The sequence below is a fragment of the Winogradskyella sp. 4-2091 genome, assembly GCF_045765065.1.
In the GTDB taxonomy this organism is placed as follows: Bacteria; Bacteroidota; Bacteroidia; order Flavobacteriales; family Flavobacteriaceae; genus Winogradskyella.
On sequence record NZ_JBJKOD010000007.1, the window covers coordinates 173015 to 227934 of the forward strand.

Annotated in this window: 55 protein-coding genes and 1 pseudogene (1 of these 56 cut by a window edge); 30 read left to right on the forward strand and 26 right to left on the reverse strand. The window is 31.9% G+C overall.

The genetic code is table 11. From position 1 onward, the window contains the following. A protein-coding gene (locus ACJBCC_RS11185; RefSeq protein ID WP_407557213.1) for an acyl-CoA carboxylase subunit beta crosses the window boundary here: on the reverse strand, positions 1–15 show its start. It extends 1614 nt beyond the left edge of the window; 15 of the gene's 1629 nt are visible here — the first part of the coding sequence; its start codon is at positions 13–15; its stop codon lies beyond the left edge, outside the window. A 148-nt stretch (positions 16–163) separates the two neighbouring features. On the opposite strand from ACJBCC_RS11185, the gene ACJBCC_RS11190 reads away from it, so the two are divergent. The 6 genes from ACJBCC_RS11190 to ettA all read left to right on the forward strand — a co-directional run bounded on the left by ACJBCC_RS11190 (position 164) and on the right by ettA (position 4292). Beyond that, the gene (locus tag ACJBCC_RS11190; protein ID WP_299100318.1) at positions 164–520 is read left to right on the forward strand and encodes a DoxX family protein; all 357 of its coding nucleotides are present in this window, start codon (positions 164–166) and stop codon (positions 518–520) included. Between the two features lies 1 nt (position 521). Continuing rightward, positions 522–1052, forward strand: coding sequence for an NADPH-dependent FMN reductase (locus ACJBCC_RS11195; protein ID WP_407557214.1), 531 nt, complete (start codon positions 522–524; stop codon positions 1050–1052). Between the two features lie 42 nt (positions 1053–1094). Continuing rightward, a complete protein-coding gene (locus ACJBCC_RS11200) occupies positions 1095–1532 on the forward strand; it encodes a MarR family winged helix-turn-helix transcriptional regulator (RefSeq protein ID WP_407557215.1) in 438 nt (145 codons plus the stop codon). Next, complete coding sequence (locus tag ACJBCC_RS11205; RefSeq protein ID WP_407557216.1) at positions 1529–2254, forward strand: pirin family protein; 726 nt, start codon at positions 1529–1531, stop codon at positions 2252–2254. The genes ACJBCC_RS11200 and ACJBCC_RS11205 overlap by 4 nt, the downstream gene beginning before the upstream one ends. A gap of 111 nt (positions 2255–2365) precedes the next feature. Next, positions 2366–2548, forward strand: coding sequence for a CAL67264 family membrane protein (locus ACJBCC_RS11210; RefSeq protein WP_173281019.1), 183 nt, complete (start codon positions 2366–2368; stop codon positions 2546–2548). A gap of 52 nt (positions 2549–2600) precedes the next feature. Then, positions 2601–4292 (forward strand): energy-dependent translational throttle protein EttA, encoded by a 1692-nt coding sequence (ettA, locus tag ACJBCC_RS11215; RefSeq protein ID WP_407557217.1) that lies wholly within the window; start codon positions 2601–2603, stop codon positions 4290–4292. Positions 4293–4404: 112 nt separating this feature from the next. On the opposite strand, the gene ACJBCC_RS11220 is transcribed toward ettA, so the two are convergent. After that, positions 4405–4623, reverse strand: a complete 219-nt coding sequence (locus tag ACJBCC_RS11220) for a hypothetical protein (protein ID WP_299100310.1) — start codon at positions 4621–4623, stop codon at positions 4405–4407. Between the two features lie 416 nt (positions 4624–5039). Here ACJBCC_RS11220 and ACJBCC_RS11225 point away from each other — a divergent pair, with 416 nt between their 5' ends. The 8 genes from ACJBCC_RS11225 (at position 5040) to ACJBCC_RS11260 (ending at position 15294) form a co-directional block, all read left to right on the forward strand. Beyond that, positions 5040–6386: a microtubule-binding protein gene (locus ACJBCC_RS11225; protein WP_299100309.1), complete on the forward strand. Its 1347-nt coding sequence runs from the start codon at positions 5040–5042 to the stop codon at positions 6384–6386. A 150-nt stretch (positions 6387–6536) separates the two neighbouring features. Beyond that, entirely contained in the window at positions 6537–7580 is a 1044-nt protein-coding gene (locus ACJBCC_RS11230; RefSeq protein ID WP_407557218.1) for a hypothetical protein, read from the forward strand. A gap of 155 nt (positions 7581–7735) precedes the next feature. Then, positions 7736–9697 (forward strand): AAA family ATPase, encoded by a 1962-nt coding sequence (locus ACJBCC_RS11235; RefSeq protein ID WP_407557219.1) that lies wholly within the window; start codon positions 7736–7738, stop codon positions 9695–9697. 2 nt (positions 9698–9699) lie between these two features. Beyond that, positions 9700–11028 (forward strand): hypothetical protein, encoded by a 1329-nt coding sequence (locus tag ACJBCC_RS11240; RefSeq protein WP_407557220.1) that lies wholly within the window; start codon positions 9700–9702, stop codon positions 11026–11028. Between the two features lie 23 nt (positions 11029–11051). Further along, positions 11052–11636: an NUDIX domain-containing protein gene (locus tag ACJBCC_RS11245; RefSeq protein WP_407557221.1), complete on the forward strand. Its 585-nt coding sequence runs from the start codon at positions 11052–11054 to the stop codon at positions 11634–11636. Positions 11637–11708: 72 nt separating this feature from the next. Next, positions 11709–12944 carry a DUF6638 family protein gene (locus ACJBCC_RS11250; RefSeq protein WP_407557222.1) on the forward strand — a complete coding sequence of 412 codons (1236 nt, stop codon included), beginning with the start codon at positions 11709–11711 and terminating at the stop codon, positions 12942–12944. 40 nt (positions 12945–12984) lie between these two features. Further along, a complete protein-coding gene (locus ACJBCC_RS11255; protein WP_299100298.1) occupies positions 12985–13512 on the forward strand; it encodes a hypothetical protein in 528 nt (175 codons plus the stop codon). An 84-nt stretch (positions 13513–13596) separates the two neighbouring features. Then, on the forward strand, positions 13597–15294 hold the full coding sequence (locus ACJBCC_RS11260; protein ID WP_299100296.1) for a hypothetical protein: 1698 nt from the start codon (positions 13597–13599) through the stop codon (positions 15292–15294). Positions 15295–15638: 344 nt separating this feature from the next. Here ACJBCC_RS11260 and ACJBCC_RS11265 read toward each other — a convergent pair whose 3' ends face one another. Both ACJBCC_RS11265 and ACJBCC_RS11270 read right to left on the reverse strand, forming a co-directional pair. Next, entirely contained in the window at positions 15639–16103 is a 465-nt protein-coding gene (locus tag ACJBCC_RS11265; RefSeq protein ID WP_299100294.1) for a GNAT family N-acetyltransferase, read from the reverse strand. Further along, positions 16093–17112 (reverse strand): formimidoylglutamase, encoded by a 1020-nt coding sequence (locus tag ACJBCC_RS11270; protein ID WP_407557223.1) that lies wholly within the window; start codon positions 17110–17112, stop codon positions 16093–16095. Before ACJBCC_RS11270 ends, ACJBCC_RS11265 begins: the two co-directional genes overlap by 11 nt. Before the next feature lie 106 nt (positions 17113–17218). Between ACJBCC_RS11270 and ACJBCC_RS11275 the strand changes: the two genes are divergently transcribed. Beyond that, positions 17219–18106: a chromosome partitioning protein ParA gene (locus tag ACJBCC_RS11275; protein WP_299100291.1), complete on the forward strand. Its 888-nt coding sequence runs from the start codon at positions 17219–17221 to the stop codon at positions 18104–18106. A gap of 65 nt (positions 18107–18171) precedes the next feature. Here the strand turns inward: ACJBCC_RS11275 and hutI are convergent, their stop codons facing one another. From hutI to fumC, 3 genes are all read right to left on the reverse strand, one after another. After that, positions 18172–19407 carry an imidazolonepropionase gene (hutI, locus tag ACJBCC_RS11280; RefSeq protein ID WP_407557224.1) on the reverse strand — a complete coding sequence of 412 codons (1236 nt, stop codon included), beginning with the start codon at positions 19405–19407 and terminating at the stop codon, positions 18172–18174. Between the two features lie 97 nt (positions 19408–19504). Next, positions 19505–20899 (reverse strand): FG-GAP-like repeat-containing protein, encoded by a 1395-nt coding sequence (locus tag ACJBCC_RS11285; protein WP_407557225.1) that lies wholly within the window; start codon positions 20897–20899, stop codon positions 19505–19507. Between the two features lie 32 nt (positions 20900–20931). Beyond that, positions 20932–22329 (reverse strand): class II fumarate hydratase, encoded by a 1398-nt coding sequence (gene fumC, locus ACJBCC_RS11290; protein ID WP_407557226.1) that lies wholly within the window; start codon positions 22327–22329, stop codon positions 20932–20934. Between the two features lie 372 nt (positions 22330–22701). On the opposite strand from fumC, the gene ACJBCC_RS11295 reads away from it, so the two are divergent. From ACJBCC_RS11295 to ACJBCC_RS11330, 8 genes and pseudogenes are all read left to right on the forward strand, one after another. After that, positions 22702–23406: an esterase family protein gene (locus ACJBCC_RS11295; RefSeq protein WP_299100284.1), complete on the forward strand. Its 705-nt coding sequence runs from the start codon at positions 22702–22704 to the stop codon at positions 23404–23406. 43 nt (positions 23407–23449) lie between these two features. After that, positions 23450–24397, forward strand: a pseudogene (locus ACJBCC_RS11300) (RimK family alpha-L-glutamate ligase); the annotation flags it as partial. A gap of 90 nt (positions 24398–24487) precedes the next feature. Beyond that, entirely contained in the window at positions 24488–24829 is a 342-nt protein-coding gene (locus tag ACJBCC_RS11305) for a helix-hairpin-helix domain-containing protein (RefSeq protein WP_407557253.1), read from the forward strand. Positions 24830–24988: 159 nt separating this feature from the next. Further along, a complete protein-coding gene (locus ACJBCC_RS11310) occupies positions 24989–26083 on the forward strand; it encodes a carboxylate-amine ligase (protein WP_407557227.1) in 1095 nt (364 codons plus the stop codon). Positions 26084–26101: 18 nt separating this feature from the next. Then, positions 26102–26923, forward strand: a complete 822-nt coding sequence (locus ACJBCC_RS11315) for a type 1 glutamine amidotransferase (RefSeq protein ID WP_407557228.1) — start codon at positions 26102–26104, stop codon at positions 26921–26923. A 2-nt stretch (positions 26924–26925) separates the two neighbouring features. Beyond that, positions 26926–28128: a hypothetical protein gene (locus ACJBCC_RS11320; protein ID WP_407557229.1), complete on the forward strand. Its 1203-nt coding sequence runs from the start codon at positions 26926–26928 to the stop codon at positions 28126–28128. A gap of 41 nt (positions 28129–28169) precedes the next feature. Then, a complete protein-coding gene (locus ACJBCC_RS11325) occupies positions 28170–28739 on the forward strand; it encodes a Crp/Fnr family transcriptional regulator (RefSeq protein WP_407557230.1) in 570 nt (189 codons plus the stop codon). 58 nt (positions 28740–28797) lie between these two features. After that, positions 28798–29220, forward strand: coding sequence for an SRPBCC family protein (locus tag ACJBCC_RS11330; protein ID WP_407557231.1), 423 nt, complete (start codon positions 28798–28800; stop codon positions 29218–29220). An 18-nt stretch (positions 29221–29238) separates the two neighbouring features. Here the strand turns inward: ACJBCC_RS11330 and ACJBCC_RS11335 are convergent, their stop codons facing one another. From ACJBCC_RS11335 to ACJBCC_RS11375, 9 genes are all read right to left on the reverse strand, one after another. Beyond that, the gene (locus ACJBCC_RS11335) at positions 29239–30153 is read right to left on the reverse strand and encodes a helix-turn-helix domain-containing protein (protein ID WP_407557232.1); all 915 of its coding nucleotides are present in this window, start codon (positions 30151–30153) and stop codon (positions 29239–29241) included. A 24-nt stretch (positions 30154–30177) separates the two neighbouring features. Then, positions 30178–31308 (reverse strand): MBL fold metallo-hydrolase, encoded by a 1131-nt coding sequence (locus ACJBCC_RS11340; RefSeq protein WP_407557233.1) that lies wholly within the window; start codon positions 31306–31308, stop codon positions 30178–30180. A gap of 453 nt (positions 31309–31761) precedes the next feature. After that, complete coding sequence (locus tag ACJBCC_RS11345; RefSeq protein ID WP_407557234.1) at positions 31762–32523, reverse strand: RDD family protein; 762 nt, start codon at positions 32521–32523, stop codon at positions 31762–31764. Between the two features lie 50 nt (positions 32524–32573). Beyond that, the gene (locus tag ACJBCC_RS11350; RefSeq protein WP_407557235.1) at positions 32574–33773 is read right to left on the reverse strand and encodes an acetyl-CoA carboxylase biotin carboxylase subunit family protein; all 1200 of its coding nucleotides are present in this window, start codon (positions 33771–33773) and stop codon (positions 32574–32576) included. Between the two features lie 54 nt (positions 33774–33827). Then, positions 33828–35234, reverse strand: coding sequence for a leucyl aminopeptidase family protein (locus tag ACJBCC_RS11355; protein ID WP_407557236.1), 1407 nt, complete (start codon positions 35232–35234; stop codon positions 33828–33830). A gap of 2 nt (positions 35235–35236) precedes the next feature. After that, positions 35237–36010, reverse strand: a complete 774-nt coding sequence (locus tag ACJBCC_RS11360) for an alpha/beta hydrolase (protein ID WP_407557237.1) — start codon at positions 36008–36010, stop codon at positions 35237–35239. A 144-nt stretch (positions 36011–36154) separates the two neighbouring features. Next, entirely contained in the window at positions 36155–37186 is a 1032-nt protein-coding gene (locus ACJBCC_RS11365) for a hypothetical protein (protein ID WP_407557238.1), read from the reverse strand. Positions 37187–37317: 131 nt separating this feature from the next. After that, positions 37318–37995, reverse strand: a complete 678-nt coding sequence (locus ACJBCC_RS11370; RefSeq protein WP_299100258.1) for an ABC transporter ATP-binding protein — start codon at positions 37993–37995, stop codon at positions 37318–37320. A gap of 39 nt (positions 37996–38034) precedes the next feature. Then, complete coding sequence (locus ACJBCC_RS11375) at positions 38035–40476, reverse strand: DUF5916 domain-containing protein (RefSeq protein WP_407557239.1); 2442 nt, start codon at positions 40474–40476, stop codon at positions 38035–38037. A gap of 205 nt (positions 40477–40681) precedes the next feature. On the opposite strand from ACJBCC_RS11375, the gene ACJBCC_RS11380 reads away from it, so the two are divergent. Next, the gene (locus tag ACJBCC_RS11380; protein ID WP_407557240.1) at positions 40682–40960 is read left to right on the forward strand and encodes a hypothetical protein; all 279 of its coding nucleotides are present in this window, start codon (positions 40682–40684) and stop codon (positions 40958–40960) included. A 47-nt stretch (positions 40961–41007) separates the two neighbouring features. Here ACJBCC_RS11380 and ACJBCC_RS11385 read toward each other — a convergent pair whose 3' ends face one another. The 9 genes from ACJBCC_RS11385 to ACJBCC_RS11425 all read right to left on the reverse strand — a co-directional run bounded on the left by ACJBCC_RS11385 (position 41008) and on the right by ACJBCC_RS11425 (position 49639). After that, on the reverse strand, positions 41008–41577 hold the full coding sequence (locus ACJBCC_RS11385) for a type 1 periplasmic binding fold superfamily protein (protein ID WP_407557241.1): 570 nt from the start codon (positions 41575–41577) through the stop codon (positions 41008–41010). Positions 41578–41601: 24 nt separating this feature from the next. Beyond that, the gene (locus ACJBCC_RS11390) at positions 41602–44001 is read right to left on the reverse strand and encodes a TonB-dependent receptor (protein WP_407557242.1); all 2400 of its coding nucleotides are present in this window, start codon (positions 43999–44001) and stop codon (positions 41602–41604) included. 37 nt (positions 44002–44038) lie between these two features. Next, entirely contained in the window at positions 44039–44380 is a 342-nt protein-coding gene (locus tag ACJBCC_RS11395; protein ID WP_299100248.1) for a hypothetical protein, read from the reverse strand. Beyond that, complete coding sequence (locus ACJBCC_RS11400) at positions 44377–44871, reverse strand: DUF6787 family protein (protein ID WP_407557243.1); 495 nt, start codon at positions 44869–44871, stop codon at positions 44377–44379. Before ACJBCC_RS11400 ends, ACJBCC_RS11395 begins: the two co-directional genes overlap by 4 nt. Positions 44872–44920: 49 nt before the next feature. Then, complete coding sequence (locus ACJBCC_RS11405; protein WP_299100244.1) at positions 44921–45358, reverse strand: DUF6146 family protein; 438 nt, start codon at positions 45356–45358, stop codon at positions 44921–44923. 224 nt (positions 45359–45582) lie between these two features. After that, positions 45583–46221: a DUF937 domain-containing protein gene (locus ACJBCC_RS11410; RefSeq protein WP_407557244.1), complete on the reverse strand. Its 639-nt coding sequence runs from the start codon at positions 46219–46221 to the stop codon at positions 45583–45585. A gap of 101 nt (positions 46222–46322) precedes the next feature. Continuing rightward, positions 46323–47273: a D-2-hydroxyacid dehydrogenase gene (locus ACJBCC_RS11415; protein ID WP_407557245.1), complete on the reverse strand. Its 951-nt coding sequence runs from the start codon at positions 47271–47273 to the stop codon at positions 46323–46325. 112 nt (positions 47274–47385) lie between these two features. Beyond that, positions 47386–48447 (reverse strand): 3-phosphoserine/phosphohydroxythreonine transaminase, encoded by a 1062-nt coding sequence (gene serC, locus ACJBCC_RS11420; RefSeq protein ID WP_299100237.1) that lies wholly within the window; start codon positions 48445–48447, stop codon positions 47386–47388. A gap of 133 nt (positions 48448–48580) precedes the next feature. Continuing rightward, a complete protein-coding gene (locus tag ACJBCC_RS11425) occupies positions 48581–49639 on the reverse strand; it encodes an acyl-CoA reductase (protein WP_299100235.1) in 1059 nt (352 codons plus the stop codon). A gap of 167 nt (positions 49640–49806) precedes the next feature. On the opposite strand from ACJBCC_RS11425, the gene ACJBCC_RS11430 reads away from it, so the two are divergent. Beyond that, positions 49807–50160 carry a 4Fe-4S dicluster domain-containing protein gene (locus tag ACJBCC_RS11430; protein WP_299100233.1) on the forward strand — a complete coding sequence of 118 codons (354 nt, stop codon included), beginning with the start codon at positions 49807–49809 and terminating at the stop codon, positions 50158–50160. Between the two features lie 72 nt (positions 50161–50232). Here the strand turns inward: ACJBCC_RS11430 and ACJBCC_RS11435 are convergent, their stop codons facing one another. Beyond that, positions 50233–51375, reverse strand: a complete 1143-nt coding sequence (locus tag ACJBCC_RS11435) for a carboxypeptidase-like regulatory domain-containing protein (RefSeq protein ID WP_407557248.1) — start codon at positions 51373–51375, stop codon at positions 50233–50235. Positions 51376–51689: 314 nt separating this feature from the next. On the opposite strand from ACJBCC_RS11435, the gene ACJBCC_RS11440 reads away from it, so the two are divergent. The 5 genes from ACJBCC_RS11440 (at position 51690) to ACJBCC_RS11460 (ending at position 54785) form a co-directional block, all read left to right on the forward strand. Further along, the gene (locus ACJBCC_RS11440) at positions 51690–52199 is read left to right on the forward strand and encodes a nuclear transport factor 2 family protein (protein ID WP_407557249.1); all 510 of its coding nucleotides are present in this window, start codon (positions 51690–51692) and stop codon (positions 52197–52199) included. Positions 52200–52552: 353 nt separating this feature from the next. Further along, entirely contained in the window at positions 52553–52879 is a 327-nt protein-coding gene (locus ACJBCC_RS11445; RefSeq protein WP_299100225.1) for a hypothetical protein, read from the forward strand. 163 nt (positions 52880–53042) lie between these two features. Continuing rightward, a complete protein-coding gene (locus ACJBCC_RS11450) occupies positions 53043–53639 on the forward strand; it encodes a SatD family protein (RefSeq protein ID WP_407557250.1) in 597 nt (198 codons plus the stop codon). Beyond that, the gene (locus ACJBCC_RS11455; protein WP_407557251.1) at positions 53639–54355 is read left to right on the forward strand and encodes a DUF3307 domain-containing protein; all 717 of its coding nucleotides are present in this window, start codon (positions 53639–53641) and stop codon (positions 54353–54355) included. The genes ACJBCC_RS11450 and ACJBCC_RS11455 overlap by 1 nt, the downstream gene beginning before the upstream one ends. Before the next feature lie 58 nt (positions 54356–54413). After that, positions 54414–54785 (forward strand): hypothetical protein, encoded by a 372-nt coding sequence (locus tag ACJBCC_RS11460; protein ID WP_299100217.1) that lies wholly within the window; start codon positions 54414–54416, stop codon positions 54783–54785. Positions 54786–54920: the final 135 nt, after the last annotated feature.

Below are 54920 nucleotides of genomic sequence, written 5' to 3' on the forward strand. Positions count from 1 at the left end.
GAATTTGATATCCATTAATACAGATTTGTTTTGTACGAATTTACAAAACGAAACTATTTTTGGAAAGTTAATGTTTTCTAAAAATATATAACATGGTAATATATTCCTAGGAATATAAATAAATTTTATGTTATATTTGCACTCTAACTAAACATATTATAAAATGAAAAAAAATAAAATTATTTATTACGTAGCCACAGGATTGTTAACCTTATTGATGCTGTTTTCTGTAAGCATGTATTTTTTTAAACATGAAGATGTGTCTCAAATGTTCACTAATTTTGGTTATCCAACTTATATTATTTATCCCTACGCTGTGGCTAAACTTTTAGGGCTTTTTGCTATTTGGAACCCTAAATTTAAAGTGATTAAAGAATGGGCTTATGCAGGATTTTTCTTTGCATTTATATTGGCATTTTTCGCGCATTACATGATTGGCGATGGCGAACAAACAGGAGCGCTTATAGCGTTTGTTTTATTGATAGTATCTTATATATTTAACAAAAAAAACCAAAACTAAAATGAAAAATATAATAGCATTTGCAGGTAGTAATAGCACTACTTCAATCAACAAAAAATTAGTTGAGTATACTTCTAGTTTAGTAAAAGAAACTGAAATTAATATTTTAGATTTAAACGATTTTGAGCTACCTATTTACGGAGTAGACTTAGAACAGAGAGAAGGATTTCCTGAAAATGCAAAACGTTTTGCAGAGGCCATAAAAAATTCTGATGGTATTATTCTTTCGTTGGCAGAACATAATGGAGCGTACAGTGCAGTTTTCAAAAACTTATTTGATTGGATTTCTCGCATTGAGCAAAAAACATTTCTAAATAAACCTATGTTATTAATGGCAACATCTCCTGGAGCTAGAGGAGGAGTTACAGTTTTAGAAATCGCAAAAGGTAGATTTCCGTATCATGATGCACAAATTGTAGGTACGTTTTCATTACCTTCTTTTTATGATAATTTTTCTGAAGGTAAAATTACCGATGAGGCATCAAATGCACAATTATTAGAACAGGTCAAAAAATTTGAAGCCACTCTATAAGTTTCTCCTTTAATATTATATTAATTTAATTATTCAGAATATATGGGCGATTTTTCTAAAGATATTAATTCTACGTTTCCGAATCAAAAAGTAAAAGCAATGCTTAATATTTTGTACACGGCTAATTGGATTAATAGTTATCAGGCTGCATTTTTTAAACCTTTTAAAATTTCATCACAGCAGTATAATATATTAAGAATTTTAAAAGGAGCAGGTCAACCTTTAAAAGTACAAACGATAAAGGAACGCATGATTGAAAGATCTCCAAATGCGACGCGGTTAATGGATAAGCTCAGTTCAAAACACTTGATTGAACGTATCGCTTGCCCAAATGATAGACGTGTTGTACATATCAATATTACTGAAGAAGGATTAAATCTGTTAGAAGAGATTTCTAAAGCAGATCGGAAAAATATTTTTCAAAATTTAACTGAAGAAGAAGCATCACAATTAAGTGATTTATTAGATAAAATGAGATGAAAAAGGTAATACATAAAGCAGAGAGTAGAGGATTTGCAGATCATGGATGGTTAAAAGCTAATCACTCCTTTAGTTTTGCAGGTTGGTTTAGTGAAGATAGAATTCATTTTGGCGCTTTAAGAGTGTTAAATGATGATATTGTTGCACCTAAAATGGGATTTGGTACACATCCACACGATAATATGGAAATTATTACCATTCCATTAAAAGGTGTTCTTAAGCATCGTGATAACATGCATAATGATTGGCAAACTGTTGTGCCAGGTGAAGTGCAAGTAATGTCTGCAGGCACTGGGATTCAACACTCTGAAATTAATGGTTCTGTTAATGAGGAATTAGGTTTATTTCAAATATGGATTATTCCAGATGAAAGAAATGTAAAACCGCGTTACGATCAAAAGGTATTTAAAGCTGAAGATAGACAAGGACAACTTCAAACTTTAGTAACCTCATTTAGTGATAAGGACAGTGCAAGTTTAAAAGTTCATCAAGATGTTAAACTATCTAGAATTGATTTGTTAGAAAATAATTCGTTTCAGTATATATTAAAAAGTGAAAATCATGGTGTTTACATCATGAATATAGCAGGAAATAGTAGTATTGAAAATGAAGATTTAAATTCGCGTGATGCTATAGGAATTTCTGAAACGGATAGTTTTAAAATTACAGCAAAATCAAAGAGTGAGTTATTATTCATTGAAGTACCAATGATAAAATTATAGATTTTTAACATGAATAATTATATAAGCATCACAATTTGTGATGCTTTTTTTATTTAAAATACGATATTTGTAATTCAACTAACTAATTTACGAAAATTAAAGATTAAGAATATGGCGATGAATAAAAACACAGTACTAGCTTGGGCAACTTGGATAATGATATTTGTAGGATGTGGTTTAATAGCATTAGGTGCATTTAGATACGATGATGTTGCAGGTTGGGGATTTGCTGCTGTTGGTGGTGGTTTTTTCTGTATATCATGGGTGTTTAATGCCTTGAAAGGCAGAGTTTAATTTGGCCAGAATATCTTTTAACTTTATAACAATAAACTTTTATACTTAAATTATGAGTGACGATAAAAAAGTGATTTTTGCAATGTCTGGTCTTACAAAGACGTTTTCAGGTGCAAATACACCAGTTTTAAAAAATATATATTTAAGCTTCTTCTATGGAGCTAAAATTGGTATTCTTGGTCTTAATGGATCAGGAAAATCTACATTATTAAAAATTATTGCAGGTGTAGATAAAAACTATCAAGGAGATGTTGTTTTTCAACCTGGTTACACAGTAGGTTATTTAGAGCAAGAACCTCAATTAGATGATGATAAAACGGTTATGGAAATCGTGCGAGAAGGTGCTGCAGAAACAGTTGCTATTCTTGATGAATATAATAGTATTAATGATCAGTTTGGTTTAGAAGAAGTCTATAGCGATGCCGATAAAATGGAAAAGCTAATGAATCGACAGGCAGAGTTGCAAGATCAAATTGATGCGGCAGGTGCATGGGAATTAGATACCAAATTAGAAATTGCTATGGATGCGTTACGCACTCCAGATGGCGATAAGAAAATAGGAGTTCTTTCTGGTGGTGAGCGTCGTCGTGTGGCCTTATGTCGTTTATTACTTCAGGAGCCAGATGTCTTGTTATTAGATGAGCCAACCAACCATTTAGATGCGGAGTCTGTACATTGGTTAGAGCATCATTTAGCACAATATAAAGGAACTGTAATTGCGGTAACGCACGATAGATACTTCTTAGATAATGTTGCTGGATGGATTTTAGAATTAGATAGAGGAGAAGGAATTCCTTGGAAAGGAAACTACTCGTCTTGGTTAGATCAAAAGTCTAAACGTATGGCACAAGAAAGTAAAACAGCTTCTAAACGTCAAAAAACATTAGAACGCGAGTTAGACTGGGTACGTCAAGGTGCTAAAGGAAGACAAACTAAGCAAAAGGCACGTTTAAAGAACTATGACAAATTAATGAGTCAGGATCAAAAACAGCTCGATGAAAAGTTAGAAATCTATATTCCAAATGGTCCGCGTTTGGGGACTAATGTAATTGAAGCCGCAGGTGTTGCCAAAGCTTATGATGACAAATTACTATATGACGATTTAAACTTTAATTTACCTCAAGCTGGTATTGTTGGTGTTATTGGACCAAATGGTGCTGGTAAAACGACTATATTCAGAATGATTATGGGAGAGGAAAATCCTGATAAAGGAGAGTTTAAAGTAGGTGAAACGGCCAAGATTGCATATGTTGATCAGAAACACTCTAATATTGATCCGGAAAAAACAATTTGGCAGAACTTTAGTGATGAGCAAGAGTTGGTTATGATGGGAGGAAAGGAAGTAAATTCTAGAGCCTATTTAAGCCGATTTAATTTCTCAGGAGGTGAGCAAAACAAAAAAGTAAAATTACTTTCTGGTGGTGAGCGAAACCGTTTGCATTTAGCTATGACGCTTAAAGAGGAAGGTAATGTTTTACTTTTAGATGAACCTACTAATGATCTAGATGTAAATACATTAAGAGCATTAGAAGAAGGTTTAGAGAATTTTGCAGGTTGTGCTGTTGTTATTAGTCACGATAGATGGTTCTTAGATAGAATATGTACACACATATTAGCATTTGAAGGTGATTCTCAAGTCTATTTCTTTGAAGGAGGCTTTAGTGATTATGAAGAAAATAAGAAGAAACGTTTAGGTGGAGATTTAATGCCAAAACGCATTAAATATAAAAAATTAGTGAGATAATTAGAACTCATTTTAAAATATAAAAAGCCAGCAATTTGCTGGCTTTTTAGTTTTATATTTTTGCGTAATAGACTATAGTTTTCTATTAAGATACGCATCACTTTATATTAATTTAATTATCGCCATAAAGATGTCCACTAGGCCTTTCTTCATTTGAATTTTCGTAGTCCTTGAAGGCGTTGGTTTGCATCAATTTTTTATTTTCAGCTTTAAGTTTATACATTTTAATAATTGCGATTGCAATAAGAACTAGAAAAACCGAAGCCACTAATATGAGTATAATGGTAAGTTGTGTCGTTGTCACAATCAAAGCCTTTGTAAGAAGTTGCATAAACATATATAATGGTTTAGAATTGGGGTTCTAGGATGCTAATATAGAAAAAATCTTATTCTTAAATGCTTAATTTTAAATTATTTACCATTTTATATCAACAATTTCATCGATAAAACGATTGTAAAATCCGATAAACAACTGTGTTTGTTGGTATATTAAGCCTTTTGTGGTAGTGTTTATTATTTAAAAATGAATAAATAAAATAGATAATATAACCACGATAATTAAATTTAAAACAGATTATATCAATAGTATTTTTTTTAGAATAAAGTGTTGCTAAAAAATAATTACGAAAATTGTAACATTTTCAAAATTCAAGCTACCTATATTTTAGTAAGTAAAGTTTTTATAGTCTTAAAAAATTACCGAAATTGTTATCCTTAAATTGTTCAACTTAATAACACTACACAAATATGTCTGATGATTTTGATTTATTAGAAACAAATTCCAACGAAAAAACAGCGAAAGTCGATGTAAATTGGGGAAAGGCCATTGACCAAATGAAGTCTAAATTGGCTCAAGAAGATGATCCTGAAAGTCGTCAGAAAATATTAAATGCAACATTAGATAATGTTGTAGATATGGCTGAAAAAGACAGAACTACCTTATTAGATGCTATAAAAGATTTAACCGATTACCAAGATGAAGTTGGTATTATGTTTGAAGGGTTCTCTGCTTTAAATGCCTCAGAACAAAAAATTATCGACGATTCAATAAAACGTTTAGAACGTGCAAAAGTTGAATTAGAAGATGCAAATGCAAAGCCAGACACATTTTGGAATAACCTTTTTGGTAGAAAAGGAAAAATTCAAAAAGCTGAACAAGAATTAAAAGATGCTCAAAAAGTACGTGATGCTGCGGATAATAAGGCAAAAGCCATGTTTCAACAACGTATTGAAACAGCTGATGTACAAACATTATTAAATGAATTGTCTTTTAAGAGTCAAGCGGCAATTAAGCGTTTAAAAGATAGAGAAATTGAAATAAAAGAAGTTGAAGAAAGTCTTAAAACGGCAATTGTTGAAGCTTCTAACAACCATACAAAAGCGCTTCAAAAGAAAAAAGAAGTAGAAGATAAGCTAGAAACAGAGTATGCTTTATTAAAACAAGCACGTCAAGCTTTAGAAGAAGTTGCAGATAAACAGTCTACTGAATATTCTGATGCGTTAGGTAAGGTAACCACTTTAGAGCAAAAAGTAGAAGAGTTAGAAGGTCTTAAAAATGCTTATACAACCTTAGCAGCTTCAAAAGATAGTTTTGTACACAAACATAATCTAACTATTAAAGTATTAACGTCTTTACGTAGTAATTTACAAACACATAGAGCAAAATTAAAGAGTGATACAGACGAGCGTCTTAAATATTACGATGGTTACGTTGTAGCATTAAAAGCACGTACAGACCAAGAATTTGCGGCTATTTTAGAACACTTAGGTGTTAAAACAGATGAGCATATTGGAGAAACTTTAGCTGCAATGCATACGGCAAGTGCTAAAGCACGTCAAGAAATGATGGACAACATTCCTGTGCACGAAAAAGTGATGCAAGGTGTTTATGGAAGTTATGCTGAAGCGTTGCAAGAAATTAGAGAAAAGGATAAGTCTATCCAGTCTAATTTTGCTGACCGTTACGGAATTGATATGAAAGAGATTTTCGAAGATTATTACGCAGCAGATGGAAATGCACCAGCAAATGATGGCGCAGGTGAACCAGCAGATCCACCAAAGCCAGAAGCTAGTGACGATGACCTTTTAGGATAAAAAATAGTTGTTGGTTTTTAGTATTCAGTTGGTAGAAAATACGAATTGAATACTAAGACCAAACACTATAATTAGATTAATTTTTCAATAATACTTTTCAAATATTGGTGGCTCACTGCAAACTGAATACTGCCAAAACTACCAACCAAAATGATAGTTACACCCTTAGATTCCGCAATATTAGATTCCAAAGAACAGTATGTGTTTTATCACAAAATGATAGATTTCACATTGAAGGAACTTATTTATGCGGTTCAAGAAAAACAATTACTAAACGACCAAGAAGTTCAATTATTTAAGCAATACAGTGATTTGTTGTTGTATTCTATTGAAGCCATGCGTGTAAAATACATGTATGATGATGAGGAAAACATGAAAGTGGATTTAACCGATTCTGGTTTTCCTAATTACCTTGAGTTTAGATATTTATTTAATGATTTAGAATTACGTGAAGAGTATCTGGGCAAACTTACGGATGTAGAAACGCTAAAAGAAGAATTTTTAGATACTTTAATGCGGAAAAAAGAGCCCATTGCTAAGCGCAAACTCTTTCAAGCATCATCTATAGTATACTACACGTCTGCTAAGAAAGAATATATTTTTAATCGTTTTGTACAAGGTAAAATTATGAAAGCTACTGAAAATTCTGAAGAAGAGTATTTGGTAAGTTGGAGCTTTTATGATGTAACACATAACAGACCATACATTTGCTATATGTATTTTAATTACGATGGTAAAAATGTACAAGACTATAAGGATGAAATATATTCAGTTCTAAAAAATGCAGCTGATCGTGATATGAATTTAGATACCATGGCTTATGCTATAGATAAGCGTTTGCCAAAAGTATTTCCTAAACGTATAAGACGTATCGATTTAGGACCAATTCATAATGTGTTCGCTAAAGATGAAAACAAAGTGACACATGCAATTTTACAAAGTATAGCTAGTAAGGAAGTGCCATTAGAATCTTATGCAATTTCATTTAAAATAGACGAATTAAAATCGGGTAGCGAATTTAGAGAAGGTAGTTTTTTTAGCAAACAAACCTTTCAACGTTGGGATGCTATTTTTAGACAACGCTACGTATTTGCGCCACATAGAATTATACAATTACTTTATAATAAAACACCAGAGATTATGAATAAGTTGGCGATGTCGCCTATTCAAATTTCGGAGTTAGAAATGAAATAAGTTTACAGTCGCATATAAAAAAAATACAGTCCCAGTCGCAGTTTTCAGTATTGCGGAAAATGTAAAAAATAATTATACAAAAAACAGTTTCAGAAGAGTAGTCAGAACAGTGTAATTAACTGTTTACTTTCAACTGAGACTGAAAACTAAATAAGATGGAACACAACTCAACTTTCCCTATAAAACAAAATGAATTAGACATGCTTCGAGATGAAGCAACAACCTATCTAAAATCCATTCAATGGGAACAAAGTCAACGTGCAAAAAATAAAGATGCAGATGCCAAAGACGAATCTATTTTATTGTATTTGTCTAGAGCAAACAACGGAAGTAACGTTAATGTTACTTCAGTGTCTAAAACCATTTTAGCATTAAAAAAGCGTTTGTTGCCTGAGTCTGTAGCGCTTCCTATTTATTTAAATCAAACGTTGTATGCCGTACAAGAGGGTTTAACTCTAGGAATTTGGATAAAAGATTCATTCTATGATGCTTCAGGTTTATCGAGTTTAAGTGAAAATAAATCGGCATTAGATAGTTCAGGAAGACGCGAATATGAAAGTAAAATGCACACAGCAACTGCTTTCATGTTATTTTCAACAGCGTATAAAATTCTTCATGATTTAAAACCACATGCTTCGGATGATTTATCTGTAATGAAACAGAAATTTGCTGGCATACCAGAGGTATCACTATTAACGCCGTTAAAAGGAATTTCTTGTCAGTTATTCTACTACGATAAGTATTTAGGTCATCCAGAAATTATAAAATCAGACAAAGATGTTATTGATTTTACAGTGGTTTATTTTGAAGCCTTAATAGACGAAATTCAATTAAGAAAAAGTAGTTTAGAGTACACGGAAAGCATTTCAGACAGAACTTATAAATTAGAAAACAGTGATTTTGCAGTTTCTGGTTGGGAAAATTCATTCTCAGGTACAGCAAAAAGTATAGAGTTCAATAAAATTCAGTTTGAGCAAATTGTTGGTAACAGAGATGCTAAACATTTTGCACGTCGTTTAACAGAGCGTTTATTGAGTTACGATATAGAAGCAAAGAAAAATCCATTTCAAGAATTAGGTGGATTTATGCCTGTTTTTATGGGTTACGGAATTCCTGGTACAGGAAAAAGTATGTTGATTGCAGCTATTGCAACCCGACTTAAAGAACATTCCGATAATTTAGATATTCCGTTTTTATTTCATCCCATGCCAGATACGTTAATTAGTACGTTTCAAGGTGGTTCTGCCGAAAAAATGGTAGAGTGGATGAAGCCATTACAAGACCCAACTAAATTAATTTTTGCACCAATTGATGATGCCGAAAATAACTTGCAAGAGCGTACAGCACAAGGTGTTTCTGCAGGTGTAAAAGAAGTAATTGGTGTATTTTTAAGATATACAGAAGGTGCTTATGCCGTTAATTACGGAAACAGTTCTATTGGTTTATTTACCAATTTGCCAGAAATGTTAGATAAGGCTGTAATTTCTAGAGTACAAGGACGATTTAAAATTGATGGTGCACGTACTGAGCACGATTTTGTTGACCAAGATTACATCTGGTGGAAAAAATTACAAGATACCATGCCAGATTTTGTAAACATGAATGACCCAGAAGTGTATAAATACCTTTCAGACCAAGGACTTGCCAATAGTATGGGAGAAATTCTTAATGCTATTGAAAATCCATCGGAAGCAAGAGTACATGATACGTTTGATAAAGTTGAAAAACTACATCAAAATAACGACCATATGTTTTATGCGGCTTTGTATAAAGAAATTCAGAAAATATTTCCATTTTTCTCTTCAAGAGATGTTAGAAATATTCAGTCTGCCATTTCATTACGTTTGACGGATTTCGATTTAGAACAAGATTGGTTTGAAAACCCTGAAACGTATTTCAAAAAAGATTACCAGACTAAATTTAATATGCTTCAAGAATTAATGAAGTCTAACATGAAAGGTTTAAACTTTTCAGATATTAGAAGACAAGAAGTAATTCGTTATTTAGATAACGTGGCAACAATTGCAGATACAGACTTTAAACGAAAAGTAGATTCTAGAGTGAATCAAATGAATATTGAAACAAAGGCTCGCGAGCAATTTGGAGTAAAAGGCTAAAAATGGATAATAACACGAACAACGACATAGAGCCAGATAAAGTAGTTAACGAACCCACAAAAGGTTGGTTACAACGACTAAAGGATGAAAGCTGGGAAGCTGAATTGCTAGTCTCTGCCATTGCTATTTTTGGTATATTTCAGATGTTTGATGTTATTGATTGGGGAACAAATAAGTTTATTAACGTATTAAATCCAAGTCAATATTTAGTGGGTTATGCTATTTTATTTATTGGGTTATTTGCCATAAGTATTTTGGCATCTATGTTCGTTATTCATTTTTTTCTTCGTGCATATTGGATTGGTTTAGTAGGCTTAAATTCTGTTTTTCCAGATTACAGTATAGAAGATAGTGCGTATTCAAAAATATATACGGAGAAGATTCTCACTATTCTTCCAAAACTAGAAGATTCTATAAAGAAAGTAGATGCTTTGTGTAGCGTTATTTTTTCAGCAGCATTTACATTTTTGCTGATGTATACTTATATGGCTTTAATAGCATGTCTTTACTTGCTATTATTTAATTTGTTATCGGATTACGTCCCAACACTAATACTTTTAATTCCATTAGTTTTATTTATTGGAGCTATGCTATTCCAAATGATTATTGGTGTTATAGCTAATTTGAAGAAAAACAAAGAAAAAGAAAGTCTTCAGATTTTATATTTTAAAGCTGTAAAATATAGCTCACTTATTATGATTGGGCCTTTATATAAGTCTATTCTGCAAGTGACAATGATATTTGGCTCTAACTTTAAGAAAAACAAATCGCTTGCTTACTTAATGCTATCATTTTTAATTGTTGGTATGCCTTTGGCTGTTATTCAAATGAGTAAAACTAACATTCCGTATTTAATTAAAACTGGAATTGGTATTGAAGAAGATGAATTAAAAATAGACCCAAATTATTATGCATCCGAAAATACAAGCAGCACATTTCTTTTAGCACCAGAAATTGCATCTGATGTTATAAAATCTAAAGTAATTAAAGTCTTTATTCCCATTTTTGATAATGAAAAGAGACTACGAGAAGGCACTTGTGAAACTTATAAAGAAGATGAAAATCTAACGAAATCAGAACAGCGAAAAGCGAGTAGTTTAAGTTTTTTAAACTGCTATAAAACCTATAATACCGTGTTTTTAAATGATGAAAAAGTAGATGCCGATTTCTTGAAATATAAGCATCCAGTAACCAAACAATTTGGAGTTATAGGTTACGTGTCCTTAAAGGATGCAACATTCGGAATGAAGACTATTACCATTAAAAAAGAATACAGCAAGGATAATATTAAGTCTTGGTCAATTCCATTTTATTATACTGAAAACAATTAGATCTATCTCAAGGATAAATCCATATGAAAGACAAATTAAAAAACATTAGCAAAACAACCCTTTCTCACGATTGGGCAAAATTAGATAGAATTGATTACGATTATCAATTCAAAGATGGCGAGTGGAAACGGTTATCGAGAGAAACTTATAATAGAGGACATGGAGCTGCAATATTGCTGTATAATCCCATGAGTGGAAATGTAATTCTAACCAAGCAATTTAGAATGCCAATCTATGATGTCAATAACGACGAAGGCATGTCTATTGAAGTTTGTGCAGGAGCTATTGACAACAATGATAGCGCACTAGAAACCGTAATTAGAGAAACAGAAGAAGAAGTTGGTTATAGAATTAGCACAGCAAAACAAGTATTAACCGCTTATACGTCGCCAGGAGCTATCACCGAAAAAATGTTTCTTTTTGTAGCTGAGTATGATGAAAATATGAAGGTTACAAAAGGAGGAGGTTTAGAAAGTGAAAATGAAGAAATTGAGGTGTTAGAAGTTCATTTTTCTAAAGCGATTGAAATGGTAAAACAAGAAGAGATTGTTGATGCAAAAACAATAATGTTGTTGCAATATGCTCAGATTAATCAATTGATAAAATAATTGATAGGTCTAAAAAGTCAACTATTTAAAAAAGTATAAACAAATAGATTCCCATAGTTGTGGGAAAGGAATATGAATAAATTAAAACAAGCAAATTTATACAGAAGTGAACTAATTCCCATAAGTGGAAAATTAGTAGAACGCTATAATAAATGCTTAAAAACATTGGGTTTTAAAGCAACCAAACTAACCTCGTTTTATATCGATGGTATTGGTTGGAGTCCAGAAGTTGCAGAGGAAAAAAACAATACGCAGTATCTAAATCATGGCGATGCTAATCCACATGGTATTATTATTTCGCCATTGCAAAAAGGAAAACCTGTATATCTGCCATTTCATTCATTCGATAAAGAAATGATGCAACATATCTTTAGAACTCATGGGCAAAAAATCAATGATATTACAAGAGATTCCGCTATTTGTATAGATTTTGATCAAAATATAGATGTTTTTTATGAGCCTTTGGATATTTTGAAATACGATAATGTAAATATCACATTCCGTCTCATAGATAATCTAGAGCAAGTTCAAAAAGACCAACTAAAATTGGTGGATAAATTTAGGACCGAAAATAATTTTATAGATGAAAACATTCATCAAGAACTATTAAATTCAGCTAAGACATTTGGCGATTTAAGAAATAGAGATCTCAGTTTACATCCTTTACATTTTTCAACAGATTCGTTTTTCTCAAGAGCTTTTGATGGTGTTTATTTACTTAGAGATTTTATTAAGCCTATTGTGGTTTTTGAAAGTTTAGAGCATTACAAAGAAGCAATAAAAGATACTATTCATGATGTTTTAATCTATCATATTGCACAACCAGAATTGGTGGATAAACTAAAAGATCACATCATTATAGAATGTGATTTAGAACAGATTGTAAAAACACCAATTTACGATAGAACTAAGAAGTACGAATTAGCGCAGTTTCTATCAGAAACGGAACATCCTATAAAAGATATTTTAAATGATAAAGTGCTCTTTAAGAGTTATCTCAATAAAATTGATTTAAAAGCGAGAAAACAAGTCATGGGAGTGGAGCTTTATCTAGAAAAACTAGAACGAAGCAATGCTTTTAAGATTGAAGATATTGTAGACCAATCTTTTTATTTTGCACTACATCAGCCACATTCATCGTTGTCCTCTGAGCATCGCGACTTAATACATAAGTTACTGATTAATATCTCATCAAAAGATGTTTTATTCTTGTATTGGTATGATAAGGAGCAGTTTTATAGGAGTTACGAAACTTGGGAGGATTCATTTAAAGATTGGGTAATTGAAAAAATCCGTAACAATATCTAATTATTTTAGACTAATTTTATAAGAACTTTAAACGTAAAACATGATGTCACTAGAAATAATAGCTTTTGTCGCTTCCATACTATTCGGAATTGTATTGTATTGGAGAGAATCTAAAAGCAATAAAGTATATAAATTTTTCAATAAAATCTTTTATTCTAAAGATTTACAAATGGATGCCAATAGTAAAAAAGGCTTTCTGTATCAACAATCTTTCTTAATGCGATTGGTCTATATTGCCGTACTATTTTTAGTAGGTATTCTTATTGCTAGATTTTTAATTCCAATTGATTTAATGACTATTTCTTTATTCGCATCTAGTATGTTTGGTACATTATTAGGGACGTATTTAGCAAATTTTGTCTTTAAATCTTCTGAAGTTATAGATGAAAAAGGAGATTCTTTAATGGATGCCGTAAAAGACACCGTAGAAAAAGGAAAAGACTTTATACAAGAGTTAGAAGCAAAAGAAAGTTCGGACAATGTGGAAACGGAACAAGAGTTAGAATCAAAACCAGAAGTAGAAAAGCAAAGTGCGCGTGACCGATTGAAGGATAAGGGTCTAATGTAAAACATGTAGTCATCCTGAACTCGTTTCAGGCTCTGTCAATTTTAACTACAAACAAGTAAGCATTACAACAACAAAATTTAAGAAATGATTAAAAATTACTGGAATAAAGGCGGAAAACAAAAGGGAATCACAATTTTTGTGGTGTTGCTATTATTAGTGCTATTGTTCTTTTTTAGAGACGATTACCAACCTGTTTTATTATTTCTACGTAAATACATATTTATAATTCTCGTTAGTGTATTGGTGCTATTCTTTGGATTGAGAAAATTCAGAAATTCGGCAAGTACAGGCGGAAGATTAGGCATGCTCGCGCTACTCATCATTTTCTTTGGTATTTTATATACAGTAGGATGGCATTTTAAAATGTACGATTACATGAGAACTTATAATGTATTCAACAGTTTAAATAAAGTTGAAATTAACGAATTACCATTAACACAAAACGAACGTATTCAGCCATTAAGAAACATTTTTTCTATGGCAAATGAAAGTGTTGGAGAAACAAAAGATGTCTCATTACCACATTTAGTAAGAATAGGAACAGAGAACAAATGGACTATGGCCATACAGCCAAGCGAAAAGTACGTAATGCAACAAATAAGTGACAATACTGAAGAAGTATTTGCTGTTAGCAGTACAACACCATTTCCTAGGTTTTCTAATGAAAATAGAATACCTGTTACGTTTTCAATTGGCGAATCCTTAAAGTTTAGTAGAAATACATACAATGCTGTAGTGCAGCGATTTAATCCTTGGATGCTTTTTAATTATGAGCCAAGTGACACATTTTACATGAAAAACGATGCTGGTAAATGGGTAGAAGTAGTAAGTTTAATAAAGTGGAAAGGATTCTTTTTTCCTTATCCATCATTTGGTGGTGTGATGATAATTGATAGTGGAGAACATGATGCTAACGATTATATAGAAAGAATTACAATTGGTAAAGGAACCTTTGTGAGTCCAGATGAGATTAAGAATCATCCTTTTTTAATGAAACAAAATACCTTATCAGAAAAAGTTTCTCAACTTGAAGCAGAATCTTTAAAATTCTTGGGTGGATTTAGTGATCCATTACCTTGGAATATGGAAACAGCCGTAAAAATCCCAATGATGCCAAAAGACCAAAATCAACAACCATATGTAACAGATTTTGATTTTGCAGGTTCTAATTCAGATGCATTTAGTGGTTTATACCATTGGTTTGGTTTAGAGCCAGTAGGCGATGAGCGCACCAGTTTAAGTTATAGTGTGTTTATTCCTGCAGATGGAACAGATAAATTGTACTACTATGATCATGCGACCAAAAAACAAGGTTATGCAGGCGTTTCTGCGATGCCATTAAAAGTAAAAGAATCGCGTAAAGAATATGATTGGAATGCAAGTACACCTGTAGAATTTAGACCATATATAAAGAATATAGCTGGTAGAAAACGTATGTTTTTCTTAGGTACAATTTCTTCAATAAGTTCTACTGATGCACAACAATTTGATGGATCTGCCACACCAGATTTAGTATTGATTGATAGTGAATATAGAGATGTGATTTGGATAGATGTTAAGCATCCAAGCACTTGGGATGAGGAAGTTTATAACCAATTAAACGAAGCTTGGAGATCTAGTGAAGGCATTGGTTATTACTTTAAGGAAGTGCCAAAGGATGAAGATATAATAGAACAAGAAATGGATTCACTAATGAGTATTCCTAAAGTTGAAGATAATACCGATAAAATTGATGCACTTCAACGCGAATTAGATTCGTTAAAAGCCATAGGAGGACAATAAAAAATTGATTTTAAATTATTCAGACCTGTCAGGTTTCTAAAACCTGACAGGTCTTTTTAGTTAATAAGATTTATCTCATTCGATTATTTAATGAATGAAACGGTCCTCTTTGTCGTTCTGAACTCGTTTCAGAATCTGAATCTAACACTTATTGAAATGAGATGCTGAAATAAATTCAGCATGACAAAATCAAAAGATAGAGAATATCTTAAAGCACGAGATAGGCTCTATAATTTTTATCCTTAAAGTTGAAAATATTTAAATCCAATAATAGTAAATAAACTGAGTTACTTGTTTGTCATTCTGAACTGGTTTCAGAATCTAATAAATTCAGTATAACAAAACTAAAACTCTAACATCATCTTTATATCACAGCGTTCATAAGGACAGTTTTCCTCAACTGGAATTTCTACAAATCCATATTTACGATATAAGTGTATAGCATTTTCTAGTTTTCGACTAGAGTAGAGTAGTAGGCCTTTTAAGCTTTGAGATTTACCGTAATCTATACAATGCTGCAATAATTGTTGTCCAATCTTTTGACCACGCAGTTCTGGTAGAACAGCCATTTTTGTTAATTCTAGAATATTAGGTTTACTTGTAAGCATTAAAGCAGCTGTTCCAACAACATTTTTATCTTTTAGTACAAAGAATATAACACCACCTTTATCAATAATATATTTTTCTGGTTGACTTAAAACTTCCTCATCATAAGCTTCCACATAAAAATGGGTTTTAAGCCATTCAATATTCAAATCGTAGAAGTTTTGTGTGTACTTTTTATTGAATTCTATAATTTTAATTGTCATTTGCTCTAATAAAATCTGTAATCAGGTATGTAATTAATTTGCCAACTTTGGTAGCGGTTTTCTTTGTTGGTGCAGCTTCACAAATATGTAAATAGGTGGCATTGCTATGTTTTCCAAAATAGTTTACAAACTGTCTGGCTTGTTTAATGCTAAATCCACTTGGAGTTTTTGCACTGCTTGGTATGTTCTCTATAGCATCGCAATCTATCTCAATGCCAAAATGCCTATCTGAAACATGGTCTAAAGCAGATTTCATTTCAGGTTTAAAATCAACATCGTTTCTAACCTCAATAGATTCGTAAGTATTATATTTTATGGACTTTACTTTCTTCATTTTTTTTAGCAAAGCTTCTGAGGTGTAATTTTCATGCAATCCAAAAACAAAATAATTTTTAAGAAAGCCTTCCGCATAAGCATAACTAAATCCATTACCACTATGTCTGCCTTCTTCTGCTCTAAAATCTGTGTGTGCATCAAAATTTACAACATTCATACGTTCATTGTGAGCTAAAGCACAACCTTTAATATTACCGTAAGCATTATTATGTCCTCCTCCTATGACAATTGGGATTTTTCCTGCCTTCACAATTGTTGAAACTAAATATGTGACGTCTTTATCTATAATTTCGACAAAACTTCTAATTTTATGTAAATCTTTTTTCTTAGAATTATCTAGATTAAGTAATGATTCACGCTGTTCATTATACTGTAAGTGACCTAATACCAATACCCGTTTTGCTAATGTGAAGGCATTACTTTGTATATTTAACAAAATTTTTAGAGTGGCATCCCAAGCCTTGTAAGTGCCTGTTCTTCCGTGATTTCCATAAACTCCAATATCTTCTTTAATTCCAAATATTACATAGTCAACGTCTAAATTAACAATATCATCGTATATGTTAGTGAGGTTAGGAATTAACTGAATATGTTCACCAAATTTTGATTCATCTTTACGTTTCTTTAAAAACTCTTGTTTTTCTTTTTCAGTAAATAAGATAAAATGATTCATTTGGAAAAAATTAAAATAATAGAATAAAAGTACAGTTTTATTTAATTACTTTGATCTCAATTAAACAATTAAAACAACAATTAACAATACTAAAACGAAACAATTTATGAATGGTTCACAAAAATCAAGTACCGCACTAAAAGTAGGTTTAGCTATTTTAGCTGTATTATTCTTAGTAACTGCATTTTATACATCTAAGTTGTATAATGAAAAGCAGGAAAATGAAAAATTACTAGTTAGCGAAAAGCAACAAGTAATGAATGACTTAAGCAATTTAGCTAAAGATTACGATGAAGCTATTGCTGATAGTGAAGTAAAAAATCAAGATTTAATTGCAGCTAGAGACCGTATTCAAGGTTTAATGGATTCGCTTAAAATCTCTCAGAACAGTGTTAACAGTTTATGGAGATACAAAAAGAAGTACCAAGCGCTAGAAGAAGAAATGGAGATTTTATTAACTGAAAACGATCGTTTAAAAGTTGAAAACCAATATTTAGCGACGTCTTTAGATAGTACACAAGTACAATTGGCTGAGCGTACAATGTTTACAGATTCACTTTTAGTTCAAAACACAGAATTGGCAGGTGTTGTTAAAGATGCGGCAGCTTTACAAACTGTAGGTTTAGTTGGTATGGGAGTTTTAGAAAGAGCTAGTGGAAAACAAGTACCAATGGAGCGTGCAAGACGTAGCGATAAAATTAAAGTTTGTTTCACGGTTGCAAAAAACATGTTAACTGAAGCAGGTGATAAGGAATTATACGTTCAGGTTATTGACCCAATGAATAATGTATTAGGTGCTAATGATCAGATGCAGTTTGATGATCAAGTTTTAAACTACAGTTTAATTAGTAGATTTAATTACGAAAACAGAAATTTAAATATTTGCGAATATGTTTCGCCTTCAGAGGATTCTAAATTTGAAGCTGGTCGTTATAAAATAAATGTATTTAACAATAAAGAATTAATTTCTTCTTCAGAGTTTACATTGAAATAAGAAATTATTATTTGATTGATTGATAGCAAAAAAATCCAGAAGGTTACTTCTGGATTTTTTTTGTTTTATAATAACTGACCGTTTATAATGACTTGCTCAATTGGGTTGTGAGCAAAAGCATAAGGTATTTCACTATAATGATTCATTGGTTTTGTAATGAGTAGATTCGCCTTTTTTCCACGTGTTATACTGCCGTACATATTACTAATTCCCATGGCATAAGCGCCATTTACTGTTGCAGCGTTAATGGCTTCTTCAGGTGTCATTTTTAGTTTTACACAAGCAGAACTCACAATAAAATTCATGTTTCCACTTGGTGCAGAACCGGGATTGTAATCTGTGGCTATTGCTAATGGTAAACCTGCATCAATAATTTTTCTAGCTTGAGTGTAAGGGATTCCTAAAAAGTAAGAACAACCTGGTAATGCAACAGGTATAGTTTCACTGCCTTTTAAAGCTTTAATATCATCGTCGTTTAATTCTTCTAAATGATCTACAGAGAGTGCATTATACTTTACACCAAGAGCAATACCACCTAAAATATTAAATTGATTAACATGTATTTTTGGTCTTAAATTGTGAGCTTTACCTGCTTTAAGTATGGTTTCGGTATCGTTAATATCAAAATAGCCTTCTTCGCAGAATACATCTAAATAATGTGTAATATTAGATTCTACCGCTTTAGGAATTAATTCATCTGTGATATATTTTATATAATTTTGTTTTTTTGTTTTAAAGGCTTCTGGTATGGCATGAGCAGCTAAAAGTGTAGGAATGATAACAGCTAAACTCTCTTGTTTAATGCGTTTTATAACCCTTAGCATTTTTAACTCTGCTTCAACGGTTAATCCATAGCCAGTTTTAATTTCTACAGCACCAGTTCCCATAGCTATAAGTTCGTTTAATCGTTTTATAGATTGTTCATATAATTCATCTTCGGATGTGTTTTGAAGTACTTTAGCCGAATTTAAAATTCCACCACCTTTATTCGCAATCTCAGTGTAGGATAAGCCATTTATTCTATCTACAAATTCTGAAGTTCTATCACCAGCATATACAATATGCGTATGAGAATCGCACCAAGAGGGTAGAACCAATTTACCTGTAGCGTCTATAACAGTATCAGCTTCAATAGTTCTATAATCTTCCATTTTACCAAATTCAATAATGGTATCATGATCTATGTAAACATATGCATCCTCGAGTACTGAAAGCGTTTTCATTTCATCTCCTTTTAAGATGGTAACATTAGATTCATGTGCCTGTAGAAGTTGTTTGATATTTAAAATTAGAATAGACATAGAGATTGGTGTTTTTGTAAAGATTGTTAAATTTTTGAACAAAAAAAAACGCTAGTTGATATTTACTAGCGTTAATCGTTAATTATTTAATAATAATTTACTCCTTAATGAATTTTGTTGAGAACTTATCATTCAACTTTATTGTGTATATACCAGCAGCTAATTGTGATACATCAAGCTTTTCACTATTAGATATCGTTTTTATTAAAACTTGTTTTCCTAAAGCATCAAAAACAGTCACATTCATAGATGTATCAAAACCTTCAAAATTTAAAAAATCTGTTGTTGGATTAGGAAATATAGACACCTTTTCTAGTTCTGAAACAGGAATACTAAGCACAACTTTTTGATTTTCGAAATAATTTAAAGCGTCATTATTATATGCACACGTGGCAATATCTAAATCACCATCGGCATCAAAATCCTCAATGGCATGCACAAATGCTTGACTTTGGGTAGCGTCTATAACTTCTTCTGCAGCAAAAACACCAGCACCATTATTTTTAAACCAAACTAGGTCATTACCAGCATTTGATTTTCCATTGCCTAGAACAATATCATTTAAGCCATCATTATCTAAATCTTTGAAACGCGCTAACGCAGGATTGCTTACTGAGGTTGTAAATACTGTTTCTGTAAAACCAGAACCATTATCTTCATACCAATATAAATTACCATTTGGACCACCTCCATAGGAAACTTCAGATACTAAAATGTCTAAATTAGAATCGCCATCTAAATCTTCAAATTCTAGATTAAATATCCCAACTTTACCAGTGGCAACTGAAGTAGCGTCTTTAATAAATGACACTGTTCCTCCAGGAATTAAATCATTTCTAAATATTTCTATAACATCACCACTATAAGCAGCAGTGCCAACAACGGCGTCTAAATCGCCATCGCTATCAATATCTATTAATTTTACTGCGCCTGGTGCGTTTAAAGTATTATCAATTTTATTTGTTTCTAAAGTAAAAGAACCCGTTCCATCGTTAGAGAACCAAATCACTTCGTCACTATCATATGATGATACAGCAACATCAGGAAAAGTATCGTTATTAATATCACCAACAGCCATACCAGAAGCACCTAAAACAGAATTAGAAATGACATTTTGAGTTAAAAAATTACCAGCACCATCATTTGTAAACCAAACAACACGATCATTATTATAAGCAGAAGCCAGAATATCTAAAAAGCCATCGTTATTTAAATCAACTAGCTTAACTTCAACGATACCGTCAAGAACGTTAGATACCAACGTTTGTAAAGTGAAGGTATTATCTCCATTATTTTTATACCATTCTATAGTGTTGCCTAGGTTTGTACCAATTACAATATCTATAAAAGCATCACCATCAATTAAACCAGAATCTATAGCATAAGGTGCATCACCTGTAGATCCATTAATGGTTACTTTTGGCAAAAATGTAGTTTGTGCAAATGCAAAAGAACCTAATAAAGCAAATGTAAATAGTAATTTGTGTTTCATATGTTATGGTTTTTATGGTTAATTAATTTCAATTATTTTAGGCTACCAACCATGTTTTCTGGTTTTACCCATTCGTCATAATCATCAGCAGATACATAACCAAGATTTACAGCTTCTTCTTTTAATGTTGTTCCATTTTTATGAGCCGTATTTGCAATTTCAGCAGCTTTGTAATACCCTATTTTTGTATTTAATGCTGTCACTAACATTAAAGAATTATTTAGTAATTCTTTAATCACCTTATGGTTTGGTTCTATACCACTCGCACAATGCTCTTCAAAGCTTACACAAGCGTCACCAATTAATTGTGCAGATTGTAAAATGTTTGCAGCCATCATTGGTTTAAATACATTAAGCTCATAATGACCTTGCGTACCACCAACAGAAATAGCTACATCGTTACCTATAACCTGAGCACAAACCATAGTTAACGCTTCACATTGTGTTGGATTTACTTTTCCTGGCATTATAGAACTTCCTGGCTCGTTTGCCGGAATTATGATTTCTCCAATACCAGAACGAGGTCCAGATGCCATCATTCTAATATCATTTGCAATTTTATTTAGTGAAACGGCTAACATTTTTAATGCACCATGAGTTTCTACAATCGCATCGTGTGCTGCTAAAGCTTCAAATTTATTTTCGGCTGTTATAAATGGTAAATCTGTAAATTCAGCAATATATTTTGCCACTAACACATCATAACCTTCTGGCGTATTTAAGCCTGTACCAACCGCAGTACCTCCTAAAGCTAATTCACTTAAGTGGGCAAGTGTAGATTCTAGTGCTTTTAAACCATGATCTAATTGAGATACATATCCAGAGAATTCTTGTCCTAAAGTTAATGGCGTAGCATCCATTAAATGCGTACGTCCAATCTTTACAACCTCCTTAAATTCAATAGATTTTTTGTGTAATGTATTACGTAATTGAATAACACCAGGAATTGTAGTTTCTACAACTTTTTTATAAGCTGCAATGTGCATACCAGTTGGAAACGTATCGTTAGATGATTGTGATTTATTAACATCATCATTTGGCTGAATTGTTTTTTCGCCATCACCGATTACTTTTCCGGCAATTTGATGTGCTCTGTTGGCAACAACTTCGTTCACATTCATATTACTCTGTGTCCCAGAACCCGTTTGCCAAATTACTAGTGGAAATTGATCATTGTGTTTACCTTCTAAAATTTCATCACATACTTGTGCAATTAAATCACGTTTTTCTTTAGATAAAACGTTTAGTTCGCAATTAGTATATGCTGCTGCTTTTTTTAGATAAGCAAACCCATAAACAACCTCCAATGGCATTGAGGCCGAAGCTCCTATTTTAAAGTTATTACGAGAGCGTTCTGTCTGTGCTCCCCAAAGTTTGTCGGCAGGCACTTTTACGTCACCCATCGTATCTTTTTCAATTCTATAATTCATATTAGATTTATTTAATGCTATACAAATTTAAAGATTTTGAAATTTTAATAAGCGTTTATTCAAGCTTTTATGTGAACAGGTAATAATTAAAAAAGTTAATAAGTTTTTTTACTATTTTTAAGAGCATGTTTATTTTTCGTTTTTATGAAATTGGTGAATTTTATCTATCATAAATATGTAATTATCAAAATATTAATTGCTGAATTGTCATTGCAGAAATACAAGGAAGAAAAACTAAAGATACATTAATATATAGCTAAATGAATTTGAGGCTAACTATTTTGTTTTCAGTGATAAAGGGTTATATTAATGATTGAAATAGCTTACTTTTGCCAACTTAAAATTTTTAATAACTAACTAAAAATTATTCAATTGAAAGAAGAACACTTTAAATGGTATTCACCAACACTAAGTAAAGATATAGAAATGCTTGTTTTTGGACATACTGGTTACCCTGTAATTTTGTTTCCAACAACAATGGGAAAGCATAATGAATGCAGAGATATGCAACTTGTAGAGTCTGTGAGATGGTTTGTAGAACAAGGTTTAGTTCAGATTTATTGTCCTGACAGTATCAATGAATTAAGTTGGTATAATAAAAGTATTCATCCTGCAGATCGTGCTAAAAACCATGCGTGGTATGATGAGTTTATTATGAATGAACTCGTTAATAAAATTTGTGATGAAAAAGGTATGAATAAGGTTGCCGTGGCAGGACCGAGTTTTGGTGGTTATCAAGCCGCAAATTTTGCGTTTAGACATCCAGAGCGTGTAAGTCATATGTTTAGTATGAGTGGTGCTTTTGATATTAAATCATTTGTTGATGGTCATTACGATGATAATGTATTCTATAATAATCCTGTAGATTTCTTACCAGGAGCAAGTCATCCTGAATTGTGGAATATGAAAATAGTTCTTGGTGTAGGTGAATGGGATATTTGTTTGGATTCTAATAAGCAAATGGCTAGCATATTAACAGAAAAAAACATACCTTTCTGGTATGACGAGCATAAATGGGCAGAACATGATTGGCCTTTGTGGAATAGAATGTTTCCACATTATTTATCTAAATTATAAGCTTACAAACTAAATTAATTAAACCAACTAATCCATTTTAAGTATGAGAAAAATAGGAATTTTATTCGGTCAAGAAAACACCTTCCCTTGGGCATTTATTGATAGAGTTAATAAAAAAATAGAAGAACAAGGTATTAAAGATATGATGGCTGAAGCTGTTTCTATCGATACTGTAGAGCAAGCAAAATCAGATGAGTATGCTGTTATTATTGATAGAATATCTCAAGACGTACCTTTCTATAGAGCCTATTTAAAAAATGCAGCTATCACTGGCACTGCAGTAATAAACAATCCATTTTGGTGGAGTGCAGATGAAAAATTCTTTAATAATGCTTTAGCAGAATCTATTGGAGTACCTGTGCCTAAAACCTTTATTTTACCGTCTTCTCATCGTCCACCAGACACTGATGAAAATTCTTTTAGAAACATGAAATTCCCTTTTGATTGGGAAAAAATGTTCGATACTATTGGTTTTCCTGCTTACATGAAACCACATGATGGTGGTGGATGGAAAAGTGTTTATCGTGTAGAAAGTCCTGAAGATTTATGGGCTAAGCACGGTGAAACGGAGAATTTAGTAATGATGCTTCAAGAAGAAATTAATTTCACGGAATATTTTAGGTGTTATGCTTTAGGTACTGATCAGATTCATATTATGCAATATGAGCCTCGTAATCCGCATCATTTGCGCTACGTCATTGATGGTCCTCCTGTTGATAAGAAGTTATTAGATTTAGTTGAGAGCTATTGTATTAAATTAAACAAAGCTTTAGGTTATGATTTTAATACGGTTGAATTTGCCGTAAGAGACGGAATTCCATATGCTATTGATTTTTGTAATCCTGCACCAGATGCTGATATAAATTCTGTAGGCGAAGACAATTTTGAATGGATTGTAGAGAATGCGGCTAATATGGCTATCGCAAGAGCAAAACAGTACAAAAAGGGCCAAATGAACTTAACTTGGGGAACTTTTGTAAAGGATCAAATAGCCGCACCTAAAAAGGCAACTAAAAAGAAGCCTACAGCTAAAAAGAAGGCTGTGAAAAAAGTTGCTGAAAAGAAAGCTGTAGCTAAAAAAGTGGCAATTAAAAAAGCACCTGCTAAAAATGTTGTAGCTAAAAAAACAGTAGCTAAGAAAACTGCTGTAAAAAAGGCTCCTGCTAAAAATGTTAAGTCAGATGACTTAAAGAAAATAGAAGGTATTGGACCAAAAATTGCTGCAACATTGGCAAAAGCGAGTATTACTACGTTTGCCGAATTGGCAAAAACCAAATCTGCAAAAATCACTAAAATTATTGTAGATGTGCGCGGAAATCATGTTACCGATACTTGGCCAAAACAAGCGAAATTAGCTGCTAATGGAAAATGGGATGAGCTAAAAAAATTACAGGATGAATTAAATGGAGGAAAGGTAAAGTAACCATACTTCAGTACTGTTGCTGACTATATTTTATCAGTTTGTGACTAATTTCAAAATTGAGCGTGATTAAAGACTAAAGTTTATATTTTAAGTTACGCTCAAATTGTATTCAATTTATTCATAAATTTATTTGCCTAACTAACCTCCAATATTTTTTATATGAAATTCACTTTAGGTATCGAAGAAGAGTATCAAATTATTGATCCTGTTTCTAGAGAATTAATTTCTCACGACCAACAAATTGTTACAGAAGCTGCCAAGATTTTAAATGACCAGGTAAAAGCAGAAATGCATCAAGCTGTTGTAGAGGTTGGTACAAATATTTGTGAAGACATTACAGATGCAAGACATCAAATTACGCATTTGCGTAAATCTATTTCTGGTATTGCTAATGATTTGGGATTCAAAATAGGAGCTGCAGGTACACATCCATTTTCTAAATGGGAACACCAGTTGTTAACACCAAATCCAAGGTATGATGAAATAATTACGGAGTTGCAAGATACAGCACGTTCTAATTTAATCTTTGGATTACATGTACATGTTGGCATGGAAGATAAGGAAATGGCCATTCATCTTGTAAATTCTATGCGTTACTTTTTACCGCATTTGTACGCGTTATCTACTAATTCGCCATTTTGGGAAGGTAGAAACACAGGTTTTAAATCGTTTAGATCTAAAGTGTTCGATAAATTTCCTAGAACAGGAATTCCTGGTGTTTTTGAAAATTATGCGCAGTATGAAAACTATGTCAATGTCTTAGTAAAAACAAATTGTATTGATAATCCTAAGAAAATATGGTGGGATATTAGAGTACATCCATTTTTTCCAACGTTAGAAGTTAGAATTTGTGATATCCCCTTAACCGTTAATGAAACTGTTTGTATAACGGCAATTATTCAAGCTTTAGTGGCTAAATTATATGATTTAAGAACACATAATCTTAATTTTATGAATTACCATCGTGCCTTAATAAATGAAAACAAATGGCGTGCAAGTCGTTATGGTTTAGAAGGGAAAATGATAGATTTTGGTAAAGAAGCAGAAGTTGAAACAAAACTTTTAATGTTAGAATTATTAGATTTTATTGATGATGTCGTAGATGATTTAGGCTCTCGAAAAGAAATTGAATATGTGCACGAAATGATTAAAAATGGAACAGGAGCAGACCGTCAGCTCGAAATTTTTAAACAAACAAACGACCTAACCAAAGTAGTAGACTACATAACGGAGCAAACTATTTCAGGATTATAAATTACCTACATTTTACCAATGATAAAAGAAAAATTAAAACTCGCTATTTTAGATATGAATAACGACGAACCCAATCAAGGGTTACGTTGTATTACTGAAATTGTAAATAGTTTTAGTTCTGAAGTTGATTACCAAATCTTCAATGTAAGAGCTAAAGATGAATTACCAGATACATCATTTGATATATATATATCAAGTGGAGGGCCAGGAAGTCCTTTAGATGAAGGCAAATGGCGAAAACCATATTTGAAGTTAATGCAAAATCTTTGGGATTTTAATAAAACCTCTAACGGCCAGAAGAAATCTGTTTTCTTTATTTGTTATTCGTTTCAAGTTATTTGTGATTATTTTCAATTAGGAGAACTAAAGCCAAGACGCAGCACGTCATTTGGAATTTTAAAAGTGCATCAGACTAAAAAAGGACATAACGATGTTATCTTTAAAGGTTTAAATGACCCTTTCTACGCCGTAGATTCAAGAGATTGGCAGTTGATTCAGCCTAAATTAACGGTTTTTAAAAAACATGGCGCTACCATTTTATGTCTTGAAAAAATTAGAACGCATGTAGAGTTAGAGCGTGCTATTATGGCTGTTAGGTTTTCGGAGGAATTTGTGGGAACACAGTTTCATCCTGAAGCAGAACCAGTTAGTATGGAGGCTTATTTTAAACTAGAGGAAAATAAAAATAAAGTTATTTCTAGTTTTGGCGCGGAAAAATACAGTCAGATGATGGATAGGATTGATGATCCTGAAAAGATTGAATTAACCTATAATACAATTTTACCTCAGTTTATAGAAAACGCAATTATTAAGATTAAGGAACCTTTAATGTCTAAGTAATAATGATAAAGCCTATTAGAGACGTTTATAATGCTAATTTTTCAGAAGAAAAATATGATGCTTTCTTAAAAGATATAAATGGGACTTATAATTATCATGTTCCGTTTAAAATTGCAGAAACACCAGTGTTTTTATCTAAAGCACTTAAGGAGAAATTAATAGAGGCTTGTGATGATATCATGTCTGTTATTAATAAATCTAATTTTAAAGAATTGACTGATGGTGCTTTTTTTGATGCAAACACAATTGTGCCAAATGAAGATGAACAATCTAAATTTATTCAACTCGATTTTGGAATTTGTAAAGATGAGAAAGGCGATTTAACGCCTAAATTAATCGAATTACAAGGATTTCCGTCTTTGTATTATTTTCAAGAATTACTAGGACGAAAATATATTAAGCATTTTGGTAATGTAATTCCTGAAGGTTTTTCTCAGCATTTAAACGGAATGACTGCCGATGATTATTTAGTACTTTTAAAACAAGAGATTGTAGGAGATACCAATCCTAAACAGGTTGTACTTTTAGAAATAGAACCAGAAAAACAAGCAACAGCAGTTGATTTTTATGCTACAGCAAAAGAATTAGGGATTAAGGTGCTCTGCATAACTGATTTAAAGAAAAGAGGAAAGATACTTTATTATTTAGATGAAAATAAATCTGAAGTTGAAGTATCAAAAATTTATAACAGAATTATTTTTGATGAGCTACACCAGAGAACAGATTTAAAAACTGAATTTAGTTTTCAAGATGAAGTTGATGTAGAATGGATTGGCCATCCCAATTGGTTTTATAGAATCAGTAAATACACAATGCCATTATTAAAAGGCGATTATGTGCCTAAATCTTATTATTTAGACCAACTTAAAGAAATCCCTTCTGATTTAGAAAATTACGTTTTAAAACCTTTATATTCTTTTGCTGGTGCAGGTGTTGAGATTCATGTTACTAAAAAAATGATTGATGGTTTATCCAATAAATCTAATTATCTAATGCAAGAAAAAGTCGCTTATGCACCAGTAATTGAGACAATGGATGTGCCAGCAAAATGCGAAATTAGAATGATGATGCTTCATAATTCAAAAACCAACAAAACAGAGATTGTAAGCAATTTAATGCGTTTAAGTAAAGGCGAAATGGTAGGCGTAAAGTATAATAAAGACAAAACTTGGGTTGGTGGTAGTACAGGTTTTTTTGAAAATTAAAGCTCCTCAATAACCCATATTAAGTTAAATAAATTATTTCATTGACAGAATTAGAGAAATATATAACATCATACTTTGGTGTATCTAACCAAAATATGGATAAAATTACATCCTTATTTAATGAAACAGAATTAAAAAAGGGTGAGTATTTTACAAAGAATGGTCAATATTGTGAAAAATTGAGCTTCGTGCGAAGTGGTATTATTCGTGTCTTTGCTAATTATAATGATAAAGAGATTACACAATGGATATCTACTGAAGGCTCGTTCATCACGGACTTATATAGTTTTAGCTTTAAACAAAGAGCACGTTTCAATATACAAGCACTTACAGATTGTAAACTTTACACCATTAATAGTGAAAACTATGCACTTTTAAATGCCGTAGTTCCTAATTGGGCGGAAATGGAAAAGCAATTTATTACAGGTTGTTTTGTGCATCTTGAAGAACGCGTTTTTAGTCATTTATCTCTTAGTGCTGAAGAACGCTACGATAAACTTTTTGAAAATAATAAAGCCCTATTTAACCAAGTACCTTTGCAATATTTAGCTTCAATGTTAGGTATGTCTCCAGAAACATTTAGCAGAATTCGACAAAAAAAGATTTCTTGATATTTGTCAAGAGGAGCATCTATAATAGTATAGATCTTTGTTTTATAAATTTATTATAATGACAAAGCAGATTATAACATCAATTACTATTAATGCTGATATAGAGACAGTATGGAGAATCTTAACTGATTTTGATAACTACCCTAAATGGAATTCTTTTATAAAGTCTGTCTCAGGCGATGTAAAAGTTGGTAACCAGATTAAAATTAAAATACAAGGAATGACTTTTACGCCAACTGTTTTGGTGAGAGATGAAGAAAAAGAATTGAAATGGCTTGGTCATCTATGGTTTAAAGGACTTTTTGATGGTGAACATGCTTTTAAATTATCAGATAACGGCAATGGTACAACGCTTTTCGAACAAAGGGAGAATTTTTGTGGCATTTTCGTTAAAATGTTATCTAAACAAATAGATGAGGATACCAAAATGGGATTTGAAAGAATGAATGCAGAATTAAAATTACATGCAGAAAACTTATAAGTGTACATAAGTTAATTACTAATTTAAACGTTGCCTATATTCATGTGGACTCATGCTTGTCTTCTTTTTAAAAATTTTGCTAAAGTATTGTGGATATTCAAACCCTAAACTATATGCAATTTCACTTGCGCTTTCATTAGAATTAAGTAATCTGTTTTTAGCTTTATTAATGATGTATTTATGAATATGGTCTTGTGTGCTTTGACCTGTTTCTTTCTTTAACAAATCGCTCAAATATTTTGGTGACATATTCATAGCTTCGCCGCAATATTTAACAGACGGAATACCAAATTCTAATTGCTTGTTGTTACCATAATAGTTTTTAAGAAGTTTTTCGAACTGACTAGCAATATCCTGATTTAAATTAGTTCTTGTAAAAAATTGACGATCATAAAACCGTACACAATAATTTAAAAGTAACTCTAAATTCGAAATTATTAAAGTCTGACTATGAGCATCTATATTGCTACTAAATTCTTTTTCTATTTTTTGAGAAATCTCAGTTACGGTTTGCCGTTCTTCGTTAGAAAGGTGAAGGGCTTCGTTAGATGCATATTCAAAAAATGAAAATTGATCTATTCGTTTTCCTAGTTCAGATTTTCTAATTAAATCGGGATGAAAAACAATACTCCAACCAGTATCTCCTCGGTTAATGTTTTGTCTTTCAATTTCTAATACCTGATTGGGTGCCACAAAAACCATGGAACCTTCTTGATAATCGTAAGAATTTTGACCATAATTAGAGATGGTGTATTCACAATTATCTTTTAAGCTAATATGATATAAATTAAAAGCATACTTAAAGTTTTCAATATCTATATCTTCTACGCTATCAGAAACACGAATAATAGAAATTAAAGGATGTTTGGGTTTCTTTAATCCAAAATAAGCATGTACTTCGGCAATACTATTTATTTGAACAATTTCTTTCATGTATAAATAAAGATAAGGAAATTATTAATCTTTCCACCAATCAGTGAACGTGTGGGTAGAGTCTTTAACTATTATTTGTTCACCAATTCTAGGTGTAATAACGTTAAGGTTTAGCTCTTTTGCTTTCTTAGTAACACGCTCAATTGGATCTGTCCATTCATGCAAGGCTAACTTGAATCCTGCCCAATGTATTGGCATTATTTTGTTGGCTTTTAAATCAATTCCTGCTTGAGCAGTTTCTTCTGGCATCATGTGTATATCAGACCATCTATCATTGTATTGTCCGCATTCCATAAGAGCCAAATCAAAAGGGCCATATTTTTCGCCTATTTCCTTAAAGTGGTTAGCATAACCGCTGTCTCCACTAAAATAGATGTTCTCAGTTTTAGATTGAATAATCCAAGAACTCCATAAGGTGCTTTGTCCATTATTCATTTTACGTCCAGAAAAATGTTGAGCAGGTGTACAGACTAAATTTAAACCTTCAAATTCTGTGTTTTGCCACCAATCTAACTCTGTAATTTTATCAGACGGAACATCCCAAGCTTTTAAATGTGTGCTTATGCCTAATGGCACATAAAAATGTTTGGTTTTATCTTTAATTTTTAAAATTGATTTATAGTCTAAATGATCGTAATGATCGTGTGAGAAAATAACGGCATCAATTTTGGGTAATTTCGCAATTTCTAAAGGAAACTCTTCATTAAACCGGTTGCCTCCTAAAATATCTAAAGGTGCAGCCACTTTGCCAAACATTGGGTCTAATAGAATGGTTTTACCTTTTAATTGCAATAAAAAAGATGAATGACCAAACCAAACCATTCTGGCTTCGCCATTATATTCTGCAATATTTGTAGAATCTATTTTAATTGCTTTTAAATCGTGTTTAGGTCTTCCATTAGGTACTCTTGTTGTAAAAAACGTATATACCAATTTCATAGTTTCAGAAAAACTTAATTCTTTAGGAACAGGATTTGTATTATTAAATTTTCCATCTCTAAATTGTTCTGATTTTGAATAAATAGCTTTTTGTTCTTTAGAAACATCGCCACCAAAACTAGGGTAGTAGTTGGTGAAAGCAAAATATGCTGTTACCAATAAACCAATTATAATAAGGGTTGTAATCATTATTCGTTTTAAAATCTTTTTAATCATTTTATTTAATTCTAAAACAAAATTACAATTCTTATGAATGTGGAATTGTATTCTAATTACTGAAAGTTGAATACTTTTTGCTAATGAATATAATTCTAATGACCATTAGTATTAGAACAATGCTTGCTATAAACCAAGCAGAATTAAAAATAGCATCATAAAGATTTTTTATTGGTATTTTCTTTGATAAGAAAGTACCAAAGACAATACAATTCATAATAATTCTAAGTATTGTTTTATAATGACCTCGCTTTGTTGTCATTTCATAAAGTCCAATTATCACGACGAAAATAAATAGTGCGTCTCCATTAAAATCTCGATTAACGAGTGCATCTAATTTTGGATTGTTTTTTCCCCACATTACAAAATCATAATAAAGGTTCAACGAAAAAAAAAGCTGAATGATGATAAGAGCAAGAGAGAATTTAGGATTGTAAAATTTCAAAATTTAGTTTATGGATTCATCTCTATCAATTGCCAGTCTCCATTAGGTTGTTTAGTTAAGTAAACACCAACGTTTACATCATTTTCATTGCCTAAAACTGTAATTGATAGTTGTGCTTCTCCAAATCCGTTAGTTATATTTATACTTCCTGAAGGCATCATTCCATAACCTTTAATACCACCAGTTTCTTCTATAATACGTTCGTTTTGTTCTATGTTTTCTACAGCGACTTTATAAGCATCAGAGTTTTTCATTGCTGCACCAACAAATAGAATCATAAACGTTATAAAAATTAAACCAGCACCAACTAAAGTAAGTATTCTAGGAAGCTTGGCTGGTTTTTTAGGGTTTTTAACCACAATTGTTTTCGCAACTTTATCGCCTAAACGCTTCTTTTCATTACTTGTTGCTAATACAATAAATTCTACAGGCCAAATGATTATAAATATGTTTCTGAAAAATAATTTTCCAATAGATGGTACAACTTCAGGATTATCTTCATCTCTAACCATTATTCCAAAAATCCATTTACCAATACTAATACCTTTGATAGAATCCTTACCAAAATAAACAGCAAAACCTAATAATAGTGTCGTTAGCATTACGGCTGTTATTTTGGAGAAATCAGGTTCGTTTAAGTAATCTGGTCCTAATGCTAAAAAAGTAATAGAAACGATTAAAAATGTCATCACAAAGTGATCTACGAGAAAGGCAGCAATTCGTCTTTTTCTACTAGCTAATTGGTATTGGTTTTCTGCGATTTCTTGCATTTTTAAAAAAGATGGTAAGGTTGATTTTTATTTTGAAATTGAAAGATTTTTTACTCAGATTTATCAGGAGCAGGTAAACTAGCATGAAATTCTTCGCCAATACGTTTTGTATAGCGATCTAATAGTTCTAAAACACGCTCACTAGAATCTGAAACGACAATGAGTCCAATATGCCATGCTTTATCCATACGCCAAACAATTTCTTTATCCGTGAAACTTGACGTGTCTGGATGTTCAAATCGACTTAAGGATACTACAATACCTGCATATTGATTATTGATTTTTGGAAGTTTATAGGTTTTGTTTAAAAGATTAGCAGACTCTACTTTAGCCCATTCTCGCCAAAGGTTTATGCCAGAAGCATATTCTACCATTTCGGCTAAATTGGCACCACCAACTCTAGATGATGTTTCTAAGAAGAATAACTCTCCTGTGGCTTTAGATTGTATAAACTCTGTATGTGATGCCCCAAATTGCATACCGAATGCTTTCATAACTGCAGCATTCATTTTTTGCAGCGCTTTTTCTACTTTAGAGCCAATTTCTGAACTTGCAGACCTAAATATACCACCACCATGAGCCACTTCAAATGGTGTGTCTAAATATTTGCTAACTCTTGCAAACGCTACTTTTCCATTAACATTTAGACCATCTACGTGATACACGTCACCAGGAGCAAATTTTTCGACTAAATAATTATCACGTTCATCACCGAGTTCATTAACAACGTGCCATAATTCGTCTTTAGAATGTATTTTTTTAATTCCAGTTGCAGAAGCTTCCATTCTTGGTTTTATTAACCAAGGAGGACTTACACTGTCAGCATAATCGTTAATAGAGTCGTTATTAAATAAGTCTGTGAATTCTGGTACATTAACGCCTTCTTCTTTAGCTTTAACTCGCATAGCCAATTTATCTCTAAAATAATGGGCTGTGGTTCTTCCCATACCAGGCATTCTAAAATGTTCTCTTAGAAGTGCTACTTTTTCAACATCAAAATCATCTAAAGCTACAAACCGATCAAATTTTATGTTTCTGAATTTGTAGGCAATACCTTTTACTACATCTTCGTGATTCCATTCCTCAATGTAAAATGTATCGTCTATAGCATCCCAAGGCCAAGGTTCATTATCATATTTCTTTTTAGTCAATAAATAAACATTATTTCCTTCAGCTTTTACACTTTTTAAAAAATCTTCTCCTTTAAAATAAGTGGAAATACAAAGAAAGTTTAGTGGTTGGTTAGCCATGGTATTGGTTTTGATATAAATTAGTGATTTAAAATTAATAACGCAATAACAGCTTCAAATTTTTGATTTTATAAATTCAGTAATTAACTGAATACCATAACCTGAAGCACTTTTCATCTTAGCATAAGGCGAACTTCCAAAAGAAACACCTGCAATATCTAAATGTATCCAATTTTTGTGTTCTTCAGTGAATGACTCTAAAAATTGTGCAGCATTGGTTGCACCAGTTAATGGTTTGCCGCTAAAGTTTCTGAGATCTGCAATATCACTATGTAAATCACTTTTATATTCTTCAAACATTGGTAATTGCCAAACACGCTCATGTACTTTATATCCAATTTCAGACATGGTTTTGGCCATTTCTTCGTTGTGTGTAAACATTCCAGCTGCTTCATAACCTAAAGTTCTTACAACGCTTCCTGTTAAGGTGGCTAAATCAATTAAGTATTCTGGTTCTATATTTTTTACGGCGTAACTTAATCCATCTGCTAAAACCAAACGGCCTTCAGCATCAGTATCAATAATTTCAATAGTTTTACCAGAGTAGGAGTTGATAACATCACCAGGTCTATAGCTTTCTGCATCTACAGCATTTTCTGCAGAACACACAATACCAACGATATTAATATCTAGCTTTAGTTTAGCAATGAGTTCCACAACACCCAAAACAACTGCAGCGCCTCCCATATCACTTTTCATGTAATGAAGATTGGTAGAGGGTTTTATAGATAATCCTCCAGAGTCAAAAGTTATTCCCTTACCAACCAGAGCAATATCAATTTTTTTGCTCTTTTTTGGTGTGTATTCTGTGATGATAACCACTGGTTTGTTTACACTTCCTTTTCCAACAGAGAGCACAGCTTCAAATCCTTGCTTTTTTAATTCTTTATGTTTTAATACAGAACACTTATAATCCGTATCCTTAGCTGATTTCTCTGCCCACTTCCCTAAAAATTCTGGTGTTTTTATATTTGGTGGCGAATCAACTAAAGCTTTAATTCTATTTATGGTTTCGCCTGTGTATTTCCCCTCATTTAAAACATTTTTTATAGTTTTTGAAGATGTAAATGAAACCGTAATTTTATTAGTTTTCTCTTTTTTAGATTTAAATTCACCAATGGCATATTGTGCCATTTTTAAGCCAATAACAGCTTTTTTTATGTCATCTTCTGTTAGGTTTTCAGCATAAACTTGAATGTTTTTATTCCAATACTTTTGAGTTTCAAAAGCTAATTTCTGAAATGTTTTCTCTAATTGAGAATTGTGTTTTTCTTCTCCTAAACCTATGAGGTATATTCTATTACCTTGTGTTCCGTAAAGTAATTGATGAGTAGAGAAACTGCCATCAAAATCTGGATTTTCAATTGGTAAAAATTCCTTTATAGAATCAAGTTCATCTTTTCTACAGGGAAGAATAAAGTCTTTTGTGATATCTAATGATTTGCTGTGTTTATACGTCATAATTATGAATTAAAATAAAGCCATTTAACGGCTTTTGGGAATTCTTCTCGCCAATGTGCTTCTGAATGATTTCCGTGTTCGTTTATTGAAAAATGAAAATCGATATCATACCCTTTTCCCATTTTCTCTTGAATTAGGTTTCCTAAGCGATGTGCATTAGGTAAATGTTCTTCGCTTTCTTGTCCTCCAGAATACAAGTATATTTTAGATTTTTCTAAAGGTTGAAACGTTTTAGTACTCTTAAAAATCTTATTAGAAATCCATAAACTTGGCGAAAAGATCATCATTTTACCAAATACACCGGGATTTTTGAGTCCTGCGTGAAGACTAATTAATCCACCCATTGAGCTTCCGCCAATACCAGTATTTTCAAAATCGGTTAAGGTTCTGTAATGACTGTTGATATAAGGGATTAACCGTTCTATCATAAATTCAATATAAAAATTACCTTTTCCTTCACCAAATCTAGGATGAAAATAGGGTAGATATTCATTGATGCGCTCTTCATTTCCATGATCTACTGCGATGATAATAAGGTTTCTAAGACCTTCTTCGGCAAGTTTTGCCATAGATTTATCAATTGCCCAATCACCAAAAGGGGCAGAAGGGTTAAATAAATTCTGTCCATCTTGGAGATAGAGTACAGGGTAACGTCTATCTGTTTCGTAATAATCATGTGGTAATAATGCTGAGATTTTTCGCGTAGCATTTAGACGCGGTATTTCGTAGGCTTCTTCTAGAACTTCTATTATAGGTTCGAACTCCTTCACTGTCATATATTTTAATTAAGGTAATAACTCTTTAAAATGGGTTCATTTTAGGCTTGGGATAATGTAAAAATGAAATTAAAGAGTTCTAAGCGAAAATACTATTTTATGGGTTGTATTGCCATAAAAATAGAAACAGATTTCAACAATTCTTTAAAGTTTAAAGCCAAACTTAAATCCAAGAGAGAAATTGAGAAGATTACGATCATGAACACCTTCTAGGTAATTGTTGTTAATTCCAAAAAAGGAGTGATTGTCATCATCCAAAAAACGATCGGTTTCAGGATTGTAATTAATATTTGGGTTTTTAAAGGTCTTTTTTCGTAGACCTAAACCTGTATATAAATCAATATACATTTTCTTGCCTACAGGAAAATTTAATCCATATTTTATGTTAAAAATATCTAATGATTTTTGAACAGCAATCTGTTCACTAACAAAATAGTTAATGTCTTGATTAGATCTGTAATAATTAATTCTTTTGTTGTACTGATATCTCACTAAGCGTGCTTCTAGCCCTAAATATTCGTTCACTTTAGGGTTTCTAATAAACTTTGTTAGATTGTAGTATTTAAGTTCATATCTGAAGGAACGACCTTTATTTTCGAAAACCTCTAAGCGAGAACTAGATCCTAATCTTTTAGTATAAACGGTTGAATATTCAGCACTAAAACTGGCATTGTTTAAAAAAAAGTATTCGACTCCTAATGATAATTGCGGTTGCGAAAACACATCCATTGCCAACATTGGTGATGTGTAAATAAAAGTTTGATGTTGTTTAAAAGGATTCGTTTTTCCTTCAAAAATTTGATACTTATTTGTAGTTGAATCTAACTCAAAAAATATATTTCTCCTGTATGTAAATCGTTTATTATTAGTAAGATCAATCAGTATACCTAATCCATAAGTGTAGGGTATATTTAAGTATATTAATGAGGATGTTTCTCTATTAAATCTAAAATCAGTTGAGACGCTATCATTAGAAATAGTGAATTGCAAAGGTTCATTAGAGCGAAGAGGGTATATTATAGCTTGACCTTCTTTGAGTTGAATTTCTTCATTTTTGTATTCAACTTTAGAATCATCAGAAGCATAAATATTTACTCGTGTTGTTTTGCTATTTAATATGGTTGTACACGAGTTTAAGAATAATATTAAACAAAGAAATAAAATTATGTTTTTCAAATTGACTGATTAGGTTGCTCTAATAGATGTAAAAATTGTAAAATGGTTGCGTGAAGAACTAAACAATTAATTGGTTAAATCTTATTATTAATGATCTGAGTAAATAATGATGATTTTAGTTACAGTAAAGCTTATTTAGCCATTATCTTGCCATCTACCATTGTTAGCTTTCTATCTGCCATTGCTGCCAATTCTTGGTTATGAGTAACAATTACAAAGGTTTGGTTAAACTCATCTCTTAACTTAAAGAATAGATTGTGTAATTGTTCTGCGGATTCGCTGTCTAAGTTACCAGAAGGTTCATCTGCGAATATAATATTTGGCTTATTAATTAGTGCTCTAGCTACAGCAACGCGCTGTTGCTCACCTCCAGACATGCTGTTGGGTTTGTGATGTATTCTGTCTTTTAAGCCTAAATATTCTAATAACTCTATTGCGTGTTGTTCCGCCTCAGCTTTTGGCGTGTTATTTATAAAAGCTGGAATACAAACGTTTTCTAATGCCGAAAATTCAGGTAATAATTGATGAAACTGAAAGATAAACCCAATGTTCTTATTTCTAAATTTGGCTAAGGCTTTATCGTTTAATGTTTGTATGGATTGATCATTTATTACAAGCTCAGTATCAGAGTTGTAATCTGGTTTATCTAGAGTTCCTAAAATCTGTAAAAGTGTAGTTTTACCAGCACCAGAAGCACCAACGATAGAAATGACTTCGCCTTTTAATATCGTTAGATCAACACCTTTTAAAACTTGGAGATCTTTGTAGGCTTTCTTTATTTGCTTTGCGGAAATTACGGTCTTATTCATAAGATGTGAAAGTAATACTTAATGAATTAATGCACAAAACTAAGATGCAGATTTGTTACTTTTAAATACAGATTTTATACCATTGAAATCTATAAAATATTGCACTCTTAGAGAAAAAGTATGCTGTATAGGCTGGTCAAAGAGATTATTTAGGGTGTCTGTATAGTTTTCTTCTGCTAAGGTATCTCTATTAAAAAGTTGATTTCTGTAAAGCGTCGTTAAAAAACTTCCTGGAGCAAATTGCCATGAGTAACTAAAGTCAATATTCCATGTACTAAAATTAATGTTAGGACTATCTCCAATATTATCAAACGTATAACCAGAAGCGGTAGTTAATAGTCCATTATCTAAAAGGGTAAAAAACTCATTATCATATTTTACAGTGTCCCAATAATGTCTGAAGGTTAGGGCTAAAGTATTTAAGGGATTAAAAGTGTAATTGGCAGATATACTATTTGTTAAGGATTGTCTATTTCGTTCTCCAAAAATAGGCTGATCATCTACATAAGTTGCGTAACCTCTAGATCCATTAGATACATTAAGTCTTGCTGAATAAATCAGTAAAAATTTATCATTAAATCTAAATCTAGGACTTAAAGTAAGGTTGTAACCAAATAAATCTCTGCCTTCTTCAAATATTTTGAAAGAATTAGCATTAATATCAAACGCAAATTTATTGTTGTAGTTAGATGAGTAATAACCACCTCCACTTGCAAAGTTTTCAAAGATAAAAGGTCTTCCATCTCTAGATTCAAAAAAATCATATTGTTTACCTGGTTCAAAATCTGCCCAGAAACCAAAGTTGTTTAATCCTTTGTTTTGAGCATTGAATTCTGCGCCAAAATTAGTGCCTGAAAAAGTGCCTGGATTAGCTAAATTTTCATAATTCATGTAAGCATTAACGCTATAGCTATTTAAATTTCCCTTAGGTTCAAAAATCTGATACGAAATATCAACACCAAAATTGTTATAGTTATTTCTAAAAATTAGTCCTAAGTCATTGATGTTGTATTTAGTATCTGCATAGCTGTGATCAAAACTGTACCTTAGATTGCCATGGGTTTTGCCTACATATAGAAAAGTACTATAACCAGTTTCTAAATCGCTGTCTTGATAGTTTACATTACTCATTTTTAACTGAGGAAGAATTCTATAAGTATTTCTTATATTTTTTATGTCACCAACTAAAGCTGTTGCATTACCATCTCTAAAATTACCTTCTCTTAATACATTGGTATTAATTAAACCTATAGAAGAATTACCGTTAAACTGCTGATCAACAACAAGAATATTGTAATTTGTAAAAGGTTCTACAACTTCTCTGCGTGACTCTTGTGTGTCTGTATTTGTAATGGTAGCATATGTTTTTTCTGTTATAGCATTAAAAAGACCAATACCAAGTCCGTCTTTTGTTCTACCTGAAACTTTTAATGCATTAAGTACTTTTACTTCGTTGGGTCTATTTACCTCTTCATTATTAGCTAAATTGAGTTGCCCACTTGGACCATTTCCTATTCGTCTGGAAAAGAACAAACCGCCTTTAGAAAATAAATCTACACCTTCTGTAAAAAACTGACGTTGCTCTGAGAAGGTTTGCTCAAAAGGACCAAGATTAAGAGTTACATTATCAAAACCAGCTTGACTAAAATCTGGTACCAATGTAGCATCTAAAGTAAAATTATCTGTAATTCCATATTTTACGTCCATGCCAAATGTGAGGTCTGTATCTGTATCACCATCATAGGTATTTACAAGGCCTGTTGAAAATGGATAAAGATTTAAGCGTACAGGTGGCTTAATATTATCCAATCCTTTTAACTCTCCATGATATAAACCAACGTATCCTTGTGTTGGGTTTAATGGATTCCACGTATATTGTGATCTAAATCGTCTAAAATGTCTATGGAATTGAATTCCCCAAGTTGGTTCTTCTTGATCTGCAAATCGTAAAGCTCTGTAAGGAATTTTCATTTCTAAAGCCCAACCATCATCATTGATTTTTACAGCACTTTCCCAAACGGCATTCCAACCATAATCTTCACCAATTGTTGGGTTTGCAATAGCATCTGCTTGCTGACCAGAACTAAAGACTACGAAATAAGTGTCGTTTTGAGAGTCGTTATTAGGATTTAGTGCAATTAAAAAAAAATCACTCTGTCCAAAGTTATCTCTAGACGTTAATTGCTTCATTATTTTTGAAGGATCATCGTAGAGATAGGCTGAAATATAAATGGCATTATCATCGTAAGCTATTTTTACTTCTGTGCGCTCTCCATGTGGTAGTTTATTGCCAATTTCTGGTCTAATTTGGGTAAAACCAGTAGCGTTTTCCGCATGCTCCCAAACAGAATCATCTAATAGACCATCTATTTTAGGTGCGTTTTCTGTGCGTTCTATTTGAAGTGATTTTTTATCTTGAGAGAAAACACAAAGCGTTAAAACAAAGTACAGTAGGAGTGAGAGGTGTGAACGAGAGTTCATAATTGATTGATTTCTGATGATTGATGATACTATATAAATGTAATTATTTAGCGGTTGTTACATTTTTATTATTACAAATCTAACCTCAGATGTTCTGCATACGTCTTAATTATTTGTTAAAAACTGTACTAAGGAAATGTTAGTAGTTCAAGATTTATAGGTTTTGGAATACTTATTGTGTTATAATAGGTAATAAATATTATATATGAATAAATACAAATTATTAGGATTAGGCATGTTATTAGATGCTATTGGTATGGTCTCATTCGTAATTCCAGGTTTTGGAGAATTTACAGATATTGTTTGGGCTCCAATTTCAGCATTATTAATGACGAAATTATACGATGGAAAAGCAGGTAAAGTAGCTGGAGTAATTACTTTATTAGAAGAAGGATTACCAGGTTTAGATATTATACCAACGTTTACTATTATGTGGTTTTATACTTATGTTTTTAGTGCACAAAAAAGTTACAATAAGGCATAAAAAAAGCACTCGTTAGAGTGCTTTTTTAACTGTATTACAAACTTAAATTACTGTACTTCGATAGGGAAAGTTACATCTACATCAGTGCTTCCTCCTGCACTTGCAGACGTACCATCATTTGGTTTTGTTGGCTCGTGAATTAATTCTATAGTTAATGAACCAGATCCTGCGTCACCAGTAACAAATGTTGTTACAATACCTACTGGGTTTCCATCAGAATCTTCATCTAATTTAGTGATTGTTACATCAGAAATAGAAGATGTGTAAAAGAACTCATGCTCGTCACCTTCTGCTTCAACTTCTTCTGTAATATCTTCTGCAGGATTTTCAGTTTCATTTAACAATTCAATAGTTGCAGAATAAACTGTATTTGCAGTTAATGGACCGGAAACAGTTGTGTTACCATCTGCACCACCTTCACCATCTAAGTCTTGATATACTAAAGTAACAATATCCGTTCCGTTAGTAAGTTCGTAAGTTACTGTAGTGATAAGCTCTTCTTCATGATCGTGATCATCATGGTCGTCATCATCATTAGAACAGCTAACAAAGGCGATACTTGTTATAAGAAGTAAGGCTAATAATTTAATTGTTTTTACTGATTTTATATTTTTCATAATTTTTAATTTTAATGTATTGAGTTAATAATTGATTTTAATTTTAATATTAAAGTTTCTGCCTAATTCGTCTGCATAATATCTAAGCCTATTTAAGTTATTTCTGTAATTGGTATTAAATATGTTTTCGACATTAAACTCTAATTTTAATGATCCTGTTTTAAAAGCTTTGAAGCTCATTGAACTATTAAAACTAAATAATGAATACGCAGGAGGTGTTGAGCTAATATCTACATAGACATCTTCTTGTAGTATTGGCTCGTATGTATAAAAGTTGTAATCTGGATATCTTTTTTGTTGTAATACAGTTTTGTGAATTAAACGCATTGTTAATTGATTTAATTCATCATTATAATAAGATATACTGTTTGTAAGGTTTGTTGCAGGCATATGAATAAGAGGAATGTCATCTGAAAGATTTTGGCCTCTTAAAAGACTTAAGTTACCTACATAATTAAGTCTATTTGTAATTTTTTTGGTAACATCAATATCAACACCCAATATTTGTGCATTGATTTGATTATACTCCCAAACAGGAAAAGCACCTCTAATCGTTGTGGTTATACCCACAGGAATAAGCTGCATGTAATCCTTAATATATTTGAAATATGGACTAATCGAAAATCCAAAATCCTCGTTGTTTCGCTCTATAGATGCTGCAAATTTATGAGCCCTTTCCTTGTATAATGTTAATAAACCCGTTTCAATTCTTGCGGCACTATGATGTAAACCATCACTAAACAATTCTGAAGGATTAGGTACTCTGGTTGCTAAGCCATAATTAGCAAAAAACGATAAGTTGTTTTCAAACTGTTTTGAGTAGCCTAAATTTGCAGAAATGTTATGATATGTAAACTCAGGATTTGTTAAAATACTTGTGTTTTCAATAGTGTTTGTTTCAAACTCAGGAAATAACTCGTCATAATTATAAGTTTCGTTCCAATCTGTTAAGTTATAACGTTTATCTGCTTCAATTCTTGAATAATCGTAACGAACACCTGCATTTATTTTAGAAGACGCATTTAATTTATAATTACCTATAGTATAAATACTGGTTTCAAATTTTTCAAAATCTGGAATTAATGGACTAACACCAGTCCCAGAAACTGCATCATTTTGTTGAAAGCGTACTAAGGCTCCAATATCTAATTTTAGACCTTCAATAAAATCCATATGTAAATTAGATTGCAAAGCATTAGTAAATAACCTTAGATCAATAACAGGTGTGTCTGATAGATCACCGCGTCTTAAATCAAATTCTTTTCGTCTATTAATTTGCAAATCGTATTGTACTGTTAGTTTTCCAAAATTTTTGAATCGTTTATAAGCTTCAATTTTAGCTAAATGATGCAATATAATTTGCTTAGGATAATCTATTTTATATGAGAAATCATCTATAACACGTGGCTCAGTTCTGTTAATTGCGGCAACTAAATCACCTACGTTTCCAATGTGTGACGATTGTAAAATGCCAATTTCGTTATCAACAACGCTATAATAGGCATCAAACCCTTTTTCAAAACTTCTGTAGCCAATTCTAGCAGAAAGGTTTAAGTTTTTTAAACCACTATTGGTTAAGTAATAATCTGGTGCTTTAAAATCCCCAAACTTTTTATAGCTTGCCTGAAGTCTACCGTAAAATCCCGATTTATAGGTTTTTATAATTTCAGAATTAATATTACCACCAAATCCATTAGAATTTAATGACAACATAGAACTGCCAAATAAACTATCTACTGCAGCATACCTTTGCGGTTGAACAAGAATTAATCCACCAATAGCGTCACTTCCATATCTTAACGTGTTTGCACCTTTCACAACAACAACTTTACCACTAGAATTGATATCAATATTTGGTGCATGCTCATCTCCCCATTCTTGGTCATACATACGTACATTATTATTAATTATTAATAATCTACTGCTATGCAAACCATGTATCATAGGCTTTACAATAGTATTTCCTGTATTTAAAGAAGAAACACCACTTAATGAGTTTAAAGCATCTCCTAACGATTTGTCTGAGTAATTTTCTATAACCGATTTATTGATAGATTGCTCTATACTGGTACTTTCCGTTTTAAGATTAGTGCTTACTGTAACTTCATTGAGTTCTTCTAAATGATGTTCTAAGTAAATTTTCTTAAACATATCATTATCTAGTTGGTATGAAACCGTTTTAGTTTCACAGCCAACATGAGAAATGGTTAAAGTAATGGTACCACTACATAGATTTTCAATCTTAAACTTTCCATCAAAATCAGATACCACATATTTATCAATTTCTTTGATATGTATTGTAGCTGAAGAGATTAGCGTTCCGTCATGGAAATCTGAAAGTTCTCCTAAAAAAGTAAATGTACAGGTCTGACTATAGCTAAAACAAGTTAATGTTAGAGCCATGCCAATAATGAATTGCTTCATTAATTAGATTTAATTATTGATGTGTTTTATTTCAAAGTTACACAGCTAGAGGAGGACCTCTTAGAAATCTATTTAATGGCTTATAATTCGTTGAAAAATTATAATATGAAGATAATTGTTGAGCGTTTGTCTTCTTTACATCTAGTTCAAAATTGTTGAATACTAAATATAAATTATTTGAGAGTTTAAATTTATAAAAATCACAATCAAAATCTGTTTCATGAAAATGTGTATTCGTAGAATCATCTTCATCACAGACGTTATGTGAATGATGCGTGAAAACATGATTAAATTTTACGGCAGAAGGCAACAATACAGCAAGCACTAGCAGAACCGCTAAGCTTTTAAATATTGATGATATTAGTGTTTTAAAATTCAATCTAAGAACCGTTTTAATCCAAATCTTCTGAGCATTTTCTTTTCAAATTCCCAGAAAAATTTGAATTGCCCAAATAACCATCCAAAGGTAACTAAAAGTATTTGATAAAAAATGAGCCCAATGATAATAAATAATACCCAATAAAGGATAGGGTTTAAGTTTTCTTTAGTAATTCCTAATAGCTTTATTATTGGTCTTCCAACTATCAATGAAGATGAGCCTGTTATGGCAAATACCATAAAAACACGAATCATTTCCCATTTATAATCTAGAATCCATTTTTTTTCAAGTTTCTTAAAAATGAAAAGGGTTAATTTCAATAAAAGGAAAAATAGGATAGAAGCGACAGCAATTATTAGAATTAAATGATTGTCCTTTAGAATTGAATTCGAAATTTTAAATGCAGAATATCCTAAACCAATTAAACCAAAAAAAGGAAACAACAACTGCCAATTGTGTTGTATTTCCCAATGTTTTTTAAATTTTTCCATAGCACTTTAATCGTGCCTCAAAATTAATAAATAAAGATGTATTATTAGTCTAAATTCGCGGACTAAAAGAAGAAAGTCTTTGTTTGTATTTTAATTGAAAATAAACAAAGTAATTGTATAGCTTATAATTTACTTCATAGCCATAATCGGTTCTGGTGTCGTAATCAATTCGCAACTCGTATAATGATGGATCAAAAGCACTAGGTTGTAAGTTGCGTTGGTTCCATGTTTGTACCATAAGTGCATTTCTAGTTTCTAGCCATTCTTGCGAATAATAGCCTTCTGGTCGTGCTGTAGTAAGTAACCACGTATTAAAACCAGGTTCTATAATAATAATTTCATAATCACTCTCGTCACTACTTATAGTTACGGTGTCACTCTGTACTAAGCTGTTTTCGTTCTCATTGTTAATAGTTTGGTTGTTGTTATAAGATTTACAACTAGCAATTAAAATAAGAATAATAATAAATGGAATTAACTTTTTCATACTTAAAGATATTAAAAAATGTTTGTGTTTTTGAGTTTTCACTTTGAATTAACACTACAAAGTAATAGAAAACTAAATGGTAAAGCAACCTAAATTATGTAAACATACCTTTTGAGTGCGTTAACCTAGTTAATTCTAAAGTGTAATAACGCTATCAAAAAAAAAGCAGCTCTTAAAGTAAGAACTGCTTTGCTTTCTATAATATATAAAAAGGGGAAGTTATTTTATTTTCCGAATAAACCACCTAAAAGACCGCCAAGGCCTCCTGAGCTTTTGTTACTACCTCCTAAAACCATACCAGCTACATCATCAATAACGCTACCATCACCATCTGCATCTAATATTTTTTCTAAGAAACTTTGTTCGTTAGCAGTATCGCTACCTCCAAGTAAGCCTCCTAATAAACCAGTAATTCCACTTTGAGAATTTACATTATTTTGGCTTGCTTGTTTTCCTAAAACACCCATTAAAATAGGAGCAGCTACTTTTAAAATGTTTCCAACAGCACCAGAATCTAAACCAGCTTTTTGACCAATTACTTGCTCAACACCTTGTTGTTTGCTACCTAATACATGGTTAAGAATTTTTGAACCATCGTTAGTTACTTCTTCATCAACTCCACCACCAAATAAACCTCCAAGGTTATCTAAGATGCTTCCGTTATGCTTTCCGCTTAATGCACCCATTAATCCTGCTGCACCTTCTGGTGTAGAGGCATTACGTTCCATTGCTTTCATAAGTACTGGTAAAGCCATAGTTAATACACTACTTGTTTTTCCTTGATCTGTTCCTGTTGATCCAGAAACACCGCTTATGATTGTTTTTCCTAAGTCACTGTTTAATAAGTCTAAAATTCCTGCCATTTTGTATTGAATTAATTTATGTTAAATATTGTTTGTTAAGGTACAAAAAAAAGTCCCACAATTGTAGGACTCACTTTTTTTGCTTTGGTCACATTTAAATATTAACCTAGTATAGAAATGATTTGTTCAGCTAATTCAACACCAATTCTATCTTGCGCTTCATTTGTTGCTGCACCTGTATGTGGTGTAAGCGATAATGAAGAATTCATTAGTAATTGAATTTCTGGTTTTGGTTCTTTTTCAAAAACATCTAAAGCTGCTCTTGCTACTTTTCCGCTTTCAATTGCTTTAACAAGTGCAATTTCATTAACAACACCACCACGTGCTGCATTAGCTATGATTACACCATCTTTCATTTGGTTGAATTCAGCTTCATCGATAACGTAGTCTTTCTGAGCTGGTACGTGTAACGTTAAAAAGTCTGATTGTTTTAAAACCTCTTCCTTAGAAATTGTTTTTATTTCAAAATTTACTTTTTGTCCATCAAAGAAATCTAATTGCAAATCTGCTTTCTCTAAAAATGGATCAAAGGCTACAACTTTCATTCCTGCACCTAAAGCTACTTTTGCAGTTGCTTGACCAATACGACCAAAACCAAGAACACCTAAAGTTTTACCTTTTAATTCTGTTCCTTTTGCATAAGCTTTCTTTAAGCCTTTAAAATTGGCATCACCTTCTAATGGCATATCTCTATTAGAGTTATGTAAAAAACGTGCTAAACCATAAAAGTGACCAAATACCAATTCGGCAACTGAATGAGAAGAAGCAGCTGGTGTGTTTATAACACTTAAACCTTTTTCTCGCGCATACTCAACATCAATATTATCCATACCAACACCACCTCGACCAATAATCTTTAGGCTAGGGCAGTTGTCAATTAAATCTTTTCTTACTGTTGTTGCACTTCTTACTAATAGTACAGAAATTTCATTAGTATTAATGTAGTTTTCTAATTGTTCTTGGGCAACTGTTGTTGTTATAACTTCGTAACCTGCAGCTTCTAAAGCGTCAATTCCACTTTGAGAAACTCCGTCGTTTGCTAATACTTTCATCTTTGTGTTTAAAAGTTTAAAAGTTTAAAGTTTTAAAGTTTTTCAACTTTGTGACTTCAACTTTAAATTATAATTATTTTTAAGCAATACTCAATTGAATACTGCTGAATTTCTAAGCTTTACTCTCTAAATCGCTCATAATTTCTACAAGTGCTTTAACGCTATCTAACGACAATGCATTGTACATTGATGCTCTATAACCACCAACACTTCTGTGCCCATTAATTCCATTGATACCAGCTTCTAAACACATAGCATCAAATGTTTCTTTAAGGTTTTCGTTTTCTAATGTAAACGTTGCATTCATGTTAGAACGATCTTCTTTTACAGCATAACCTTTAAATAATGGGTTTAAATCAATTTCAGAATATATTAAGCTTGCTTTCTTTTCGTTGATTTCTTCAATAGCTTTAATACCACCTAAATCTTTTAACCATTGCATTGTTAACATAGATACATAAACGGCAAATACAGGAGGTGTATTAAACATACTACCTTTTCCTATATGAACTTTATAATCCATCATTGAAGGAATCTTACGAGATACCTTACCTAAAATATCTTCTTTAATAACAACTAAAGTTGTACCTGCAGGACCCATGTTTTTTTGAGCTCCAGCGTAGATTAAATCAAATTGAGAAAAGTCTAATTGACGCGAAAATATATCACTACTCATATCACACACCATTGGTACAGGAGAGTTTGGAAAACTCTTCATTTGTGTTCCAAAGATGGTATTGTTAGACGTACAGTGAAAATAATCGTAATCTTCTGGGATATCGTATCCTTTTGGTATGTAGTTAAAGTTGGCGGCTTTAGATGATCCTACTTCGTAAATATCATCATAAATTTTTGCTTCTTTTATAGATTTGTCTGCCCAAGTACCAGAGTTTAAGTAACCAGCTCTTTTTTCTAGTAGGTTTAATGCTACCATTAAAAATTGTGTGCTTGCGCCACCTTGTAAAAACAACGCTTTATAACCTTTTCCTTCTAAACCTAATAACTCTAAAGCTAAAGATCGAGCATTTTCCATGACATCAACAAATGGTTTGCTACGATGTGATATTTCTAAAAGGGATAAGCCTTCATCAAAGTTTAAAACTGCTGCTGCTGCTTGTTCCATTACCGATTTTGGCAATACACATGGACCTGCACTAAAATTGTGTTTTTTCATGAAAATTTTATTTTCATTTCCGTTCTATTAGACTTAATAATAGTCTAGACCAGAAATTTTATTAATTTTTTAAACCGTTACAAAGGTGCTAATTAAATGCTTAATTTATGTTATTAAATTGATAATTTTTATCTCATATTTCTAACAAAAATTCAACAGTATCTACATTATCCGCATAATCATTTAGCTTTGGATTCTGTGTGTCACCAAATTCTATTTCTCCATCCTTAAATGATTTAGCAACTACACATTGTATATGGTCTATATTATCTGCTATTTGTTGTTTTAAATCCTCAATAGAATCGTAATACTCATAAAACAGCGTAGCTATAGGAGATGCGTAGCTTTTATCTTCCTTTATCATCAGAAATCCGTTCTCTAACATATCAAACTCACTCATTAAATACACGGCTTTGTTGTAGTCGTAATTATTAGCGTATTTAGATTCATTTATTATGGGATGCCATTTATAAACGGCTTTAAATAGGGCTTGGAAATCATAACCTTTTGGTACAAAAAGTTTCGAAACGTTTCTGCAACCTAATCCATAATATCTAAAAATATCATCAGATAATAATTCTAAATCCTCAGATGTTTCATTACCTGTTAATACAGCCACTGAATTTCTGTTTTTTCTAATGATAGAGGGTTTGTTCTTAAAGTAGTACTCAAAATAGCGAGCAGTGTTATCGCTTCCTGTAGCAATTACAGCTTCAAAATCCTCAAGCTTTTCTTCAGTGAATTTTATTTTGCCTTTAAAATGAGGCTCAACTATCTCTAAATATTTAGCTAAAAATGGTAATAAATGTTTGTCGTTAGATGATTGTTTTACTAAAACATTATGGCCCGAAATAAGGACACATAAAAAATCATGAAACCCAACTAAAGGAATATTTCCTGCCATAATAATAGCAACGGTCTTTGGGTTTTCAATATTAAAGTTATACTTTTCTAACCATTCGCTAATGTTTTTGTTGGTCAACGCATTAGACCAATTTTTTAGCGTAAAAGTTATGTTGTTTTTTGTAAACCAGCCATTGGCTTCTTGAGCAAGTTTTATTTGGTGTTTAAAGCCATCAAAAAATAAATCATTTGCTTCAATATTATTATTTATAACGGCTTCGTTATTCTCAAATTGCTTTAAAAAAGCGCCTAATTTTATAAAAGCGTTAATTCTTTGTTGTAAATCCATATATGGTTTGGTTATACGATGTTTTGGCTTTATTTTTGCATTTGCAAAATTACGCAAACCAAATGAGCAAGAAAAAGTTTGTTGTGAAATATGGATTAAATTTTGCGAAATACATCTGACATTTTAATTAATTAACGCGCAGATTACTAAAGAAAAAGATAAAAACTATGGCAATTATAATCACTGACGAATGTATAAATTGTGGAGCATGTGAGCCAGAATGCCCAAATACAGCTATTTACGAAGGAGCCGATGATTGGCGTTATTCTGATGGTACAAGCTTAACCGGTAAAATTGTTTTACCAGATGGTAAAGAAGTTGATGCTGACGAAACACAAGAACCTATTGATGATGAAGTGTATTACATAGCACCAGATAAGTGTACAGAATGTATGGGCTTTCATGAAGAACCTCAATGTGCTGCTGTTTGTCCTGTGGATTGTTGTATTCCTGATGATGATAATGTAGAAACTGAAGAAGAGTTATTAGGTAAGCAACGTTTTATGCATCCTGAGGGTTAATTTCAAAACTAAGAAATAACTAAAAAACCCGAAGTCTAAGGCTTCGGGTTTTTTAATTTTATTTGGTATGTATTATTCCGATTTTAAGCTCGCTAATTCAAAAACTAAATATTGAATAGAACGCTCAACAGCTTCAGATTGTGTTGCACTATTTTTAGTATGAAAAGAGGAGTATAACACACCACCATTACCATGCGCAAACGTGTAGGCTAAATAGATATCTTCTTCAATACCGTCATTATACACTACAGGACCATATAACCAAGGCAACACAGTATTGTCGTCGTAAGATGCCACGGGTTGCCAGCTATTTAGAAACTGATCAATTGTAACGGTATTATCTGTAGTCGAAATATTAAAATTTAAGGTCATCCAATCTAATAAATCTTCGTTGAGTACTTCTGCAGTTGTAGATAATGACTGACCTGAACGATAAGGGTCTCTAAAAGAGATATAATCTGTTCCATAATTAGTAATGTCATATAAATAAACATAAGTGTAATCGGTAGCATAAAGCAAGCCACCATTGGCAACAAAATCTGTAAGATTACTAGTGAATTCTGTTTTGTATTCACTTAAGCCACAGTTTAAAAATATAATATCATAATTTGCTAATAATGCAGGCGATTCAATTAAACTTCCAAATCCAAAATCTACATTAGGTTCTAACTGTTCATTAGTAGTAGTTTTACTTAAGCTAGTATTAGTGTCGTGGCTGTGTCCTTGTTGAGAACTACTTGGTCTTCCTGCTAAATCATGTCCATCTATAATATCAAATAATGGTTCTCCTGTTACAGGATTTACAAGCCCAATATTATACAAAACAGTTTCTATATTATCGTAATCACCAGTAACTACAGCGATGTTTGGCAGATCTGTAATGGTAATAGTACTCAGGTCTATATCAAAAATATCATTGTCAGTATTTACAGTTGTACTAAGAGTTGTTGAGAAAAGTCCTCTTGAGATGATGACCTCATAATCTCCAGGTGATACACCAGTTAATGTAAAGTTACCTTCACTATCTGTAAGCGTTTCATTTATAAGGGTGTTGCCTTCGTATAATTTTACATTAGCCTTAGAAACAGCATCAGTGCCATTAGGCGCGACAAATTTTCCGCTGAGATTAAAATCTCCATCATTGTTTTCTTGTTTGTCTTTTGAGCACGAATAGGCTAGGAGCAGCACTAAGATAAAAGTGATTGATTTTTTCATATTTGAGAGGTTTTAATGGATTAGTTATGTTGTAGACGCACAAAGCTTCAAAGGGTTGCGTTAGTCGTATCTATTTATATAACAGTTTAATACAAAAATTCCCTAGTTTGCCGGTTGCATTTTAAACTACCGTCTGGTATTGCTCCTTCATTTTTTATGAAGACAACCAGAGTATTTATTAAGAACTACGCTTAAATACAGTGTAATTATCTGATTATTAAAAAATTACGTAGTTATACGTATACGTTCTTACGATTTTTAGCTGTATCTTTAACTCGCTATTAATCAATTAATTATGTATTATGATTTATAAAATGAAATTAGTGTTACTTGTAGTAGTAGGTGTTGCAATATTTGCTTGTAAGCAAACCAAAGAAAAAGCCGAAATTGTAGAGGTAGAGGAAGTAGATTTAATAAATGACGAGTTTCCAGAAGCAAAAAAAGAAATATTAGAAACCTGGAATGCCATAGAGCAAAGTCTGCGTGATGGTGATATGGATAAGTTAATTAGTTTTCATGCTTATGGACCAAAATTTACTGAGTTTAAAAATGGAGAACCTCGAAATGACAGCAAGGAGAATGAAGAATTTGAACGTAATACGTTTAGTCAGGTTACAGAGGTTATAAAATTTGATGCCAATGATATGCATATAGCTGTTTTTGGCGATGTGGCTAATGTGACAATGCATACTGATTTTCAATTAAAATTTGGAGAAAATCTTGTTGTAGTTATCGATCAGATGTCATTGTTATTTGCGAAAACAAATGCAGGTTGGAAAATTGTGAGCGAACATCATTCGCCATTACTAAAAAATGAAAGCTAAATTTCGGCCGTTTTGTTAACCCTTATGTTTCATTGAAATCCTAAGTCTTTGACTTAGGATTTTTTTGTGATGTTTTAGGTGCTTCATTGATTTTATCTGTTCTGTTATTTACAAACGAAAAGTATATTGTAATCAAAGAGAATAGAAAGGGAGTAGGCAGTATCACGGAAAACGATCCTATGTTTAAGATTGTAACCTAAGTTAAATGATTGGCAAAATAAGCTATCATCTTATTAAATAAATGAAGTAATCGGTTTAAGAAGGCTTAACTTTGCGTCCAGAAATTAATGACATTAAAGCGTCTTAATTTTAGATTATAGAATAGATAATAATTATTAAGGTACAGCAATATAATGACACAAACAGAATTTTTAGAAAAACACGTTTTCACTGATTTAAAAAATGTAAATGATGGTTTCGATGGCGAAACGCATTATTTCTCTGAAACAGATTTTGAAACCGTACTCCAGCGCGTACAGCACTTTGGCATTGGTATCTATGGTATAGAACCTTGGTTAGATGGTAAAATGTACGACGTTTTAAGTCACGAAGAGTTTAAAAAGAAAGCAACAGATCCCAAATGGTACACCAGAGCATTTGCAACTTTTAAAAAACGACAAGAAGGTTTAGCGTATGCAGCAACTTATAAGGTGTCAAAAAAGCTTTTGGAGCGTGAATAGTTTTAAAAGTTTAGAAATATAAATCCTGAGTCTTTGGCTTAGGATTTTTTTATTCCACTTTTAATTATCTGTTATAAATCCGATAATTAAAAATATCGGTTATTAAGCCGATAAAGTTGTATATTGGCTAAAAAACCGATATATTTGTGTAAAACCAAGAAAAATGATTGCAGTAATCACAGGAGATATCATCAATTCTAGAGAGATAGATACAGAGCGTTGGTTAGCACCTCTAAAAAAAACGCTTAATTATTATGGCAAAGAATCTAATAGTTGGGAGATATTTAGAGGCGATAGTTTTCAGCTTTCAATAGCACCACAAAAAGCATTACTTGCAGCTATGCATATTAAAGCAACAATTAAACAACTAAAATCACAAGATGTTAGGATGGCCATTGGTATAGGTAAAGAAACCTATGCATCTAGCAAAATAACAGAATCTAATGGGTCTGCATATATAATGTCTGGTGATTGCTTTGAAGCCTTAAAAAAGCAAACCTTAGCCATAAAAACAACGGACCAAAATTTCAATGAATCTATTAATATTATGCTTAGTTTAGCATTGTTAACGGCAAATAACTGGAGTAGTACAGTGGCTAAAGTAATTACAACAACTTTAGAGCATTCCGATAAAAAACAAGAAGATTTAGCGCAACTCCTCAATAAATCTCAAAGTAGTATTAGTGAAGCTTTAAAAAGAGGAGGTTTTGAAGAAATAATGACTATGAACAATTTTTATAAAGCAAAAATCGCTCAATAATGATACTCTTATTTACTAAATTTTTAATCGCACATATCATTGGAGACTTTGTTTTACAGCCAAACAGTTGGGTAAAAGATAAAAAGGATAAAAAGCATAAATCAAAATACTTATACGTTCATGGTTTAGTTCATTTTGCAGCATTATTAGAACTGTTTCAATTCAATTGGTCGTTTTTACCCTATTTTATAATCATAGTTATTAGTCATTTGGTCATTGATATCATTAAAATAAATCTCGAGGCAAAAGCTAATACCAGATGGCTGTTTTTTGTAGATCAGATACTTCATGTACTAATTATAGGTGCTGTCGTTTATTTTAAAGCGCCTTATAGCTTAGATATTGAAAAATTATATTCTAAAGAAGCCTTGTTATTACTGCTTGCATTGTTATTAATAACTTCTGTGTCCTCTATCATTATGAAAATGTTAATGGGAAAGTGGAGTTTAGAAGAAGATAATTCTGAGGACTCATTAGAAAGCGCAGGTAAATACATTGGTATTTTAGAACGTCTATTTGTGTTTAGTTTTATATTACTAAATCAGTGGAGTGCCATTGGGTTGCTTATTGCGGCAAAATCCGTATTTAGATTTGGCGATTTATCTAGAGCTAAAGACAGAAAGCTTACCGAATACATGCTTATAGGTACATTAATAAGCTTTGGTATGGCCATATTTATAGGCTTGTTGTATAAATATGTTATAACCTTAGTGTAAAATTCAATTATAAACAAACACCACAAATAGAGACAAACCAGTATAAATAATAAAATCTATGACCTACCAAGATGTATTTAATGAGTTCTGGGAACAAGTAAAAGAAAGCATAGAAGCTAAAACCTTTGCAAAATTAACCATGGCAAAAACCATTGGTAAACCGGAATTAAAAAACATTTTCTTAAGGCCAATCTATGCAGAAGACGACTTTAAAGTCATATTAAAGTATAGCTTTAGACCACGAGAAACCGAAGATATAGAAGAAGAAATGACTTTAGAAGACGCTTTGCCTATTGTAAAGCAGCATTTAAAATCCTCTTTTTTATCTGTGTTATTGTTTACAACAAAAAAAGATGTGGTTTTTAAAATGAATAAAAAAGGTGTTGGTAGTATTACCGAGAACTATCCTACTTTTAAAAATGTAACTTAACTATAGAAAAATATAAAATAGATTACGAAATGTTATATTGAATCCTGAGTCTTTGGCTTAGGATTTTTCTTGTTTATAACTGTTTATAAGTTTGATTTTTAAAATATTACGATTAATTTACTTTTGTTGAATAAA

What these genes read in the sequence shown, in the direction of transcription:
- ACJBCC_RS11190 (WP_299100318.1), top strand. Translation starts at nt 164, where the DNA reads ATGAAAAAAAATAAAATTATTTATTACGTAGCCACAGGATTGTTAACC.
- ACJBCC_RS11195 (WP_407557214.1), top strand. Translation starts at nt 522, where the DNA reads ATGAAAAATATAATAGCATTTGCAGGTAGTAATAGCACTACTTCAATC.
- ACJBCC_RS11200 (WP_407557215.1), top strand. Translation starts at nt 1,095, where the DNA reads ATGGGCGATTTTTCTAAAGATATTAATTCTACGTTTCCGAATCAAAAA.
- ACJBCC_RS11205 (WP_407557216.1), top strand. Translation starts at nt 1,529, where the DNA reads ATGAAAAAGGTAATACATAAAGCAGAGAGTAGAGGATTTGCAGATCAT.
- ACJBCC_RS11210 (WP_173281019.1), top strand. Translation starts at nt 2,366, where the DNA reads ATGGCGATGAATAAAAACACAGTACTAGCTTGGGCAACTTGGATAATG.
- ettA (WP_407557217.1), top strand. Translation starts at nt 2,601, where the DNA reads ATGAGTGACGATAAAAAAGTGATTTTTGCAATGTCTGGTCTTACAAAG.
- ACJBCC_RS11220 (WP_299100310.1), bottom strand. Translation starts at nt 4,623, where the DNA reads ATGCAACTTCTTACAAAGGCTTTGATTGTGACAACGACACAACTTACC.
- ACJBCC_RS11225 (WP_299100309.1), top strand. Translation starts at nt 5,040, where the DNA reads ATGTCTGATGATTTTGATTTATTAGAAACAAATTCCAACGAAAAAACA.
- ACJBCC_RS11230 (WP_407557218.1), top strand. Translation starts at nt 6,537, where the DNA reads ATGATAGTTACACCCTTAGATTCCGCAATATTAGATTCCAAAGAACAG.
- ACJBCC_RS11235 (WP_407557219.1), top strand. Translation starts at nt 7,736, where the DNA reads ATGGAACACAACTCAACTTTCCCTATAAAACAAAATGAATTAGACATG.
- ACJBCC_RS11240 (WP_407557220.1), top strand. Translation starts at nt 9,700, where the DNA reads ATGGATAATAACACGAACAACGACATAGAGCCAGATAAAGTAGTTAAC.
- ACJBCC_RS11245 (WP_407557221.1), top strand. Translation starts at nt 11,052, where the DNA reads ATGAAAGACAAATTAAAAAACATTAGCAAAACAACCCTTTCTCACGAT.
- ACJBCC_RS11250 (WP_407557222.1), top strand. Translation starts at nt 11,709, where the DNA reads ATGAATAAATTAAAACAAGCAAATTTATACAGAAGTGAACTAATTCCC.
- ACJBCC_RS11255 (WP_299100298.1), top strand. Translation starts at nt 12,985, where the DNA reads ATGATGTCACTAGAAATAATAGCTTTTGTCGCTTCCATACTATTCGGA.
- ACJBCC_RS11260 (WP_299100296.1), top strand. Translation starts at nt 13,597, where the DNA reads ATGATTAAAAATTACTGGAATAAAGGCGGAAAACAAAAGGGAATCACA.
- ACJBCC_RS11265 (WP_299100294.1), bottom strand. Translation starts at nt 16,103, where the DNA reads ATGACAATTAAAATTATAGAATTCAATAAAAAGTACACACAAAACTTC.
- ACJBCC_RS11270 (WP_407557223.1), bottom strand. Translation starts at nt 17,112, where the DNA reads ATGAATCATTTTATCTTATTTACTGAAAAAGAAAAACAAGAGTTTTTA.
- ACJBCC_RS11275 (WP_299100291.1), top strand. Translation starts at nt 17,219, where the DNA reads ATGAATGGTTCACAAAAATCAAGTACCGCACTAAAAGTAGGTTTAGCT.
- hutI (WP_407557224.1), bottom strand. Translation starts at nt 19,407, where the DNA reads ATGTCTATTCTAATTTTAAATATCAAACAACTTCTACAGGCACATGAA.
- ACJBCC_RS11285 (WP_407557225.1), bottom strand. Translation starts at nt 20,899, where the DNA reads ATGAAACACAAATTACTATTTACATTTGCTTTATTAGGTTCTTTTGCA.
- fumC (WP_407557226.1), bottom strand. Translation starts at nt 22,329, where the DNA reads ATGAATTATAGAATTGAAAAAGATACGATGGGTGACGTAAAAGTGCCT.
- ACJBCC_RS11310 (WP_407557227.1), top strand. Translation starts at nt 24,989, where the DNA reads ATGAAATTCACTTTAGGTATCGAAGAAGAGTATCAAATTATTGATCCT.
- ACJBCC_RS11315 (WP_407557228.1), top strand. Translation starts at nt 26,102, where the DNA reads ATGATAAAAGAAAAATTAAAACTCGCTATTTTAGATATGAATAACGAC.
- ACJBCC_RS11320 (WP_407557229.1), top strand. Translation starts at nt 26,926, where the DNA reads ATGATAAAGCCTATTAGAGACGTTTATAATGCTAATTTTTCAGAAGAA.
- ACJBCC_RS11330 (WP_407557231.1), top strand. Translation starts at nt 28,798, where the DNA reads ATGACAAAGCAGATTATAACATCAATTACTATTAATGCTGATATAGAG.
- ACJBCC_RS11335 (WP_407557232.1), bottom strand. Translation starts at nt 30,153, where the DNA reads ATGAAAGAAATTGTTCAAATAAATAGTATTGCCGAAGTACATGCTTAT.
- ACJBCC_RS11340 (WP_407557233.1), bottom strand. Translation starts at nt 31,308, where the DNA reads ATGATTAAAAAGATTTTAAAACGAATAATGATTACAACCCTTATTATA.
- ACJBCC_RS11345 (WP_407557234.1), bottom strand. Translation starts at nt 32,523, where the DNA reads ATGCAAGAAATCGCAGAAAACCAATACCAATTAGCTAGTAGAAAAAGA.
- ACJBCC_RS11350 (WP_407557235.1), bottom strand. Translation starts at nt 33,773, where the DNA reads ATGGCTAACCAACCACTAAACTTTCTTTGTATTTCCACTTATTTTAAA.
- ACJBCC_RS11355 (WP_407557236.1), bottom strand. Translation starts at nt 35,234, where the DNA reads ATGACGTATAAACACAGCAAATCATTAGATATCACAAAAGACTTTATT.
- ACJBCC_RS11360 (WP_407557237.1), bottom strand. Translation starts at nt 36,010, where the DNA reads ATGACAGTGAAGGAGTTCGAACCTATAATAGAAGTTCTAGAAGAAGCC.
- ACJBCC_RS11370 (WP_299100258.1), bottom strand. Translation starts at nt 37,995, where the DNA reads ATGAATAAGACCGTAATTTCCGCAAAGCAAATAAAGAAAGCCTACAAA.
- ACJBCC_RS11375 (WP_407557239.1), bottom strand. Translation starts at nt 40,476, where the DNA reads ATGAACTCTCGTTCACACCTCTCACTCCTACTGTACTTTGTTTTAACG.
- ACJBCC_RS11380 (WP_407557240.1), top strand. Translation starts at nt 40,682, where the DNA reads ATGAATAAATACAAATTATTAGGATTAGGCATGTTATTAGATGCTATT.
- ACJBCC_RS11385 (WP_407557241.1), bottom strand. Translation starts at nt 41,577, where the DNA reads ATGAAAAATATAAAATCAGTAAAAACAATTAAATTATTAGCCTTACTT.
- ACJBCC_RS11390 (WP_407557242.1), bottom strand. Translation starts at nt 44,001, where the DNA reads ATGAAGCAATTCATTATTGGCATGGCTCTAACATTAACTTGTTTTAGC.
- ACJBCC_RS11400 (WP_407557243.1), bottom strand. Translation starts at nt 44,871, where the DNA reads ATGGAAAAATTTAAAAAACATTGGGAAATACAACACAATTGGCAGTTG.
- ACJBCC_RS11405 (WP_299100244.1), bottom strand. Translation starts at nt 45,358, where the DNA reads ATGAAAAAGTTAATTCCATTTATTATTATTCTTATTTTAATTGCTAGT.
- ACJBCC_RS11410 (WP_407557244.1), bottom strand. Translation starts at nt 46,221, where the DNA reads ATGGCAGGAATTTTAGACTTATTAAACAGTGACTTAGGAAAAACAATC.
- ACJBCC_RS11415 (WP_407557245.1), bottom strand. Translation starts at nt 47,273, where the DNA reads ATGAAAGTATTAGCAAACGACGGAGTTTCTCAAAGTGGAATTGACGCT.
- serC (WP_299100237.1), bottom strand. Translation starts at nt 48,447, where the DNA reads ATGAAAAAACACAATTTTAGTGCAGGTCCATGTGTATTGCCAAAATCG.
- ACJBCC_RS11425 (WP_299100235.1), bottom strand. Translation starts at nt 49,639, where the DNA reads ATGGATTTACAACAAAGAATTAACGCTTTTATAAAATTAGGCGCTTTT.
- ACJBCC_RS11430 (WP_299100233.1), top strand. Translation starts at nt 49,807, where the DNA reads ATGGCAATTATAATCACTGACGAATGTATAAATTGTGGAGCATGTGAG.
- ACJBCC_RS11435 (WP_407557248.1), bottom strand. Translation starts at nt 51,375, where the DNA reads ATGAAAAAATCAATCACTTTTATCTTAGTGCTGCTCCTAGCCTATTCG.
- ACJBCC_RS11440 (WP_407557249.1), top strand. Translation starts at nt 51,690, where the DNA reads ATGAAATTAGTGTTACTTGTAGTAGTAGGTGTTGCAATATTTGCTTGT.
- ACJBCC_RS11445 (WP_299100225.1), top strand. Translation starts at nt 52,553, where the DNA reads ATGACACAAACAGAATTTTTAGAAAAACACGTTTTCACTGATTTAAAA.
- ACJBCC_RS11450 (WP_407557250.1), top strand. Translation starts at nt 53,043, where the DNA reads ATGATTGCAGTAATCACAGGAGATATCATCAATTCTAGAGAGATAGAT.
- ACJBCC_RS11455 (WP_407557251.1), top strand. Translation starts at nt 53,639, where the DNA reads ATGATACTCTTATTTACTAAATTTTTAATCGCACATATCATTGGAGAC.
- ACJBCC_RS11460 (WP_299100217.1), top strand. Translation starts at nt 54,414, where the DNA reads ATGACCTACCAAGATGTATTTAATGAGTTCTGGGAACAAGTAAAAGAA.